Genomic DNA, 57671 nt, shown 5'->3' with positions numbered 1-57671 from the left:
CTCGACCGGCAGCGCCACCGCCATTTCCGACGCTTCGGGCACCTTGACCTCTATCACCAATAACGGCACGATCAGCGCCACCATCACCGCGACCGACGACGACGGCGACGGCACGACTGACGCGATCACCGGCAAGGCCACCGCCATTGACCTCAGCGCCAATACCACCGGCGTGACCATCACCCAGGTCGACAATAACGCGACCGACAGCGACGACGATACGGCTATCGCCGCGCCTTACATCTACGGCAATATCCTCTTCGGCGCCGGTAATGACGCCCTGTCATCGTCCGGGGGCTACATCTACGGCAATATTGATTATGGCGCGGGCGCCGGTAGTTTCACCCTGACCAATGACGCCGTTTTCCTCGGCAAACTGACCTCCGATGGCGAAATATCAATGGATATCGACAGCGGTGCCAGCGCCGGCCTGCTCGTCGGCAGCGCCGTGAAGGTCAGCAGCCTGCATGTCGGCTCAGACAGTGCGCTCGCCCTGACGCTGGCCACCGCGACACCGACCGTGCCGATCCTGTCCGGCTCCGGCGCGGCGGTTTTCGATAACGGCGCCAGGCTGTATCTGACGCTCGACAAGATCCTGACCACACCGACCAGTTTCACGATCCTGACCGGTTCCAGTATCGATCTGGGCGATATGACCACCTCGACGTTGGATGGTTATATTCCTTATCTCTACCATTCGGACCTGACGCTCAACGATACGGACACGGTGCTTACCGCCAATTTCCGGCTGAAGACGCAAGGCGAAGCCGGATATTCGGCTAACCAATATGCCGCCCTTATGCCCGTCCTGGCTGTTGTCGCCGAGGACACCGGCGCCAAGTCATCCTTACTGGCGGCGACCAACAAGGACGCCTTCGATCAGATTTATAACCAGTACCTGCCTGACTATTCCGGCGAAAACCTCATCTCCCTTTCGGTCGGATCGGCCTCGCTGAACCGCTCCCTCAGCAATCTCACGCTTGTTCCTGATAATAACGGCGGCCAGTACTGGCTCCAGGAATACGGCTACGGCATCAATCGCTCATACAGCGATACGGCCGGCTTCAAATCGACCGGATTCAGCTTTGCCGGTGGCCGCGAAAAACAGGTCTACGGCAATCAGATGGTCGGCACCTATCTGTCGATCACCTCCGCCTCGCCACGCGATACCTTTGCATTAGCGGCCGAGGGGCTGTCCAATTCCGACCTGACCCTGGGCGTTTACTGGCGGCTCAACACCAGCAATCTGAAAGCCTGGATGCACGCCGGCGCCGGTTACGACACCTTCAAGAGCACCCGCAACATCCTGACGACGACCGTCAGTCATGTAGCGACAGCAAAATGGGACGGTTACTCGGTCAGCGGCGGCGCCGGCGCTTCATACGATTATAATCTCGGCAAGTGGGGCGTCACGCCGCAAGTGCTTATCGACTATTATCAACTCAATGAAAACAAGCACGCGGAAAGCGGCGGCGGCGATTATTTCGACCTGACCGTGGGTGAACGTGATGGCCACCTGCTGACCTCGACGGCGCTGCTGAACCTCAGCTACAAGACCTCTTTTCTGAAACCAGAACTGTGGATCGGCTACAAGCAAAACCTATCGGCTACCCTGCCTGACACCGTGGCGAACTTCACCGGCGGCGACAGCTTCACCCTGGTGGGCGGCAATATCGAGGGCGGCGGCCCGGTCGCGGGTTTCCGCCTGTCGGCTGACAATCCCTACAGCTATTTCTCGATCGAAGCCGAATATCAGCAACTGCCGGAATACACCAATACCTCGGTTTCGCTGCGCACGCGCTTCCAGTTCTAAACTACCCCTGAGCCGCCATCAGCGCCGCCAGTTGGATAGCCGACAGGCTGCCGATCTGGGCCGGCGTCAGATAGCTGATCTGTTGCGGCGTCAGCGCCTCGATCTGATAGGTGTTCAACCCTGTCAGGAAAGTCGTACCCAGGCTTGCCATCGTCGTTGTCGTCAGGCCACTGATCTGGATGCCGGAAATAGCCGCCATTTCACCGGGTGACAGATAATCGAGCTGCGTCACTGTCAGGGCGCCGAACTGGCCGGATGAAATCGCCTTGAACTGTGTCACCGTCAGCGCCGCGATGGCATTGGTGGTCAGGTTGGAAAGCTGGGTCTCCGACAGGCTGCCGACCTGCGTCGTCGTCAAGGCGGCGATCTGGGCGGTTGTCATGGCGCGAAGCTGCATCCGCACCAGCCCGGCCAGTTGGGTCGTTGTCAGCGAAGCGATTTCCGTGGCGCCCAGGGCGGCGATATCCGCGTCCGAGAGGGAACCGACCTGCGTCGCCGTCAGCCCGGCCAGTTGCGTCAGTGTCAGGGCCTCGATCTGGGTTTCGGTCAGGCCGCTGATCGCATCCGTCGAAAGGGCGCTGATCTGTGTGGAGTTGAAGGCCGCCAGTTGATCGAGCGATAGTGACGCCATTTCCGTCGCCGTCATGCCGCTGATACCGGTGTTCGACAAGGACGCGATCTGGGTTGCGGTAATAAAATCGATATGGGCTTCAAGCAGTGCGGCCACACCTGTGCCGGACAGGGAGCCGAATTGCGCCGTCGTCAATTGCGCAATTTGTGTCTGGGTCAGGGCGTTGATAACGGTGGTGGACAGCCCGCCCATCTGGGTCGGAGTCAGGCCGGCAATCTGCGTCGTGGTCAGCGCCGCCGTCTGGCTAGCGGTCAGACCGGACAGACCGTTCCGGGACAGACCGCTGATCTGTCCGGAACTCAAGGCCGCCAATTGAGCCGTGCTCAGGGCATTGATTTCGGTCGAATTCAATCCCGTCAGTTGCGTCGTCGTCAGGCTCGCCAGTTGATTGGTGCTGAAGGCCATGATGTCGGTAGTCGACAAAGCCCCCATCTGATCCGCGCCGAGGCCCCTGAGCTGGGTCGTTGTCAGCGCGGCGACCTGCAAGGCCGTCAAAGCGCCGATATAGGTCGTCGAAAGCCCCGAAAGCTGGCCAGAACTCAAGCCCTTGATCTGGGTGGTCGAAAGCGCCGCGACCAGTTCCGCCGTCAATCCCGCCATGCCGGTGGTCGAGAGGCCCGAAAGCTGGGTTGAGGTCAGCGACGCCAGTTGCGTCGTTGTCAGCGCTGAGGTTTCCGTGGCGTTCAAGCCCGCCATCTGGGTCGAGGTCAGGATTTCCAACTGCGCCGTGGTGAGCGCCGCCATGCCGGTCGCCGCCAAGGCACCGAGTTGCCCCGAGGTCAGGGCCTTGAACTGGGTTGTCGTCAGGGCCTGCAACTGAGTTTCGGTAAAGCCGCTGACCGCCGTCACCGACAAGGCCGACATCTGGGTGGTCGTCAGCGCCTTGAGTTGCGTGGATGTCAGAACCGCCATTTCCGTCGTCGTCAGCCCCTTGAGCTGCACCGTCGTCAGATTGCCGATCTGCGTGGTCGTCAGCCCCTGGACCTGTGTGGTCGTCAGGTTGCCGATCTGTGTCGTCGTCAAACTTGTCAACTGGGTCGTGCTGAAAGCGGCGATCTGCGTGACGTTAAGATCCGCCACATCCTCTGTCTCCATCGCCGCCACCTGTGTGGCCGTCAGGGCAGAAATCTGCGTCGTCGTCAGGGCGTCTATCTGGGTTTCGTTCAGGCCGGCAATCGCCTCCGCGCCGATAGCCGCGACCTGGGTCGTCCTTAGTGCCCCGATCTGCGCCGTCGTCAGGGCGCCCAGTTGCGTATAGGTCAGTCCGGCGATCTGGGGCGTGTAGAAACTGGCCAGAGCCGTTGTCGTCAGGCCCGATATCTCATCGGGATTGAGCGCGCCGATCTGCGTCTGGGTCAGGCCGTGAAGCTGTGTCGTCGTCAGGGTCGCCAGATGGGTGGCGTTCAGCGCCGCGACCTGACTGGTGGTCAGCGAACCAAGCTGGGTCGAGGTCATCGACGCCAGTTGCGTCAGGGTCATGCCTGTGATCTGGTCGTCGTTCAGGCCCTGGATGCCGTCCGTCGAAATGGCGGAAAGCTGGCTGGCGGAAAAGGCCGATAGCTGGGTCTGCGACAAGGCCTGGACCTCGGTAGCGTTCAGCCCCTTGATCTGGGTGGTGGTCAGGGCGATCAACTGGGTTGTGGTCAGCCCCTTGATATTGGTCTCGTTGAGATAGCCGATCTGCGTCGAACTCAGCCCGCGAAGCTGGGTGGTGGTCAGGCCTGCCACGCCCTCCGATGTCAGTCCCCCCAGGCTCAGCGTCGCAAGGGCGCCGATCTGGGTCGAGGTCAGGACGCTCAGTTGCCCGCCGGTCAGGACTTCGAGTTGGGTGGAGGCCAGGCTGCCCATCTGGCTTGTCGAGAAACTGGCGATATACGTTGTGGTCAGCCCGGCTACCTGCGTCGTGGTCAGGGCGGCGATCAGGGTACCGCTCAGCCCCTTGATCTGGGTCGTCGTCAGGGTGGCAAAGTCGGTAACGGACAATCCTATAATACCGGTTTCGGAAAGACCGCCGATCTGGGTCGAACTCAGGGCGTGCAACTGGGTGGTGGTCAGTTCATCCACCTGCCCGGATGACAGGCTGGCAAGAGCCGTCAGGCTCAAACTGGCGATCTGAGTCGTGGTCAACGCCGCGATCTGGGTATCTTCAAGGGCGGCGATACCGGTGGTGGTCAATCCCGAAATCTGCGCCGCGGTCAATCCGGTCAGCAGTTCCGTTGAAAGCCCCCTCACCTGGGTTTCGGTCAGGGCGCCGATCTGGGTCGAGGTCAGGCTGGCGAACTGGCTCGGCGTCAGGTTCGATATCTGGGTCGAGGTCAGGCCGCTGATCCCGGCTTCGGTAAGACTGGCGACCTGTGTCTTGTCCAGCGCCGCCATCTGGGTTGCGTTCAGGCTGGCCACCTCGTCGGCCGTCAGCCCCTTGATCTGGGCTGTGGTCAGAATCGCCACCTGCGCGCCCGACAATCCCGTGAGTTGGGTTGTGGACAGATAACCGATTTCCGCCGCCGTCAGCCCCTTGATCTGCGTCGTCGTCAGAAGCCCGATGTCGCCGGAGGTCAGGCCGGCCAGGGCCGTCGAGGTCAACGCCCCAATCTGGGTTGAGGTCATGGCTCTCAATTGCGCATCCGTCAGCGCGTTGACCTGGCTTTCCCTCAATCCGGCCAGTGCGGTCGTCGTTAAAGCGCCGATCTGGGCGGAACTGAACGCCGTCAGTTGCGCCGCGTTCAGGGCGGCCAGGCCTGTCGCGGTCAGCCCCCTGATCTGGGTCGTGGTCATGCCTTGCAGAACCGTTACGGTCAGACCGGAAATCTCGTCTTCCGTCAGGGCGGCAATCTGTTGGGTGGCAAGACCATTCAACTGCGTCGTGGTCAACTGCCCCATCTGGTCCGCCGACAGGCCGCTGAAGGCCGTCACCGTCAGGGCCGCCAGTTGCGTCGCTGTCAGCACGGACAGCTGCGTCGCCGTTATTGCGCCCGTTTCGGTGGCCGTCAGGGCCGCCATCTGTCCCGTGGTCAGGACGGCGATTTCCGCAGGCGTCAACCCGGATATCTGATCTTCGCTGAGTTGCGAAATCTGCGCCGCCGTCAGGGCCTTGAACTGCGTGGTGGTCAGGCCGCGCAACTGCGTCGTGGAGAGGCTTTCAATGCCGGTGGTGCTGAGCGCCGCAATCTGCTTGGTGCTCATCGCGGCCAGTTGTGTCAGGGTCAGGGCAGACACCTGTCCGCCGCTCAACCCGCTTATCCCCGTCGCCGAAAACGCGCCGATCTGCGTGGTGGTCAGGCCGGCCACCTGATCGTTGGTCAGCGCCTGCATCTGGGTAGCGGTCAAGGCGCCCAGTTGCGCAAGGCTCAGCGCCGCCAGAGCACTGGTGGACAGGCCTGCTATCTGATCACCGGTCAGGGCCGCAATCTGGGTCGTGTTGAAAACAGCGATCTGAGTCGCGGTCAGGCTCGATATCTGCGTATTGCTCAGCCCACCCATGCCTGCCTTGGAAAGCGCCGCAATCTGGCTGGTGCTCAAGGCCGCCATCTGTATGTCGGACAATCCGCCGATCGCTGTGGCCGTCAGGCCCATGATCAGTGTGGTCGTCAGGCTGCCAACCTGGTTTGTATCCAGGCCCGCCATCTGATCGCCACTTAACGCGGCGGCTTCGGTAACAGTCAGGCTTTTGAGCTGGGTGGTGGTCAGCGAGGCCAGGTCATCCGGATTGAGTTCTGAAATCTGGGTGGCGCTGAGACTCCGGATCTGGGTCGTTGACAGGGCTTGCAGCGTGGTCGTGTCGAAAGCGTCAAGCTGCTCCGCAGTAAGGCCTTTTAAAGCCGTGCCGTTGATATAGCGGATTTGCGTCGTGCTGAGCGCCGTAACCTGCTCGGTCGTGAAGCTGGACAGACCCGATGCGCTCAGGGACTTGATCTGGTTGGTCGAAAGCTGCCCCATCTGCGTGGTGGTCAGGCCGGACAGATTATCCCCGCTCAGGCCCGCAATAGCGCCCACGCTCAGGCCCAGAAGCTGGGTGGCGCTAAGCTCCGATATCTTGTCGGAACTCATGCCGGCGAGTTGAGTGAAGGTCAGGGCGTTCATCTGGGTGGATGTTATCGCCGCCAGTTGCGTATCACTGATTGCGCCCATTTGGGTCGCCGTCATGCCCTTGATCTGGTTGGTCGCCAGGGCCGTTATTTGCAAGGTGGTCAGGGCAGCGATCTGATCATTGGAAAAGGCCGCGATCTGGGTCGCGGTCATGGCACGCAGAAGCGTCGTATTCAGGCTGCCAATCTGATCAATCGTCAGGCTGGCGGCCGCCGTGGTGGTAAGCGCCGAAATCTGTTTCGTGGTCAGGACGTTGATCTGAGTCGAGGTCAGCGCCGCGACCTGGGTATCGCTCAGACCGCTCAATCCCGTCGTGGACAGGGCTGATATCTGGGTTGTGGTCAGTTGCGATATCTGATCGGTCGTCAGCGCCCTGATCTGCACCGCGGTCAGGTTATTCAATTGCGTGGCGCTGAATCGCCCCAGGTCCGAGGGGTTGAAGGAGGCAATCTGATCGGCGCTCAAAGCCTTGATCTGCACCGAGGTCAGCGCCATCAACTGCGATGTCGTAAGGGCCGTCAGGTCCTCCGCCGACAGGCTGGCCACCTGGGTTGCGGTCAGGTTGGAAACCTGGTTTTCCGTCAGGGCGGCGATCTGCGTATTGCTCAGTTCCGCGATATCGGTGGCGTTCAGCCCGCGTAACTGGGTCGTCGTCAGCGATCGCAGCAGCGTTGTCGTCAATGACGCCACCTGATCATCACTGAGCGCACTGATCTGACCCGCGGTCATGGCCGCCCACTGGTCCGTGCCGAGAGCCGCCAGTTGCGTAGTACTGAGTTGTGAAATCTCGGTCGTCGTCATGGCCGCGATAAGCGTCGCCGGCAAGGCCTTGATCTGGGCGGTGGTCAGGCCGGTAATATGCGCTTCGCTAAGACCTTTTATTGCTGCCAGTGTCAGGGCGGCCAACTGGGCTGTCGACAGGGCGTTGACCTGGGTATTGGAAAGCGATCCGATATCCGCCGCCGTCAATCCCTTGACCTGGGCGGTGGTCAGAAGGCTTATCTGGGTCAGGGTCAGGCTGGCGATCTGGTCTTCGTTGAGATAGCCGATCTGGGTGACTGTCAGGGCGCGCAATTGCGTACTACTGAGGCTGCCAATCTGTTCCGGCGTCAACCCCTGGAGCGCTTTTGAACTCAAGGCGGACATCTGCCCGGCCGTCATGGCCGCCAGTTGCGTGTCGGTGATCGAACTGATGATATCCTGACCGAGGCCACCTATCTGGGTCGCTGTCAGGTTACTGAGCTGCGCCACGGAAAGCGACTGAAGCTGCGCCTCATTCAGCACACCAACACCGGCGGCGGTCAGCCCCTTGATCTGCGTCACCGTCAGATTGCCGATCAGCGCCGGGCTGAGTTCGCTGATCTGGGAGGTCGCCATTCCGGCGATCTGGGTGGAACTGATGCCGGCCAGTTGCGTCGTGGTCATGACGCCGATATCGAAGGCCGTCAGGCCCTTGATTTGCGTCACGGTGAGCGCATTGAGCTGCGTCGACCCCAGCGCCAGAAACTGCGTGGTGCTGAGCGATTGCACCGCCGTCAGGCTTAGGCCCTTGATCTGATCCGTGCGCAGCAGACCGAGTTCCGTCTCGGTCAGGCTGTAGACCTGGCGGTCGGTCAGGGCGTACAACTGGACCGGCGTCAGGGCGCCGATCTGAGTGGCTGACAGCCCGGTCAGAAGCGAGGTGTCCAGCCCTTTGATCTGGGTAATGGTGAGCGCCGATATCTGCGTTTCGGTCAAGGCGGCGGCCTGCACCGAAGACAGGGCGTCTATCTGTGTTTCAGCCAGTCCCCTGATCTGGGTCACGGTAATCAGGCCAACGCGGGCGGCGCTCAGGCTCTCAACCTGATCATTGCTCATCGCCCTGAGCGCCGTTGCGGAAATCGCCATCCACTGGCTGTCGTTCAGGGTATTGATGAAAGTCGTCGTGACCTGCCCGATCTGGCTGGCCTGCAAATAATAAACCTGAGTGGAACTAAACCCCTTCAATTGTTCTGCATTCAACCCGTTAAGTTCATCGGCCGTCAGCGCCTTGACCTGGGCCGAGGTCAGGGCGGCGATCTGCGTCGAGGTCAGGGCATTCAGTTGCGTCGTGGTCAGGGACTGCACCTCGGTCGTCGTCATGCCGCTGATCTGGGTAGCCGACAGGCTGGCGAAATCCGTAGCGTTGAGCACGCTCAGTCCGGCCGGTCCCATCCAGTTGATCTGAGTCGAGGTCAGGCCGGCCAGTTGTGTCGTCGTCATGGCGTCGATGATCGTCGCCGGCAGCGTCTTCATCTGCGTCAAATTCAAGCCGGACAACTGAGTCGAGGAAAAGGCGGCCAGTTGCGTCGTCGTCAAAACGTCAAGCTGATCGGCGTCCATGCCCTTCATCTGCGCTATCGAAAGGACCGAAAGCTGGGCCGGCGACAAAACGGCAAACTGCTGGGTCGACAATTCGCCGATATCCGCCGCAGTCAGGCCCTGAATCTGCTGCGTGGTCAGGGCGGCGATTTCCTCGACCCCAAACGCCTCCATCTGGGCTTCGAGCAGCACCGACAACTGCTTGCCGGAGAAGGTCATCTGGCTGGCGGTGAAGGCGGCGATCTGCGTCGTCGTCAGCGCCTTCATCTGGGTCGTGGAGATCGCCGCCAGTTGCGTGGCGTTCAGCGCCTGAATGACCTCGACGCCAAAGGCCGAAATCTGTGTTCCCGAAAGCGAGGCAATATCCGTTGCCGTCATCGATCCGACGGCGGCGGGCGACAAGGCGGCGATCTGACTGATGCTGTATGACGAATAAACGGATGAGACCACGCGCGTTCGCTTCCCTGCTACTCTCAAGTTGTCGATTGAAAGGGGCAGCGCAGCCTGCAATTTCAGAAGCCAGGTGTATTTTACACCTACTCACCCGCCTTTAGCACCCATATATCACGTTCGAGGAGAAATACGGCAAAATAAAGGCAAATTCGGCAAGTATTTGTAATAACGCAGCTTTATCAACATGCCACCGCCTACTTAGCGAGTGTCGCGGCGGTATTGCAGCGGGCTTTTGAAACCGTATGCCCAGGCGCCAAGCCGGTGCGATTTGGCGTAAGCCTCTTCATCCAGATACCGCATGGAGAAACTACGATAGGCGACCGCCAGACCGCGCCGGACCATTTCACCGCCGATATCCAGCCCGGCAGATATCTTGCAAATCGCAACCATCCGGCCGTAGGTGTCGATCGCCTGCTTTTCACATGTCAGGGTTCGGCCGTTTATCAGGTCACGCAAGGCTTTTCGCGCTTCGATACCACAACGAAAACGGCCGCAGGTCTGGTCGCGCTCGAAGGCGTCAACGCCGAACAGGCGGATATGTCGCTTGCGGATCACCAGCGTATCGCCGTCGATAACATACGCCACACCCGAAATGACCTGTGGTTTCGCCAGCGCCGGCAACGCCACAACACAGAGCGCCATACAGACGGTAACCCAATGTGAGCGTGTGAATACGTCTTTCCGGTTGCCTGTCCGCCTCAAAGGCTCTAATTGCCCGCCCATGATCACCCATTTCGCCAACACGTTCGCGCTTACGCACCTCGACATCATGTCCAAGCTTATCTGGGCATGCAAGTCGGTGCGTCTTATTTCGCGCAAGAAACCGCAGGCGTAAGATCGAAACGATCGCGCCCCCACCCGTTTCACGGGGCGCACAGAGACAAAATGGCGCCTCACAAAGGCCTCCAGATGTCCGACCAGCCGCAAAACAAAACTTTCCTGAACATGCCGTGGGTTCTGACCTGGGGCGGTTACATCCTGGCCATGCTGGGCGCATTTCTTTTCGCCAGCAAGGGCATCTGGATCAAGCTGGCCTATAATTACGATGTCGACGCCTCCGCCCTGATGGCGCTGCGCCTGTCCGTCGCCACACCGTTTTTTGTCATTTTCGGCCTGATCACCTTCCTGCGCGGCAAGATGAAGGGCACCCATAACCTGCCGCCGATCGACCGCCAGCCCGGCCTTTACCTGCGCGCCCTGGCCGTCGGCGCGCTCGGCTATTGGGTGGCCAGCTATACCGACTTCGAAAGCCTGACCACCCTGTCGCCGCAGTTCGAGCGGCTGATCCTCTTCACCTACCCGCTCTTCGTCATCCTGTTCGGCGCTTTTTTCTTCAAGCAACCGATGCGGCTGAAAGCCATCTGGGCCTTCGCCATCAGCTATTTCGGCCTGGGACTGGTCTTCATCACCGATCTGCGCGCGCAAGGGTCTGCGGTCGCCGTCGGCGTGCTGTGGTGTACGGTCTCTTCGGTCGCCTTCGCGCTGTATCTTTTGCTGGCCAAGCCGCTGATCAAGCGCATGGGGCCGTCATTATTCACCTCATGGGCGATGAGCGGCGCGGCGCTGGCAACCGGCATCCACTTCCTGATCGTGCATAAGATCAGCGATATCCATATGACGCCGCCCCTGCTCACTTTGGTAATCGGTCTGGCTGTCGGCGCGACGGTATTGCCGAGTTACCTGACCAATTTCGCCCTCAGCCGGATATCCTCACAGGCCAACGCTATCATCAGCTTCATCAATCCGATTTTCACGCTTATCCTGAGCGGGCTGATCCTCAAAGAACACATCACCCTGGCTGATATCGCCGGCACCTTGTTGGTGCTTGCCGGCGTCGGACTCTATATCTGGATCGATCAGAGAGCGACTCGTCAGGAAGCGGCAGCATCTTCCGTGGCATAATATGCCCGGCAAGGGCGACTGCCCGCCGCGCCAGATGGTGCGCGCTACTCCTTAAGCAGAGAGAGGATAGGCATCTGTGCCAATTGTGGCGTTTGCGAAAAGCTCCGTCGCCGTCCGCTGCAAAATCGGATGAACCCAATCGGGGGCGATCTCGGCCAATGGCCCCATGACAAAGGCCCGGTCGGCGGCGCGCGGATGCGGCAGGATCAGGCCTTTTTCGCCACGCAGAACCACATCGCCGTAAGCGATCAAATCCAGATCAAGCACGCGCGGCGCGTTGAGCCGGCCATCACGCACCCGCCCCGCTTCACGTTCCATATCGTGTAAAAGCGACATTAATTCAAACGGCTGCAATTTAGTTGCAATTTGCAAGACAGCATTGACATAGGGCGGATCATACGGATTGGGCCACGCTTTCGACGCCCACAGACGTGAAATTTTGTTTACAAGCAATCCCCGACCGCGCAATGCCTTGACAACCTCGTCGAAAGCTTGCGATGCAGTCACCGGACCCGGCAACAGGTTGGAACCGTAAGCAATAAAAACGGACATATTGTTATTCTCGCCTGCCATTTTAACTGCACATTTTCAGGATAGCGTTTAGCCATGAGCTTTTATCCGACCGACCGTATCGCGCTTTTTATTGACGGTGCCAACCTCTATTCAGCCGCCAAGGCGCTGAATTTCGACATCGACTATCGCAAGCTGCTCGATGAATTCCGCAAACGCGGTATTCTGATCCGCGCTTACTATTACACCGCTCTGGTCGAGGGCGATGATTACTCGCCGATCCGCCCGCTGGTGGACTGGCTCGATTACAATGGCTTCGCCCTGATCACCAAGTCGGCCAGAGAATATACCGACAGCCAGGGCCGCAAGCGCTGGCGCGGCGATATGGATATCGAGATCGCCTGCGACATGATGGAGATGGCCGAACATGCCAACCATCTGGTGCTGTTCTCCGGTGACGGTGACTTCCGCCGGCTGCTTGAATCCGTGCAGCGCAAGGGCGCCCGCGTCACCGTGGTCTCGACCGTCAAATCCTCTCCGCCGATGACCTCCGATGAACTGCGCCGCCAGGCCGATACCTTTGTTGATCTTGACGACCTGAAGACGGTTGTCGGCCGCCCGCGTTCCACGCACAACAATCCGCCGAAATTCCCTGGCACCGAGGAAGATTACGACGAAACCGTCTGATACCTTCCGGTTTGATTTTTTATCCGGAATGCGGCCATCGTGATGCGGTATCATTTGCGGAGTCGCCTTCATGCTCGGCCTTAACCTGACCAAATCCGCCCCGACCGGTTCGCAGCCCTTGCGTGACGCCACGCCGATGGGCTTTCTCGCCGTCAGCGATTTCGAGCAGGCGCGCGCCTTTTACGAAGGCATCCTTGGCCTGACGGTTTTCAGCCGGGATGATTTCACGCTGGTCCTGCGCTCAGGTTCGACGCTGATCCGCCTTACCAAGCCGGAAAAACTGTTCGTGGCGCCCTATACGGTGTTCGGCTTTCAGGTAAATAATATCGATGACAAGGTTTTCGCCCTGACCGCGCTTGAGGTAAAATTCGAGCTTTACGACTGGCTGGGCGCCGCGCAAACCGCGCATGGCGTGTGGACAGCCCCAAGTGGCGACAAGCTGGCGTGGTTCAAAGACCCCGACGGCAACCTGCTGTCGATTTCCGAACACAAGGTATAAGACATGGATCTGGGACTAAAGGGGCGTTACGCCATTGTGTGCGCATCGAGCGCCGGACTGGGCAAGGCTTGCGCCGTGGAACTGGCGCGCGCCGGTTGCACGGTGGTCATCAATGGCCGCGACGCCGGCAAGCTGGAAACGACCGCCGCGGACATACGCGCGGAAACCGGCGCAACGATCATCCCGGTCGCCGGCGATGTCGGCCTGATGGAAACGCAGGACGCACTGATCCGCGCCATCCCGCAGGTCGATATCCTGGTCAATAACAATGGCGGACCGCCCTTCCGCGATTTCCGAGAGGTTGACCGCAAGGCGATGCTGGAAGGCGTGACAAGCAATATGGTGACGCCCATCGAACTGGTGCAGCGTGTCATCGACGGCATGATCGAACGGCGCTTTGGGCGCATCGTCAATATCACATCGGGGTCAGTCAAGATGCCGCTTAGCGGACTCGACCTTTCCAGCGGTGCGCGTCTCGGCCTGACCGGCTTCCTGGCTGGCGTGGCGCGCTCGGTGGCCCATGCCAATGTCACCATAAACTTCCTGTTGCCGGGGTCGTTTGACACGGATCGGCAAACCAGCAGCCTGACTCGCAAGGCCGCACAACAGGGCGTCGATATCACTACCGTCCGCGCGCAAAGTGAAGCGACCATTCCGGCGAAGCGCTTCGGCGAACCGTCCGAATTCGGCGCGGCCTGCGCGTTTCTGTGTTCGGCGCAAGCCGGATTTATCACCGGCCAGAGCTTATTAATCGACGGCGGCGCCTTTCCGGGAGTCCTTTAACCCTTATCCCGCATCAGGCGGGCCTTATCCCTCGCCCAGTCACGATCGGCGCTGGCTTCGCGCTTGTCGTGAAGCTTCTTGCCCTTGGCGAGGGCGATTTCCAGCTTCACCAGTCCCTTGTCGTTGAAGAACAGCTTCGTCGGTATGATGGTCATGCCTTCACGCTGGATCGCCACCATGAAGCGGCCGATTTCCTTGCGGTGAAGCAGCAGTTTGCGCGGCCGGCGCGGTTCGTGGTTGAAGCGGTTAGCATGGCCATAGATCGGGATATCGGCATTGATCAGGCACAGTTCGTTGCCGTTTTCGATGCTGACATAGGATTCGGCGATATTGGCCCGCCCCTGGCGCAGGGCCTTGACCTCTGTGCCGGTCAGGGCGATCCCCGCTTCGGTATTCTGTTCGAGGAAATAGTCGAACTTCGCCCGGCGGTTATCGGCAATCACCTTATAGGTGCTGATGACATCCATTATGCCGGTTCCGTTTCAAGCCCCGCAAGCGCCATCGCCTGATCGACCAGCGGCCGCACGGCCTGCGAGCACGACGTAATCGGCAGGCGAACCTCTTCGGTGCAGATGCCGAGGCGGCTCATGGCATACTTGGTCGGCGACGGCGACGAATCAGCGAACAGCACCTTGTGCAGGGTAATCAGCCTGTCCTGCCACTGGCGGGCGGTATCGAAAGCGCCTTGCGCGACGGCTTCATACATGGCCACCACCTGCGCCGGGGCAACATTGGAGGTCACCGAAATAACGCCATGACCGCCGTGCGCGAGATAACCGAGTAAGGTCGGATCATCGCCGGAGATATAGGAAAAGCCCTTCTCGATCAGCAGGCGTTGCTGGCTGATGCGCTCGACATCACCCGTTGCGTCCTTGATGCCGACGATGTTCGGCAGCTTCGCCAGACGCGCGATGGTCTCGTTACTCATATCCACCACGGTGCGGCCGGGCACATTATAGAGCAGAACCGGAATCTGAACCGCGTCGTTCAAGGCTTTAAAATGCTGATACAAACCTTCTTGTGACGGCTTGTTGTAATAGGGCGCAACCACCAGCACAGCATCGGCACCGATAGCCTTGGCGTGGTGCGCCAGTTCCAGGGTTTCGGCCGTGTTGTTCGAACCAGCGCCGGCGATCACCTTGATCCGGCCGGCTACCTTGCGTACGCAGGTTTCCACCACCTTGCGGTGCTCTTCCATCGAAAGCGTTGAGGTCTCGCCGGTCGTCCCCACCGGCACGACGCCATGCACGCCCGCGGCGATTTGCAGGTCTATCAGCTTTTCGAACGCCGCATAATCGACTTTGCCATTACGGAACGGCGTCACCAGGGCGGTAATCACACCATGAAACAGGGGCTGGGCAGATGTATCGGTCATTCGTCTACTCTCGTCTCACCGCAAACACGGAAAGTTGTGGTTTTTCGGCCATCTGTGGCTTGGGAATATATAAAAATAGCCATAGATACACAAAGCTTTCGCTGCAATGGCTTTCTAAAAAGAAACTATCGCCTATAGTTCGGCCGTATCCCTTTTGGCCCGATGACAGGATTCTTATGACCTCGACCACCCGACCAAAAAAATTCCCATTCGCCTTTTCCCGCAAGGCATTCCTGATCATGGGCGTGAGCACCCTCAGCCTTGTCGCGCTCCAACCGGTAGCCGCGCAGGATGATCCGGCGCCGGAGGTGAATGGTATTCCGCAGGCCACCACCCGGATGCCGGAAGATACCGCCCGACCCTATGTGCCTTCCGGTTTTTCAAGCAACGACACAGCCCTGCTTCAACAGGCGCTTTCGGCCGTCAAATCGCGTAATTTCGCCGGCGCCGATTCGCTGGCCGGCGGCCTGACCAACCCGGTGGCGCGCAAGATCGTCACCTGGACCATCATCAATAACGACGGCAACATCTACGGTTTTGCTGCGCTCGACGCCGCCCGCCGCGATTTATGGGGCTGGCCGCGCGAAGCCAAGCGCCAGATCGCCGCCGAAAAGCTGATCGGCCTGTCGGGCATGACGGCACAGCAGATTGTCGACTGGTTCAAGGGCGCGCCGCCGCAGACCACCGAAGGCGCCTCAGCCCTGATCACCGCCTATGGCAATCTGGCGCGCACCGATGAGGCCCGCGCCCTGGCGAAAAGCTGGTGGCGGACCCAGGTATTCGATTCGATGGCGCAGGCCAGTTTCTACCAGGCTTTTGGCAGCTACCTCACCCCGGATGACCACAGGGCGCGTCTGCTCTGCCTGGAAATCAACTTCCAGACCGCCAATTCCCAGGCGATCCGCGACATGACCGCCTATGTCGGCCAGCATGATGCCGATGTCGCTAATGCCGTCATCGCCATGCGCACCGGTTCGGCCAGTTCCGACAGCCTCTATCAGGCGGCCCTGGCCGGCGATCCGCATAACCCGGCCCTGGCCTTCGCGCGCGCCAAGTACCTCAATGGCAAGGGGCTGGAAGCGCTCGGCTTCCAGTTACTGCCGGACCTGCCGCAAGCCTCCGCCAGCCCGGATGCCGCCAGTCAGCTTTATTCATTACGCCTCGGCTACTTCAAGGCGGCGCTGAAAGCCCGCAACTACCGCGCCGCCTATGACGCTATGAACAACGGGGGCTTCCAGCCGGGCGAAAGCATGGCCGAGGCCGAGTTCTTCGCCGGCTGGATGGCGCTGGTCAGGCTTAACGACAACGAAGCCGCCATCCGCCATTTTCAGGCCCTGTCCACCGCCGGCACCTCGCCGATCACCCTGGGCCGCGCCTATTACTGGCTGGGCCGCGCCTATGAGAAGCGCAACAATCCGGCGCAGGGCGGCAATGATGCCGACGCGACCCTGGCCCAACGTTATTATGAAAAGGGCGGCCAATATATCTACGCCTTCTACGGTCAGATGGCGGCGGAAAAGGCCGGGATCAAGACCATTACCCTCGGCAAGGATCCGGTGCCGACCCAGGCCGATCGCGCCCGATTCGAAGGCCGCGACATGATCAAGGCGGCGCGCCTGCTGGGCCAGATCGGTGAACTGGACCTGTTCCGCGCGCTTGTGCTCCACCTCGATGATGTTATGCCGAACGCCGAGGAAGAGGCCCTGCTGGTCGATCTCGTCGGGCAATACGATTCGCAACTGATGGCTATGAAGGTGGCGCGCGTTTCGATGCAGCGCGGCTTCTACCTGCCTGAACGCGCCTATCCCCTGCGTTCGGTGCCCACTGTTCAGGGTCCAGAAGCGGCCTTCGTGCTGGCCATTACCCGGCAGGAATCAAGCTTCGACCCCGGCGTGCGATCGAGCGCTAATGCGCGCGGCATGATGCAGCTTATTCCCTCCACCGGAAGGGCCGTCGCCAATCGTCTGGGCATCGGTTACAGTGGCGATGCCCAGCTCTACGAGCCGGACTACAACATGACGCTCGGCAAGTATCACCTGGGCGAACTGGTCGACAAGTTTGACGGTTCCTATGTCATGGCGGCGGCGGGCTATAATGCCGGCCCCAGCCGGATGCAGACCTGGATCAGCGATTGCGGCGACCCGCGCGGCGCGGCGGCTGATCCGCTGTCCTTCATTGAGTGCCACCCGTTCACCGAAACCCGCAATTACATGATGCGTGTAACGGAAAACCTGCGGATTTATCGCGCTCGTCTGAATGGCGGCACAGCGCCTCTGACGGCGATGGCTGATGTGCAACGCGGCTTCCCTGGCACCATTGGTCCATTCACTGGCCCTGAATTCGGCGATGTTGTGTCTCCGGATGCGCCGATCAGCTATGCCGATTATAACAAGGGCGTCGCCACCAATGCCGCCGCGGCAGCACAACTGACAGGTACGCCCATTGCCCCCGCACCGGCCACCATGGCACCGGTGCCCAATCCGCCTGCCAGCATGAGACCCGTCGTCACCCCGGTTGTAAAAGCGGGACCGGTCAAGAAAAAGACAGCAGCAAAAGCCGTCAAAAAGAAAAAGGCCGAGCCGGTGAAAAAGAAAAAGCCGACGAAGAAAAAGCGCGACCAGACTAAATGAGCGGCAGGCTCTCCAGCCGGAGAGTCCGCTGCCCGTCGCCAGGGACCAGCTCTCCTTTCAGATTAAATACGTCAGCTAATAGGCTGGGTACAAATATCTTTTCCGGCGTATCCATCTTCACCAGTTGCCCGCGGTGCATCAGCATGACCGTATCCGCGAACTGCGCCGCCAGATGCAGGTCATGCAGGCTAAGGATAACCGTCTGGCCGGCTTCGGCGCGCTGTTTGAGTCGGATCAGCACCTGCCTTTGCCATGCCGGATCGAGGGCGATGAGCGGTTCATCGAGCAGCAAAACATCCGCCGGACTGACCAGCACCCGCGCCAGCAGCACCCGTGCGCGCTGACCGCCGGAAAGCCCGAAAACGCCACTATCGGCGACCTCCTGCAAGCCCAGCGCCTGAAGTTCGGCGAAGGCTTTTTGCCGGGCCAGCTCCGGCGTCAGGTTTTGCACGCCCAGCGCCGCCACATCGACACAACTCAGATCCCAGGCGATGCTGCGCTCCTGCGGCAGATAGGCGATATGTTCGGCGCGGTTGGCCGGTCTTTGCACCGTCAGATCCAGCCCTTTGTAGCTGATCATGCCGGATTGAATGGGAGTCAGACTAGCCATAGCCTTGAGCAGGGTGGTCTTGCCGGCGCCGTTCGGCCCGACCAGTATATAGAGCTTGCCGGGCGTCAGTTCGGCCGAAACCTCGCGGACCACGGTTTCGCGGCCGAGTTTGACGCTAACGTTCTGGATGTTGAGGTTTGACATAAGCGCTTTCCAAAAAGTGTCCGCACTTTTAGGATTAAAAAGCGCGTCAAGTAAATCAGTCCTGCATCCAGCTTTTGGCGCTCTTGTAGGCCAGTATAGCGAAAAGCGGCGCGCCAACGAGCGAGGTCAGAACACCCAGATGGACATCGGCGGTCGGCGGCAGCAGGCGAATGATGCCGTCGGATATCAGCACCATCAGGCCTCCCGTCAGGGTCGATGGCCAGATCAGCCGGTACGGGTCCTTGATGCCGAATGCGCGAACGAAGTGCGGCGCCGCCAGCCCGACAAAACCGATCACTCCGGCCACCGATACCGACAAGCCCGCCAATAACGACGAACCGATGACGATCACCTGAGTCAGGCGCGTCATATCAACCCCCATTGAACGCGCCGTCTCCTCGCCCAGGGTCAGAAACCGCAGCCCCTTGCCAAGCCGCAGCGAAAGCCCGCTCACAACCACCAGGCCGATAAGGCACATCAGCACATCGAACCAACTGCGGTTCTGCACCGACCCCATCATCCAGTTCAACATTTCCGATGTCGTGACCGGCGACGGCGACAGGTTGAAGACCAGCGCCATTAGCGCACCGCACAGACTCGACAGGCCGACGCCCAATAAAATCAATGATTGACGTTGCGGGAAGCGCTGGACGAAAATCAACAGGATAATGGCGACCAGCACCGCCCCCGCCAGCGCCGCCCCCTCTACCGCGAAAGGCATCAGGCCCAGTCCGAAAACGATGGCCAGCGCCGCCCCCAGACCGGAGCCGGCGGATACACCGAGCAGGCCCGGCTCGGCCAGCGGATTGCGCAGCAGCCCCTGCATCAGCGCGCCGCTCATGCCGAGCATGGCTCCGACGCCGACCGCGGCCAGATTGCGCGGCAAGCGGATGCCCCAGATGATTTCCGCGGGGAGAGACTTCCAGCGAAACAACGCATCGAACCACATATCGCCGCTCAAGGTCACATCGCCAAACACCATCAGGACGACGAGCAAAATCGCAATCGCTAAACCGAGAACAATTGAAAACATGCGAAGCGATACAGACATCACGGCACCGCTTTCAGGCCGCCGCTGCCGGTCAGCGGCGATTGCGATAATTCACTCAGGTCGTAAGCGGTAAACCAGCCGCTGCAACTGACCGTTTGTCCCGGCAGGGTAAAATTGGGCGCGGCCGCGATCCGCGCGCGCACCAAGGGATTACGCCCCGGCACCCGGCGCATGGCGTAATGATCGTCATAAAAAGCCAGGGCGAATATATCAGGCTTCATGCTCAAAAGCACCTCCGGCGACAGATAGAAGAACCCCTTATTCTGAGTCTCCAGTTTGAAACCCAGTCTTTGCAGCATGTCGCCGATCATGGTGTCCGGCCCGGCGCTGTACCCACCGGGCGTGTAATAGAGCACGGTCCGTCCTGCTCCCGCCGGCCGAATCGCGGTCATGGCCCTATCGAAGCGACGCGCCTCGATACCGGCGCCGGCCTCCTGCCCCAACTCTTTGGCGACACGGAAAAGTTCCGGCTTGGCCTGATCATAATTGGTTATATCGTTGATATTGACGATACGGATATGATGTTTTTCCAGTGCCTTGATCAGGTTGAGATCGCCGCCCCAGGTCCGGACAACCACATCAGGATTGAGCGCCAGAATGGTTTCCAGTCGGGGCTGGATACGGCGCACCGTGGCGGCGCGTTCCCGGAAGTAGGAATCCGGCAGACGCGCCCGGTCAGACAGGGCCAGTATCTGATCACGCGGCACCAACCCCAGCACATATTGATCGGCGCAACCGTCAAGAGAGATCACCTTGAGCGGTTGCGTGCCTGCCGCAGATACAACCCGGGGCGGCAACCGGACAGCCCAGGCCACGGCGGCGCCAACGCACAGGCAAGCCATTACCCCACATAAAACCCACAACCTCAACTTATGAGGGAGACTTTCTCGCAAACTAACTACCGCCAATTGGTTTATCCGGAGCCAAAAAACTGCGCCTTATGGTTGTCGGGGGGCGTTTCAAAATGAAACCATATCGTAAAAGCGATGCGCTGCTGCGGACATTTACCGATAAGTGGCTGCAAACACATCCCGATTCTGTGTCTTCGCACGCGACTTTAAAGCAGGTTTTCCCGCGATCGTCACCACCCTGGCGTATCCATGCTGCCATAACGCCCCTCAAAGCTTGTTTTTCCGCGCGTTCGGAGCCTTCATGGCAACAAGTAACCCTATTGGCGATCATTGCGCTTGCCTTCGGCGGGCTATGCCTGTGGTCAGCCTCAGGTCTGCTTAAAGGTCTCTACTGGCTGTGCTGGGCCAGTTTCATGAGCAATGCGCTGCTGCGGCTGGCGGCCTGCATCATAAGGCCCGCAAAGGAAGCTCCGCTCGATCCCATGACGGAGGCGGTCAACGAGAACCTGCCGTCCTACAGCGTTATTATCGCGCTATATAAAGAAGCCAGCATCGTTCCGCAGCTACTCAGGGCCATGCGGGCGCTGGATTATCCGCGCGATCGCCTTGAAATCCTGTTCGCCCTGGAAGCCGATGACACAGAGACCCTGACGGCTTTCCAAAGACACCCCCTGCCCGCATTCATGCGCGTCATCGCCGTGCCGCAAGGCTTCCCCCGCACCAAGCCACGCGCCCTGAACCATGCCCTGGAACAGGCCAGGGGCGACCTGATCGTTATCTACGACGCCGAAGATCAGCCACACCCCGCTCAATTGCGGGAAGCCGCCAAAGTCTTTGCGAAGGGCGACACCACGCTGGCCTGCTTACAGGCGCCTCTGCGGCCCATCGGCGGAAGCAGCTTCATCGCCCGACAGTTCGCCGCCGAATATGCCGTGCAGTTCGATGTTCTGCTGCCGGCGCTCCATGCCTTGCATCTCCCTTTCCCATTGGGCGGCACCAGCAATCATTTCAAATCCGATATCCTGCGCGCGATCGGCGGTTGGGACGCCTTCAACGTTACCGAAGATGCCGATCTCGGTCTGCGACTGGCGCAACTCGGCTATAAAACCGGCATGATCACATCACCGACCCTTGAAACGCCACCATCCCTTAGCCAGGCTTGGATTCCGCAGCGGACACGCTGGATCAAGGGCTATATGCAGACGTTTTTGGTCCATACCCGCCTCAATACGCCTTTTCAACCGCGTGCCTGGCTGGGATTGTTTCTTGGTGTGGCCTTAAGTGTCGCGGCGGCCGTCTGTTATGCGCCGTTCAGCCTTTTGGTGATCACGTCCCTTTTGCTGACAGGATTGCAAACCATCGGCGACGCCGCGCATCCGCTTCATATCGTGTCGATTCATGACCTCGCGTTGTTCTTTCTGGGCACACTCAGCGGCATGATTACAATCGCGCTGGCGGCGCGACGGGCAGGCTTGAGGCTAAAATGGGGAGATGTGCTCGGCGCGCCAGCCTATTGGTGCCTGCAATCGGTGGCGGCGGGATTCGCCGTGTGGCAATTAATCGCAAAACCCTTCCATTGGGACAAGACCGAACATACGCCGGTAACTTTTGCGGTCCAGCCTCTTTACGAAGACGGGCCTTACGCTTATGGCCTTGAACATGATCATTACCGACAACCCAACCACCTTGCGCACCAAAGCCTGGGCTGATTACGCCCTCGTCGATTCCGGCGATGGCCGGAAGCTGGAGCGCTATGGCGACTACCTCGTTATCCGCCCGGAACCGCAATGTTGGTGGACGCCGAAATACCCGCAGCTTTGGGATAAGGCCGACGCCATTTTCGACCCGCAGGGCGAAGACGACGAAGGCAACTGGCGCTTTTCGCGCAAGCCCGCCGAGCAATGGACGCTGGCTTGGGAGAAGGCCAAGTTTTACGGTCGCTTCACCAATTTCCGACACCTGGCCTTCTTCCCCGAACAGGCCGCTAACTGGGCCTGGCAAAAGGAGGCCATCGCCAAGCGTGATAACCCGCGTGTGCTGAACCTGTTCGGCTATACCGGCGTCGCCAGTCTGGTAGCCGCCGAAGCCGGTGCGCGCGTCACTCACGTCGATGCCTCGAAGAAGGCCATCGGCTGGGCACGGGAAAACGCCGCCTTGTCCGGCCTGAGCGAAGCCCCGATCCGCTGGATTTGTGAGGATGCCAAGAAATACGTCCAGCGCGAGGTCAAGCGCGGCTCGAAATACGAAGGCATCATTCTCGACCCGCCAAAATATGGACGCGGCCCGACCGGTGAGGTCTGGCGGCTGTTCGAGGATTTGCCCGAAATGGTCCATCTGTGCGCGCAACTTCTCAGTGACGAAGCGTCCTTCCTGCTGCTCAACGCCTATGCCGCACGCGTTTCCGGCCCGGCCCTGGCGCATCTGGTCGCGGAAGCCGTTGGAACCGCAAGAGGCGGTCGTGTCGATTACGGTGAACTGACGCTGGTTGAGGACGTGAAACCACCAAAGGGGGTAAAACCCGCCGACATCGCGCCGCGTGAAATCGGCCTGAGCTTCTTTGCGAGGTGGATGCGTGATTAAGCAAATTACCTCGCTGACCAACCAGACGATCAAGGATATCCGCGCCCTGCATATGCGCAAGGAACGCGAGGTCACGGGCCAGTTTCTCGCCGAGGGCCTGAAGATCATTATCGATGCGTTAGATCAGGGTTTCGCACCGCAGATTCTCGTCTACGGTAAGGATGCCGATCACCATCCGTTGCAGGCGCGCGCCGTCCAGGCGACGCTTGACGCCGGCGGTGAGGTTCTTGAGGTAACCCGCGAAATTCTTGAGAAAATTTCACGCAAGGATAACCCGCAAATGGTTATCGCCGTCTTCGGGCAGATGGTCCGCACACTCGGTGACATCGATCCGAAAAGCAACGATGTCTGGGTGGCCCTGGAGCAGATCCGCGACCCCGGCAATCTCGGCACCATCATTCGCACGGCTGATGCGGCTGGCATTGGCGGCGTCATCCTGATTGGCGATTGCGTCGATCCGTTCTCGGTCGAGACGGTGCGCGCCACAATGGGGTCGATCTTCGCCCTGCCGGTCGTCAAATGCACGCGCGAAGACTTCCTCGCCGATCGCAAGCGCTGGACAGGTTCGGTGGTCGGCACACTTTTGACCGCCACGCACAATCACCGTACAGCGCCCTATGCCCGCCCCACCCTGATCGTCATGGGCACGGAACAATCGGGCCTGACGCCCGAAATCGCCGCCATCTGCGACACCAACGTCAAGATTCCGATGAAAGGCCGCGCCGATAGCCTCAACCTGTCTGTCGCCACCGGCATTATGATCTACGCCGCGGCCGGGCTGTGAGGCCATATCTGTGAAGGTTGGCAAGGTCAGGATTGATGGCTTTCTCGCCGGCATGGTCCTGGCTATCATCCTGGCTGCCCTACTTCCGGCGCCCGGCGCCCATGGCGGCATCCTGCATCCCGAACTGCTGACCAAGCTCGGCATTGCCCTGATCTTTTTCCTCAATGGCGCCATGCTGTCCTTCAATGCCCTGAAGGACGGCATTATGCGCTGGCGGATGCACCTGATTATCCAGACTTCGACCTTCTTGCTTTTCCCTGTGCTCGGGCTGGCTTTTCTGGCCGTAGCCGGTCGCTTTATCAGCCCCGATCTGCAACTGGGCTTCTTTTATCTTTGCGCCCTGCCCTCGACCGTTTCCTCCTCCGTCGCCATGACCTCGGCAGCGCGCGGCAATGTGCCGGTGGCCGTCTTCAATGCCACGTTTTCCAGCCTGATCGGCATTATCGTGACGCCCCTCTGGATGAGCCTTCTATTGAAGACATCCGGACATCATCTTGATGTGACTAGCGTTTTAATCGACCTTTTCAAATGGATGGTGTTACCAATGGTCATTGGGCAACTCTTGCGTCCCCTGATGGGCGGCTGGCTGCATCGCTATAAAAAACTGGCGCAGATAGCTGATCGCGGCACTATATTGTTGCTGGTCTACACCTCATTTTGCGATTCCTTCGCGCTCAACATATGGGGCGCGACCAAGCCCGCTGTTATGGTCTTGGTGATCGTGGCTACGCTCGTCCTGTTCTTTTTCGTGCTGTTACTGTTATGGGCGATTTGCGACCGCTCCGGCATCGCACCCTCTTTCCGTGCCGCTGTCGTCTTCTGTGGCACCAAGAAGAGCTTGGCCACCGGCGTGCCCATGGCATCGCTGATCTTCGCCGGTCACGCATCCGGGCTTGGCTTGATCCTGCTGCCGATCATGATCTATCATCCGCTACAATTACTGATCTGTACACCGCTGGCAAGCCGCTGGGCAAAAGAGACACAGTCGCAGGAAAACGCCATTAGCACCTGATTATTAAATAGAATTAAGGTGGAACCGGTTCATTTACCGTTCATAGAGGCCCAGCTAAGTTCAATGTAACGGGGGCGCATTTGGTGTCTCCCAAAGAGACCTCGCCATGAAACTCACCCCACTGAAACTGACCTGCGCCGCTATTCTGGCCGCCACCCTGACCGGTTGCATCATGTATGTCGCGCCCGATCACGGTTACGACCCGTCCCCACCGGCCAGCGCTCCGGTTGGCGCTAACGAAAAACCCGCCGCTACCCTGCCTGACGGCGCATCTTTTTAATCTGAGGAAATTCCATGAAATCTCTCGCCATTAAGCTCTTCTGCGTCGCCGTCCTGGCCTCCAGCCTGTCGGGCTGTATCATCATCGATCGCAGCGGCGCCGACCACTTCAGTTCTTCTCACATGCGCTAAAGAAATAGCCGGAAATGAAACCCCTGCCGTAAGGCGCCGCTAAAAACGGCGCCTTAGTCATTTACAATACCCTGTCCGCATCCTACGTGAGGCTTGGTTCAAGGAGTACCCGTTATGAAAAAGCTGATTCTGAAGCTGATCGTCCTGCCATTCATTGGTTTCGCCTTCGCCGGCTGTATCACCATCTAAAGCCGGACTGCCCCCCAGACCGGCCCTATGTGCCTCTGGGTTTGGCGCGGGTCGTTGGATCGGCTTCCCGTGGATTTTCCGGCCAGACATGGCGGGGATAGCGCCCCTTCATCTCGCTGCGCACTTCGCCCCACGATCCTGCCCAGAAAGCCGGCAGATCCCTGGTAATCTGAATCGGGCGATGCGCCGGCGAGGTCAGGGCCAGGGTGACAGGTGTCCTGTTAGAGCCGATGACGGGATGAACCGTCGTACCGTAAAGTTCCTGCACACGCACCTCGACGCGCGGGCCGCCTTCGGCTTCATAATCAATGCGAATATTTGAGCCGGTCGGCATTTTCAGGGTTTCCGGCGCCAGTTTATCGAGTGCGCGCTGCTGGTCATAATCGAGCAGATTATGCAGGGCCTGCGAGATAATGCCACCGCCAAGCGATAGCAGTGATTTACCCGCCGCATAAGGTCCGAGCCAGGCTTCCAGCGTGGCCAGCAGGATGTCATCGCTCATATCCGGCCATGAGGCATCCTGTCCGCGCAGGAAGGCCACGCGCGCGCGCAAGCCTTGCACACCTTCCGAAAGATTTAGCGCTTTCAAGCCCTTGGCTTGAATTTCCTCAGCTTCCGCATGAAGCAGTAATTCGGGCGGTATCTTTTCCAGCGGCTTGCTGGACAACACGACGTTTCCCAGGCGAGTCTGCTCAAAAGCACGGAAACGGCCATTATGGCGCTCCAGAACCGTGTCGCGTTCAAGGCGATCAGCGAACAGGCTGAGTATGTCGGCGTCGGCCATCGGCGCGGCCAACAGGATACGATCACGGTTCGAACCACCACCAAGATCGCCAACAGCCAGATACGGTTGCCGGGCCAGCGAATCGTGTTCATCGACATAGACGCCGCGCCCATTGGCCATAATAAATTCACCCGGTTTGCCTCGGGCTTTCGCAATGCGTTCCGGGAAACATTCGGCTAACAAATGGTGTGAAAATTTCCCTCCATCACTTTGTTTCGATTGCGATTTCGTCAAGGCCTGCGCCTGCCTGGCCCACCCCTGCGCCAAGGTCCGGGCCTGCGCAATCTTCGGAGACCGGTCGCGTGAAAGCGCTTCGAGCCGCGTATCGAGATCGGTCGATTTGCCGCCCAGCCCATTTTCCGACAATAACACCGCCAGATTGGCGCCCAATTCCGCCGCACCATGCTCCGCCGCCCGGATCAGCATATGCGCCAGCCGGGGCGCCATCGGCAATTGCGCGATAGCCTTTCCATGCGCTGTCAGGTCGCCCCCAGACTCCCCCTTGCCATCCAGCGCGCCCAAGGCCTGCAACAGCCGGATCGCTTCGTCCATCGCCGCTTTCGGCGGATGATCCAGCAGGGCCAGGCCCTCGGTCGATTTCGCGCCCCATAGCCTCAAGGAAAGCGCCAACTGTGACAGGTCGGTTTCGAGAATTTCCGGCTTGGCGAAGGGAATCAGCGAGCGGTCTTGTTCGGCGTCCCACAGGCGGTAGGCATCCCCCGCCTGCGTTCGCCCTGCCCGGCCGCGTCTTTGATCCGCCGACGCTTTGGAGACACGTTCGGTCACCATACGCATGGTACCCCGCGCCGGATCGAAGCGGCCAAGGCGCGACAGGCCGCAATCGACAACCATTGATACGCGATCAAGCGTCAAAGACGTTTCAGCGATGGCCGTCGCCAGAACAATCTTCGGGTGCCCCGGTGCATTACGCGCCAATGTCCGCGCCTGATCTTTGAAGTCCATAGCCCCGAAAAGCTTGTGGACTTCGATATGTGACGCCATGCCGATCTCATCGAGGAAGCGACCAACGCGATGAATCTCGCCCTGTCCTGGCAGGAAGACCAACAGGGTTTCTGCCTTTTCAGGCTGAAGCTTAGCCGACAGCCGCGCCACATGACGGGCGATATCCTGCTCCATCAGCAATGATTGATTGCGGCCCAGGTAATGGGTCTCGATCGGGAAAGTACGCCCCAGGGCTTCAAAGCGCCCGGCATCTTCCAGCAGAGCCAGAACGCGGTCGCCATCGAGCGTCGCCGACATGATCAGCAGGCGCAGATCGTCGCGTAACACGTTTTGTGCATCACGCGCGAAGGCCAGGCCAAGATCGGCATCAAGGCTGCGTTCATGGAATTCATCAAAGATGACTGCGCCTACGCCTTCCAACGAGGGATCATCAAGGATTTTACGCGAAAAGATACCTTCGGTGACGACCTCGATACGCGTCTTGCCACTGACCTTGCTTTCGCCGCGCACGCGAAAGCCGACCGTCTGACCAACGGGTTCCCCAAGGGTTTCGGCCATACGGGCGGCGGCGGCGCGGGCGGCCAGGCGGCGCGGTTCGAGCAGGATTATACGCTGACCGGTCAGCCACGGTGCATCCAGCAGAGCCAGCGGCACGCCGGTCGTTTTACCGGCGCCCGGCGGGGCGATAATCAGCGCCGTGGTGTTGTCCGCCAGCCAGTCTTTCAGCGGCGTATAGATTTCCGTTACGGGTAACATCGCGTCTTGGTATCAGAAAGGCCCCGGAACTCAAGGGTACTCAAGCTTTCGCGACGTAACCATTGCGTGCGGGCCATAAATTCTCGAATTGAGCGCATTGCCGGTGTCCGGCCCAATGGCTTGCTTAATAAGCCGTTGCCAAAGCGACAATATGACGATAGCGTCATGATCAGGGGCTCGCTCACAGGGCCAGTTTGCGCTTTGTGCATAAGGCTTAAGCGCCATAATTATAAAATTTGCGAGGGGTCATATGGCCAATTTCCTAAGCCAGCTTGTGCTTAAAAAATCGATTCTGAAGATTCAGACAGAAGCGGCGAAAAGCCCGCTCAAGCGAACGCTGGGTCCGATTAATCTGATGAGTCTTGGGGTCGGCGCTATTATTGGCGCCGGCATTTTCGTTTTGACCGGTCAGGTGGCGTCCGCCAATGCCGGTCCGGCGATCATGCTGTCCTTTATTGTCGCAGGCATCGCCTGTGCGCTGGCAGGCCTGTGTTACGCTGAACTGGCCTCCACCATGCCCGTATCCGGCTCAGCCTATACCTACGCTTACGGTACGCTCGGCGAAAGCGCCGCCTGGGTCATGGGCTGGCTCCTGGTGCTGGAATACGGTATCGCGGCCTCCACCGTGGCGGTCGGCTGGTCCGGTTATGTGGTCAGTCTGCTAGGTGATTTCGGTGTGCACTTCCCTTCCATTATTGGAGGAGACGCAGCCCACCCCGCCGTTCAGTGGGCCACGCCGCTGGTTCAGGCCGTCACCAATGACGCTGGTCACACGACCATGTCCATGACCGGCACCTTCAACCTGATCGCGGCCGTCGGTATCGGTCTCGTTACCTGCCTTCTGGTTCTGGGCGTCAGCGAATCGGCCAATGTCAACAACGCCATCGTCGTTCTGAAAATCATCGTCCTCCTCACCTTCATCGCTGTCGGTATTTCCTATATCAATCCGGCCAACTGGCACCCCTTCATTCCGAAAGCGACCGGCAATCCCGGTGAATTCGGCGTGGGCGGCATCTTCCGCGGCGCGGCCATCATCTTCTTCGCCTATGTCGGTTTCGAAGCCGTCTCCACCGCCGCCGCCGAAGCCAAGAACCCCAAGCGCGATGTGCCCATCGGCATCCTCGGCGCCCTGGTCATCTGTACCATCATCTATATGGCCGTCGCCGCCGTCATGACCGGCGTGGTCCCTTATCTCGAGCTGGCCAGCCCTGCACCAATCGCGGTCGCCATAGACCACATGGCCCTGACATGGGCCAACTTCCCCTGGCCTTACGTTGCCAGCGGCCAGATGAACGCGATCAGCCTCCTGATCAAGGTCGGCGCTGTGGCCGGTCTCAGTTCGGTCATGCTTGTGCTCTGTTTTGGCCAGACCCGCATCTTCTACACTATGGCGCGTGACGGTCTGTTGCCTGCCGTCTTCGCCAAGATTCACCGCAAATTCCGCACGCCCTGGCTTGGCACTATCCTGCTTGGCATCATGATCGCCATAGCAGCCTCCTTCCTGCCGATCTCCCTGCTTGGCGATCTCGTCAGCCTGGGCACCGCGGTCGCCTTCTCGATCGTGTGTCTCTCGGTCATCTACCTGCGCGTCAAGCACCCCGAAATGGAACGTCCGTTCAAGGTGCCCGGCGGCATCGTGACCGCCGTGCTCGGCATCCTGGCCTGTCTGTTCCTGGCCTGGCAGAACTTCGCGCCGATGATCGATCACTACAATCGCGGCAACACCCTGCCGCTGACCATTCTGGTTTGCTACGCTTTGGTGGGTGTGGTGATCTATGCGGGTTACGGCTTCTGGCACTCGAAGCTCGCCAAGGGCATCGATATCTCGGAAGACGATGAACTTGAAGGCCCTGTCGAGGCTTTGGGACATGGCGTCGACGACATCAAGAAATAAGCTGGCGACAGCTTGAATGGACAAGGCTCAGATCGTACATCGGTCTGAGCCTTTTCTTTTGCGAGTCACTATGTCCGAAGAACCACCGATCCGCCTGTTCGTAGCGCCCGTCACGCCGTTGCAGCAGAACTGCACCGTGATCTGGTGCACGAAGACAAACAAGGCGGCGATCATCGATCCGGGTGGCGATCTCGATCCGATCCTTGAGGAAATCAAGCGACGCGGCCTGACGGTCGAGAAGATCTGGATAACCCATGGTCATGCCGATCATGCCGGTGGTGCCGCCGAACTGAAGGAGCGCACCGGTGCCCCCATCGAAGGGCCGCATGAGGATGATCAGTTCTGGATAGACAACATACCCAGCATGGGCCAGCGCTACGGCATCGACAATATGCGCAGTTTCACGACTGACCGCTGGCTGCATGACGGAGATACGGTGACACTCGGTGAAACGACCTGGGATGTCATCCACTGCCCCGGCCATACGCCGGGTCATGTCATTTTCCATCACGCGCCGTCAGGATTCGCACAGGTCGGCGATGTGTTATTCAAGGGATCGATCGGCCGCACGGACTTTCCGCGCGGCAATCATGCCGACCTGATCCATTCGATCACGCAAAAGCTGTGGCCGCTGGGCGATGTACAGTTTGTGCCGGGGCACGGTCCGATGTCGAGCTTCAATATCGAGCGGCAGAGCAATCCGTTCGTGGCGGATCGCGTCATCGGTAAGGCGGGGCCGAACACTCAAGGGCCAGGTTGAAGAATAAGGCAAGGGGACATAGTCCCCTTGCCTTTAACCTTTCAAAAGCGGCGCAAGCTTTTGGGCGATGCTCATATCACCCTGGATCTTCATCTTGCCCGTCATGAAGGCCATCATCGGGTCGAGCGTACCCTTGGCCATGGCCATCAGGTCATCTATGGCGATCTGGATGGTGGTGTCGGCCTCGCCGTCATCATTGGTGACCGTATTAGGCACGGCAGCGCCATTGATCAGGATCTTGCCGGCGTCACCGAAGTCGACCTTGATGATTTTGCCGAGGCCGGAATTTTCTCCAACGGCGGCGCTGATTTTTTGTGTAATGGTTTCAAGATCGGACATGGCCGACTCCTTTGTCTGCTGTAAGCCGGGATGACCTTAAGGTTAAGTCTCAATCCCGGCAAGCCGCACCTTAGGTCAAGTTAAGAGAAAAAATGACAGCAGTAAAATTCGACGTGGTAATTATCGGTGCAGGTGCCGCCGGCCTGATGTGCGCTATAGAGGCCGCCAGGCGCGGACGGCGCGTGGCGGTGCTTGATCATGCCAAAAAGCCGGCCGAAAAGATCCGTATTTCCGGTGGCGGAAAGTGCAACTTCACCCACCTCCAGGCCACGCCGAAAAACTTCCTGTCGCAAAATCCGCATTTCTGCATTTCGGCGCTAAAGCGTTTTACGGCCTGGGATTTCCTCGATCGCGTCGTCAAACGCGGCATCCCCTATTTCGAAAAAACCGAAGGCCAGCTTTTTTGTGAAACCTCTGCCGGGGACATCATCGACATGCTGCTGGATGACTTGCATGAGGCCAGTGGTGAACTCTATCTCGGCGTGACCATCGAACGGATCGAAAAGACCGTGAGCGGTTTCGATATTCTGACCTTAGACGGCCTGATCGCCTGCGAAAAACTGGTGATGGCGACCGGCGGCCTGTCCATTCCCAAGATGGGCGCTACCGGGCTAGCCTATGACATCGCCCGTCAGTTCGGCCATGAGATTACCGAGACACGCGCCGGCCTGGTGCCGTTTACGCTCGGCGGCGACAAACTAGCCGCGATCGAAGGGCTGTCGGGTGTGTCGCTGAATGCCAAGGTGACCTGCGGCAAGACCAGCTTTAGCGATGGTTTCCTCTTCACCCATCGTGGCCTTTCCGGCCCGTCAATCCTGCAAATCTCCAGCTATTGGAAACCCGGCCAGACCATCGAGATCAATCTGCGGCCCGATATTGATCTGCTCGATCATTTACAGGCCAAGCGCAAGGACCGCTCGAAGCAGACCATCGGCACGGTAATGGCCGAAGTGCTGCCGCGTCGCCTGTCCGACCGTATTCTCGAATGGCACGTTGTCGCACCAGAAACACGGATGGCCGAGCTTTCCAACGCCACCCTGCAAACCCTCGCCGATGCCGTCAATCGCTGGACGTTTATGCCCGATGGCACCGAAGGCTACCGTACGGCCGAGGTCACGCTCGGCGGTATCGATACCGAAGGCCTGTCATCGCAGACCCTGGAAAGTCTGAAATGTCCGGGACTTTATTTCATCGGTGAGTGTATCGATGTCACCGGCTGGCTGGGCGGGTATAATTTCCAGTGGGCCTGGTCATCCGGCTGGGCGGCGGGACAGGTCGTGTAGAAGCCACCGCGCCCAAATGGCGATAGCCACGCATCAGTAACCATGTTATCTAAAATCAGTACCTCAGCGGAGTATGCGTCCATACATTCACTGCGCATGTGTACCTTTGCGCCTTTTTGAAGGGGCTATCCCATGTATGTCAAACACCTGCTGGCCATTAGCGCCAGCCTTCTACTCATGTCTGCTCCGGTGGCATCAGCCGAAATCTATAAGGATTACACACCGGACGCGGGTATCTGGAGTGAGACCGTCGTCGAGGTCGATCCCAACCATGTCGATGATTACCTGGTCGGGCTGAAAGCCTCTCAGGTGCCTGCCCTGGAGATCATGAAAAAGCACGGTCTGATCGACAACTACATCTTCATGGTCAAGGACGGTTATAACGCCGGCGCGCCAAACGTCATCATCGCCACGCATTTCGTCAATGCGGCGGCCATGGAGCCGGACCAGGCGCGTGACCAGGCGATCGAAAAGGAAATCTACGCCGCCTTCAGCAAGGAAAAAGGCGAAGCGGCCGTGGCGGGGTACGAAAAATACCGCAAGTTCACCGAGATAAACAACTGGCGGACCATTACCTTCACCAAATAAAAAAAGCCCCTGAACCGCAAGGTTCAGGGGCTTCCATTTTAGAGACGGAACCTACTCGCTGGCGACAGGCGCTTCGAGCAGGACTTCGGCGGGCAGAGGCTCCATGGCCTCTTCGCGCTGATGCGACAATTGCTCGTCGCGCTTCATGGCCACGCGTTGCAACTGGCGGAGGTAAGCGCCGGTACCGGCCGGAATCAGGCGGCCGACGATGACGTTTTCCTTCAGGCCGTCCAGGGTATCGATCTTGCCCTGAACCGAAGCTTCGGTAAGGACGCGGGTCGTTTCCTGGAACGAAGCCGCCGAGATGAACGACTTGGTTTGCAGCGACGCCTTGGTGATGCCGAGCAGGATCGGTTGCGTGAGGGCCGCACGGCCGCCGCGGCCTTCGGCCTTGGCATTCTCGACATCGACTTCCGCCTTGTCGAGATGGTCGCCCTTGATCAGACCGGTATCCCCGGCTTCCAGGATTTCGACCTTTTGCAGCATCTGACGCACGATGACTTCGATGTGCTTGTCGTTGATCGGCACGCCTTGCAGACGATAGACTTCCTGCACTTCGTTGACCAGGTATTCGGCAAGCGACTCGACGCCCTGGATACGCAGCAGATCGTGCGGATCGGGATTGCCGTCGATGATGTAGTCACCCTTCTGGATGTAATCGCCGTCATGGACGGAGATATGCTTGCCCTTCGGGATCAGGAACTCGACCGCTTCGCCTTCACCATCAGGGGTGATCTTGATGCGGCGTTTGTTCTTGTAGTCGCGGCCAAATTCGACGCGGCCATCCATTTCAGCGATGACGGCGCAATCCTTCGGACGGCGGGCTTCAAACAGTTCGGCGACGCGCGGCAGACCACCGGTGATGTCGCGGGTCTTGGCGCCTTCGGTCGGGATACGGGCAACGATATCGCCCGACTTCACTTCGTCCCCATTGCCGACCGAGAGAATGGCCCCGACCGGCAGTTGGTAACGGGCATCGCTGCCGCTGGCCAGCTTCTTGTAGGCGCCGGCGTCGTCCGTGATCCCCATAGTCGGGCGGATTTCGACCTTGCTCGTCGAGCGGAAGTCGATAACCACACGGTTGGAGATACCGGTCGCTTCGTCGGTTTCCTCGCGGACGGTCTGGCCGTCGGTGAGGTCTTCGAAGCGGATCTTGCCGCCGACTTCGGTGATGATCGGGGTGGTGTATGGATCCCACTCGACCAGGCGCTGCCCCTTCTTGACCGTCGCACCTTCGGTGACGCGCAAGCGTGAGCCGTACGGCACCTTGTAGGTTTCGCGGTCCTTGCCATCGTGGAAGACGGTGACGACCAGGTTGCGCGACATGGAGATCAGGTCGCCATGCGAACCCTTGACGGTCGGGGCGGCCGACAGCTTGATCACGCCGTCCGAGGTCGTTTCGTAGAACGACTGTTCAGCCACCGAAGCCGTACCGCCGATGTGGAAGGTACGCATGGTGAGCTGGGTGCCCGGTTCACCGATCGACTGGGCGGCGATGACGCCGACCGCTTCACCCATATTGACGCGGGTGCCGCGAGCCAGGTCACGACCATAACAGGCGGCGCAGGTGCCTTGTTCGGCTTCACAGGTGAGGACCGAGCGGACCTTGACCGACTGAACGCCGGAACCCTCGATGGCCTCCACCACATCTTCGTCGATATAGGTATCGGCTTCAACCACGACTTCGCCGGAAGCGACGTCCTTGATGTCTTCCGCCGTGGTGCGGCCGAGAACACGCTGGCCGAGGCTGACCAGCACGTCACCGCCTTCGACGACCGCGCGCAGCGTAATGCCGCGTGTGGTGCCGCAATCGGTTTCCATGATGATACAGTCTTGCGCCACGTCAACGAGACGACGCGTCAGGTAGCCGGAGTTGGCGGTCTTCAGCGCGGTATCCGCGAGGCCCTTACGGGCGCCGTGGGTCGAGTTGAAGTATTCCAGAACCGACAGGCCTTCCTTGAAGTTCGAGATGATCGGCGTTTCAATGATCTCACCGGACGGCTTGGCCATCAGGCCGCGCATCCCGCCGAGTTGCTTCATCTGCGCCTGCGAACCACGGGCGCCGGAGTTGGCCATCATGTAGATCGAGTTGATCTCTTTTTCACGGCCATTGGCGTCGAGGTGCTTGCGGCTGATTTCCTTCATCATTTCGTCGGAAACGCGATCGGTCGCCTTCGACCAGGCATCAACCACCTTATTGTACTTCTCACCCTTGGTGATCAGACCATCGGCGTATTGCTGCTCATATTCCTCAACCAGGTGACGGGTTTCGCTGACGATGCCCACCTTGGTTTCGGGAATAACGATGTCGTCCTTGCCGAAGGAGATACCGGCGCGCGCCGCTTCCTTGAAGCCCAGGGCCATCATCTGGTCGGCGAAGATCACCGTCGCCTTCTGGCCGCAGTGACGATAGACCACATCGATCAGGTTGCCGATTTCCTTCTTGGTCAGGGTCTTTTCGAGGACCTTGAGGCCGATGTTTTCGTTCTGCGGCAGCAGGGCGGCGATCTTCATGCGGCCCGGAGTCGTGTCGACGACCTTGGTGCGCACAACGCCGTCTTCATCCTTCTGGGTGAAGCGGCACTTGATCTTGGCGGCCATCGAGACCGAACCGTTATCCAGCGCCTGCTGGATTTCGTTCAGGTCGACGAAGATCATGCCCTCGCCAGGCTCTTTCTCCTTCACGAGCGAAAGATAGTAGAGACCAAGCACGATATCCTGCGAAGGCACGATGATCGGGCGGCCGTTGGCGGGCGACAGGATGTTGTTGGTCGACATCATCAGCACGCGGGCTTCAAGCTGGGCTTCCAGCGAAAGCGGCACGTGGACGGCCATCTGGTCACCGTCGAAGTCGGCGTTGAAGGCCGAGCAGACGAGCGGGTGAAGCTGGATGGCCTTGCCTTCGATCAGCTTGGGTTCGAACGCCTGGATGCCGAGACGGTGAAGCGTCGGGGCGCGGTTGAGCATGACCGGATGTTCGCGGATGACCTCTTCGAGGATATCCCAGACCTGCGGCTGCTCGCGTTCGACCATGCGCTTCGATTGCTTGACGGTGCCGGACAGGCCCTTGGCGTCGAGGCGGGCGTAGATGAAGGGCTTGAACAGTTCAAGCGCCATCTTCTTAGGGATACCGCACTCGTGCAGCTTGAGTTCCGGGCCGACGGTGATGACCGAACGGCCGGAATAGTCAACACGCTTGCCGAGCAGGTTCTGACGGAAGCGGCCTTGCTTGCCTTTCAGCATGTCGGCGAGCGACTTCAGCGGACGCTTGTTGGCGCCGGTGATGACGCGGCCACGACGACCGTTGTCGAACAGGGCATCGACCGATTCCTGCAACATGCGCTTTTCGTTGCGGATGATGATGTCCGGCGCGCGCAGTTCCATCAGGCGCTTCAAACGGTTGTTCCGGTTGATGACGCGGCGATAGAGGTCGTTGAGGTCGGAGGTGGCGAAGCGGCCACCATCGAGCGGCACCAGCGGGCGCAGTTCGGGCGGGATGACCGGCACGACCGTGAGGATCATCCATTCCGGGCGGTTACCCGATTCCATGAAGGATTCGATCAGCTTGAGGCGCTTCGAATACTTCTTGGCCTTCATTTCCGAGGTCTGGTCAACCAGGTCGGCACGCAGCTTGTCGGCGATTTCCGACAGGTTCATCGCCATCAGCATGTTGCGCACGGCTTCGGCGCCGATTTCAGCGGTGAAGCTGTCATCGCCGAATTCTTCCTGGCAACGGTAGTATTCGTCTTCGCTGAGAAGCTGATGCAGCTTAAGCGAAGTCAGGCCCGGTTCGGTAACGATGTAGTTTTCGAAGTAGAGCACGCGCTCCACGTCCTTCAGCGCCATGTCGAGGATCATCGAGATACGCGACGGCAACGACTTCAGGAACCAGATGTGGGCGACCGGCGAGGCCAGTTCGATGTGGCCCATGCGCTCGCGGCGAACGCGGCTCAGGGTGACTTCAACGCCGCACTTTTCGCAGATAATGCCCTTGTACTTCATGCGCTTGTACTTGCCGCACAGGCATTCGTAATCCTTGGTCGGGCCAAAGATACGGGCGCAGAACAGGCCGTCACGTTCCGGCTTGAACGTACGGTAGTTGATGGTTTCCGGCTTCTTGATTTCGCCGAACGACCACGACAGGATCTTTTCCGGCGAAGCGAGCGTGATACGGATCTGGTCGAAGGTCGGGGCGACCTGGACCGGATTAAAGATATTCAGGACTTCCTGGTTCATGCCAGTGACTCCAAATTTGGGCTGACGCCCGTAAAAAATTCAATGGGTTAAGTGTTGGGGTCGAGGGGACTAGTCCCCTCGCCTTACTTATCCCTGCCCGTTTTCAAGCTCGACATTCAGACCCAGGGAACGCATTTCCTTGATCAGAACGTTGAAGCTTTCCGGGATACCGGCTTCGAAGCTGTCATCGCCACGGACGATCGCTTCATAAACCTTGGTGCGGCCCGCCACGTCATCCGACTTGACGGTGAGCATTTCCTGGAGGGTGTAGGCGGCGCCATAGGCTTCCAGCGCCCAGACTTCCATTTCCCCGAAGCGCTGACCACCAAACTGCGCCTTACCACCCAGCGGCTGCTGGGTAACGAGCGAGTATGGCCCGATCGAACGTGCGTGGATCTTGTCATCGACCAGGTGGTGGAGTTTGAGCATATAGATGATGCCGACCGTGACCGGACGCTTGAACTGCTCACCCGTCTGACCATCGTACAGGATCGACTGCCCCGAACGATCGAGACCGGCAAATTCGAGCATGTCCTCGATGTCGTTGATGTGGGCGCCATCGAAGACCGGAGTCGCGATAGGCACGCCGCGCGACAGGTTCTTCGCCAGTTCGATCAGGTCTTCTTCCTCATCCGGAAGCTCCTGGTCAGGACCGTAGACACCACGCAGGTGATCGATCAGTGCCTGCTTCTGGCCACCATTCTGCCAGTCTTCCAGCAGGGCGGCGATTTGCAGGCCGATATTGTGACAGGCCCAGCCGAGGTGGGTTTCGAAGATCTGACCGACGTTCATGCGCGAAGGCACGCCCAGAGGATTCAGAACGATATCGACGTGCTCACCGTCAGCCAGGAACGGCATGTCTTCGACGGGGAGGATCTTGGAGATAACCCCCTTATTGCCGTGACGGCCGGCCATCTTGTCGCCCGGTTGCAGCTTGCGCTTCACCGCCACGAACACCTTGACCATCTTCATGACGCCCGGCGGCAGTTCGTCGCCGCGTTGCAGCTTTTCAACCTTGTCCTCGAAGCGGCGGTCGAGACGCTTGCGGGCATCTTCGAACTGGCGCTTCATGGCTTCCTGCTCGGACATGATCTTCTCGTCTTCGAGCGCCACTTGCCACCACAGGCCCTTGGAGACCTCGCCCAGCTTTTCCTCGGTCACTTCACCGCGGCCCATACCCTTCGGACCGGAGATGGCGACCTTGCCCAGCAGCAGTTCCTTGAGACGGCCGTAGATATTGCGTTCCAGGATCGACAGTTCGTCGTCGCGGTCCTTGCCGAGGCGTTCGATTTCAGCGCGCTCGATAGCCTGGGCGCGTTCGTCCTTTTCAACACCGTGACGGTTGAAGACACGGACTTCGACGATCGTACCGGCAACGCCCGGCGGCAGGCGCAGCGAGGTGTCGCGGACGTCGGACGCTTTTTCACCGAAGATGGCGCGCAGGAGCTTTTCTTCCGGCGTCATCGGGCTTTCGCCCTTCGGGGTCACCTTGCCGACCAGAATATCACCCGGCTGGACTTCGGCGCCAATGGCGACAATGCCGGCTTCGTCGAGGTTACGCAGGGCTTCTTCGCCGACGTTCGGGATGTCGCGGGTGATTTCTTCTGGCCCAAGCTTGGTATCGCGGGCCATGACTTCGAACTCTTCCAGGTGGATAGAGGTGAAGATGTCATCGCGCACGATGCGCTCGGAGATCAGGATGGAGTCTTCGAAGTTGTAGCCGTTCCACGGCATGAACGCCACGCGGACGTTGCGGCCAAGGGCCAGATCACCCAGATCGGTCGAGGGACCGTCAGCGATGATGTCGCCGGCCGCGACCTTATCACCAACACGGACCAGCGGACGCTGGTTGATACAGGTGTTCTGGTTGGAACGCTGGAACTTCGACAGGCGATAGATGTCGACACCCGGCTTGTTCGGATCGGCTTCTTCGGTGGCGCGGATAACGATACGCGTACCGTCGATCTGTTCGACCACACCGGTGCGCTTGGCGGAGACGGTGGCGCCGGAATCGCGGGCCACGACCTCTTCCATGCCGGTGCCGACGAACGGCGCATCCGCCTTGACGAGCGGCACGGCCTGACGCTGCATGTTCGACCCCATGAGCGCGCGGTTGGCGTCATCGTTTTCAAGGAAGGGGATCAGCGCGGCGGCGACCGAAACGACCTGCTTGGGCGACACGTCCATATAGTCGACGGTCGCGGACTGTTGCAGACCGGGTTCACCGTTGACACGGCCCTGAACCAGGTCCTCAACGATCCTGCCATCTTTCATGGTGATATTGGCCTGGGCGATGACGTGCTTCGACTCTTCCATGGCCGACATATAGACGACCTCTTCCTGAGCCTGGCCGTCAATCACCTTGCGGTACGGTGACTCGATGAAGCCGTACTTATTGACGCGGGCATGGGTGGCAAGTGAGTTGATCAGACCAATGTTCGGGCCTTCCGGCGTTTCAATCGGGCAGATACGGCCGTAGTGGGTCGGGTGAACGTCGCGGACTTCAAAGCCGGCGCGCTCACGGGTCAGACCGCCAGGCCCCAGGGCCGACAGACGGCGCTTGTGGGTGATTTCCGACAGCGGGTTGGTCTGGTCCATAAACTGCGAAAGTTGCGAGGAGCCGAAGAATTCGCGCACGGCGGCAGCGGCCGGCTTGGCGTTGATCAGGTCATGCGGCATGACGGTGTCGATATCGACCGACGACATGCGTTCCTTGATGGCGCGCTCCATGCGCAGCAGGCCGACGCGGTACTGGTTTTCCAGCAGTTCGCCAACGGAACGAACGCGGCGGTTACCGAGATTGTCGATATCGTCGATTTCACCACGGCCATCACGCAGGCCGACCAGGATCTTGAGGATCTGGAGGATATCGTCCTTGCGCAGCACGCGCACGTCATCAGCGACATTTTCTTCAAGACGCATGTTCATCTTGACGCGGCCAACGGCCGACAGGTCGTAGCGCTCCATATCGAAGAACAGCGAGTTGAACATCGCTTCGGCGGCTTCGATCGTGGGCGGTTCGCCGGGACGCATGACGCGGTAGATGTCGAACAGCGCATCTTCGCGGCTGCTGTTTTTGTCAACGCGCAGGGTCGAACGCACATAAGGCCCAACCGTCACGTGGTCGATGTCGAGCACATCAACTGTGGTGAAGCCCTGCTCTTCCAGGACGTTGATCGAGGCGGCATCGAGTTCGTCACCGGCTTCGGCGTAGATTTCGCCGGTCGTGAAGTTAACCGCGTCACGGGCCAGATAGCGGCCAACCAGCGCATCGGCGGCCAGCAGCAGCGAATTCACGGTATCGCCAAGCTTCTTGGCGGTACGGGCCGAGATCTTGGTGCCGGCAACCGCGATCACTTCGCCGGTGTCGGCGTCGATCAGGTCGAATTCCGGCTTCACACCACGCCAGCGCTCAGGCTTGTAGGGCGTGACCCAACCGGATTCACGCTTTTCGTAAGGCACGACATCATAGAAGGTTGTCAGGATTTCTTCGCCGTCCATGCCCAGGGCATAGAGGAACGAGGTGGCGGGCAGCTTGCGGCGGCGGTCGATACGGACATACACAACGTCCTTGGCGTCGAACTCGAAGTCGAGCCACGACCCACGGTACGGAATGACGCGGGCGCCGAACAGGAGCTTGCCCGACGAATGGGTCTTGCCCTTGTCGTGATCGAAGAAGACACCCGGAGACCGGTGCATCTGCGAAACGATAACACGCTCGGTGCCATTGACGACAAAGGTGCCCTTGTCGGTCATGAGCGGGATATCGCCCATATAGACGTCTTGTTCCTTGATGTCCTTCACCGAACGGGCGCCGGTCTCTTCGTCCATTTCAAAGACGATCAGGCGCAGCTTGACCTTCAGCGGCGCGGCGTAGGTGATGTCGCGCTGGATGCACTCTTCCACATCGTACTTCGGCTCTTCAAACTCATACGACACATATTCGAGCGTGGCGCGTTCGTTGAAGTCCTTTACCGGGAAGACCGATTTGAACACCGCTTCCAGGCCGTCATCGATACGGTTGGCCGGACGAACATCGCGTTGCAGGAACTGCTCATACGACGAGCGCTGCACCTCGATGAGGTTGGGCATCTGGATAGCTTCGGGGATACGGCCGAATGACTTACGGATCCGCTTTTTCTGGGTGAACGATAAGGCCATCGTTTTTCCTGACACGAGTTAAGTGTTTGGGCGTTATAAACGCTAAAATTTGTTGTCGATGTGCAGATTGAACTGCGGGGAATTCAAGGTTTGGGTTTTGTCCCATTTCCGGGGACGAAAAGTCTGCCTTGCGCCCGCTCTTTTTTAGCGGGGGGACCGCCAAAGACGCTGTGATGTGATCCATCATTTCGGATCAGTCCCTTCGCCGGCAGAAAGAGCATAAGACCGGCATTCGGGCCACCTTCAAAGCGCAATACGCCTTAAGGGGGAGCGTCACATACCCCGTTTATTCCCATCCGTAAAGGGGTAAACTTGAATTATTTTGAAAGAGTCAAGCGAGAATTTCGAGACCCCCATTTACGGGAATAGAAATCCAACAAAACAGGCCCGGAAGCGAACTTCCGGGCCTGTCATTTTGTAAGACGGTGACACGCAAAGAACGTGCTCCGTGCAGGCTTAAGCCTGCTTACTTCACTTCGACCTTGGCGCCGGCGTCTTCAAGCTTCTTCTTGATGTCGGCAGCTTCTTGCTTCGAAATGTTTTCCTTCACGTTTTGCGGGGCGCCTTCAACGAGGTCCTTGGCTTCTTTCAGGCCGAGATCGGCGCGGATGCCACGGATTTCCTTGATCACGTTGATCTTCTTGTCGCCGCCGTCAACGATGACAACGGTGAATTCGGTTTGCTCTTCAGCAGCTTCGGCAGGCGCGGCAGCAGCGCCACCGGCAGCGGCAACAGCGACCGGAGCAGCGGCGGAGACGCCCCACTTTTCTTCAAGCAACTTGGACAGTTCGGCGGCTTCGAGAACCGACAGGGCCGACAGGTCGGCAACCAATTGATCTAACTTGGACATGTGATTTCCTTAAAAAGTTTAGAGTTGGATATGTGTAATGAATGAGGTTGTTTAAGCGGCTTTGTCGGAATAGGCCTTGACCACGCGGGCCAATTGACCAGCCGGCGCCACCAGGATACCAGCGATCTTGGTCGCAGGCGCCTGAAGCAGGCCGACAAGCTTGCCGCGCAGTTCGTCGAGCGAAGGCAGGGTGGCCAGAGCCTTGACACCTGCTTCGTTGAGAACGTCCGTACCCATCAGAGCGCCAATGATCTTGAGCTTGTCATTTTCCTTGGCGTATTGGGCAGAGATTTTCGCAGCGGTAACCGGATCGGCCGAATAGACCAGAGCGACCGGGCCTTTGAAGAGGGCATCGCCCTTTTCGCCAACCGAGCCATTCAGGGCCTTTTGAGCCAGACGGTTCTTAAACACCTTCAGCACGGCGCCTTCTTTACGAAGACGGGTACGAAGATCAGACATTTCCACAAAGGTCATACCCGTATACTGGGTAACAACCACGGTGGCGTTATCGGCGAAGACGCTCTTAAGCTCCTCGATCGATTCAGCCTTTTTTGCGCGGTCCATTGCTGGCCTCCATGGGTGATGCTTCAAACGGACAATCCGTTCAAAACTAACAAATGACTTTAGCGCCTGGGAAAGCCCCAAACGGTGCGGTCGCTGTCGAGATGAGATGCTGATCACCCAAAGACACCAGGCTTCCACACTTAAGGAAAGACAGGTAAACTTCGATGGCGTTTCGCGTCCCGTCTAATTTCGAAACCTGAGGGCTCTCAGATATTATGATCAGGCGGCCCCTGATCGTCGAAAGTCTCGGACAGAACGACATAGAGAACATGAGTTCTCCAAGCCGAGGCGCGCCTGTTACAGGCAAAGTCGCGAAAGATCAAGGGGCGTTAAGTGATTTATCAGAGCCTACCCGAAATCACGGCGCTTGAATATGGCGGAAATGACCATTACAATAAGTATCATGCCAAAGCCATCATCCTTCAACCGTAAAGTCGCCCTCCTCGCCTTTGACGGAATGCCACTGTTTGAATTCAGCATCGCCGTTGAACTGTTTGGCCTGGACCGTCCGGAAATGGGGCCGGACTGGTACAGCTTTCAAATTGCAAGTCTTGAGGGCGGGCCGGTACGAACGACAGCCGGCCTTCGTGTGACGGCCGATGCCGGACTGGAAGCTTTCGCCGATGCCGGCACAGTCATCATTCCCGGCTGGCCGGCGGATCGCCCCGTGCCAACGGAATTGACATGCGTTTTATTAGCCGCCCACAAACGCGGCGCGCGCATCCTGACCATCTGTTCCGGCGTTTTTGTGCTGGCGGCTAGTGGTTTGCTGACAGGCCTTCGCGCCACGACACACTGGAAATATACCGATCACCTCAGGGCCGCCTATCCGCAGATCGATGTCATCCCCGATGTGCTTTACGTCGATGAGGGCCAGATCCTGACCTCGGCCGGCAGCGCCGCCGGTATTGATCTTGGTCTGCACCTGATCCGCCGCGATTTCGGGCCTGCGGCTGCCAATATGGTCGCCCGCCGCCTCGTCGTGCCGCCGCACCGCGATGGCGGCCAGGCGCAATTCATCGAGCGCAGCGTGCCGACCGATTACGAAAGCGACCGGCTTGGCCCCCTGCTAGATCATATGCGTAAGCATCTGCACCAGGAGCATCGCATTCCCGACCTCGCCCGGCGCGCCGGCATGAGCGAACGCACCTTCCTGCGCCGCTTCAGTGAAGCGACGGGCAAAACGCCCGCTAAATGGCTTTTGAATGTGCGGCTGTGCGAGGCGCGCGATCACCTGGAAACCAGCGATATCAGTATCGAGCGCATCGCCGAACATACGGGCTTTGGCACGCCGACCAATCTGCGCCACCATTTCCGCGAACAGATGGGCACCACGCCCACCGCCTACCGGCAAACCTTTGGCCGCATTTCAGCCTGAATATGATGCCGATTTCATGCCGGATATATAAAAAGGGGAGATGCGCCAACATCTCCCCCCACTATTATCTGAGCTGCGGCAACCCGGAGAGGAAGTTCACTCAGATAAACCTGCGGCCCGTTAAAGAATAACGAGCAATACTGACAATGCATAAACAATGGGAGAGCATTTTAACTATGCCACTTTTTGCATAACGTCAATATGTCAAACTTTACAAGCATAAAAATACCGGAAAGCCATATCAAGTCGAGTGAATTATAGGTAATGTTTTTATTGAGAAAATTTTACAGCACGTGAAATCATTTCACGCGTTACCATTTACTTGATACCACCTTATGACGACCTGAAAGCGTCCTGTTCCTGCAGGGCGGATTGATTTTCGACGCGCATCCCTGCAAAATATCTGCCAGAGAGACTTCATGCTGAGTGATATTCACGCCTTTTTGGGTACGGCCACGCCGCAAAGCTGGATCGATGCCGCCCTTTCGCATCCGGATATTCTGCTGCTCGATCACAAGAACTGCGAATACAAGGCCGCCAGCAACGCCATAAACCTGATGGCCAAATATCAGGAGAAGGAGGCGCTGGTTTTCGCCCTGGCACGACTGGCGCGTGAAGAACTGGCGCACTACGAACAGGTCATGAAGATCATCAAACGGCGCGGCGTTGAGCTTCGCCCCCTCACTGCGTCACGCTACGCGACAGGCCTGCGCAAGCTGGTTCGCCGGACGGCGCCAGGCATGATGATCGACATTCTGCTGATCAGCGCCTTTATCGAGGCCCGCTCATGCGAACGCTTCGGTGCCCTCGCCCCGCATCTAGATGACGAATTGGGCAAATTCTACAATGGCTTGCTGAAAAGCGAGAGGCGCCACTATCAGGGCTATCTCAAGCTGGCGCACCTGTATGGCGATGCTGGCGATATAGCTGAGCGCATTGCCGTTATCCGCCCCGTGGAGCAGGCGCTGATCGCCGATCCGGATACCGAGTTTCGTTTTCACTCCGGCCCGACGGCATGAAAAAAGCCGCCCCGTCACCGGAGCGGCTTTCTGTAACTCATAAAACGCGCTGTAGCTGGGCCACAGTGGGTTTTAGCCTTGAGCGGAAGCCGTATCGACCTTCACGCCAGGCCCCATGGTCGAAGACAAAGCGATCTTCTTGACATAGAGTCCCTTGGCGCCGGACGGACGGGCCTTCACCAGCGCATCGACCAGAGCCTTGACGTTAAGTTCGAGGGCTTCGGTCGTGAACGAGATCTTGCCAACGCCGACGTGGACGATACCGGCCTTTTCGACGCGGAACTCGACCGCGCCGCCCTTGGCGTCCTTGACGGCCTGAGCGACGTTCGGGGTGACGGTGCCGACCTTCGGGTTCGGCATCAGGCCACGGGGGCCAAGCACCTTACCAAGGCGACCGACCAGGGCCATCATGTCCGGAGACGCGATGACGCGGTCGAAATCCATGAAGCCGCCCATGATCTTTTCGACCAGGTCTTCAGCGCCGACAACTTCGGCGCCAGCAGCGAGAGCTTCTTCAGCCTTCTTATCCTTGGCGAAGACAGCGACGCGAACGTCTTTGCCGGTGCCAGACGGCAGGTTGACAACGCCACGGACCTGCTGGTCGGCGTGACGCGGGTCAACGCCCAGATTGATGGCGATTTCGACGGTTTCGTCGAACTTGGCCTTGGCGTTGGCCTTAACCACACCGAGGGCTTCGGTCAGACCGTAGGTCTTGTTGACGTCGGCATCCCAGGCCTTAATGCGTTTTGCAGTTTTGGTCATATTAATCCACCACCTTCAGGCCCATGGAACGTGCCGAACCCTCGATAATCAAGGTCGCGGCGTCCAGGTCGATTGCGCTCAAATCCTTCATCTTCTTTTCGGCGATATCGCGCAGTTGGCCGCGCGTGATCGAACCGGCAGACTCACGACCCGGCAGCTTCGAACCGGATTTCAGGTTCAGAGCTTGCTTGATGAAGAAGGTTGCCGGCGGCGTCTTGGTGACGAAGGTGAACGACTTGTCCTGATATACCGTGATGATGGTCGGGAGCGGCGTGCCTTTTTCGACGTTTTCAGTACGGGCGTTGAATTCCTTACAGAAACCCATGATATTGACGCCGCGTTGACCCAGTGCAGGGCCGATGGGGGGCGAAGGCGTGGCAGAGCCGGCCTTCACCTGGAGCTTGATATAGCCCAGGATTTTCTTAGCCATTAGATATCTCCTGTAGTCCCCACGATGGGGACAATGTGAGCCGTGGTGTGAGTCACCTCTCCCACGGATTTGTCCTCGTTTTACACGAAGAGCGGGCGCTATAACTTACAAAGCCCGCAAAGGCAAGCGTCAGAAGGGAAAAAGTACCCCTGTCAACGCGCATCGCCAAAGGTATAGGCCAGGGCTATCTTGATGGCCCGCAGGTTGGGGCGCCCGGAGGCGACCGTCTTCAACTGCGCGGTATCGACCACGGTGCTGAATTCGGAACTGTTGAGAATATCCGTCGCGCTCACCACCAAGGACAGTTTATCCGTCAAACCATGCCGGTAACTGGCGTCCAGTCGGTAAAACCCGCGCGTATAACCTTGCCAGGTCAGTGACTGACTGAAAGCTGTCGCGTTAAGCTGGAACCGGTCGCCATTATCGGCGTCATAGTCCAGCAAGACATTGCCGGACCAGCCGAACTGGTCGCGCGAGCCGCCATCGATAAAGGGGACCTCAGCACGGAACGCATTGCCGTTGAGCGAATAGCTCAGGCGCTTGGTGAGCGGCCCGCGCAGGTTCAGTTCTACGCCGCCCGATCGGCTATGTCCGGAATTGATGGTAGTCTGGAGCAGGAGCCCCGTCGCCGTCAGTTCGCTGTAGGGCGAGAAATTGTCGCGTGTATCCCGATAATAAAGTGTGGCGTCGAGACCAAAATCCTTGTCGGCGTAACTATAGGCTGTCTCGTAGGAATCGGTCGTTTGCGGTTCAAGGTCCGGATTGCCGCTGAAGGCGTTGCGACCACCGTAATAGCGTATGCTCGGGTCGTAGTCGCTCAGCGCCGGGCGGAAGACGCGCTTGCTGTAATTCAGCTTCAACCGCGCTTTATCCGTCAGATCACGGCTGACATGCAGGGAGGGATACCAGTCGAAATCAGCGCTGCGTCCTTCGTCAGTAAGCTCCAGCTCCAGCCGTTCCGCGCGCATCCCCGGCTGCACGATCCACTTCCCCATCGGCATCTGCCAGGTGGCATATGCCGTGGCAAGGGCCTGAGCGCCTGCGAACAGATGGTCATAATCCGCCAGGCCGATATGCAAAGCCCCCCTGTCCTGTACGGAGGTGACGCGACTGGTGGTCCACTCCACGGAGACGCCAGCCGAGAGCCGGTTGCGGCCAAAGCGGCGCTCGTAATCGCCCTGAAGCCGGTTGGTGGCGCCTGAATTATCAAACCATGCGCCATAGGTGTGGCCGTCGCCCTGATCATAATCAGAGATGCTGCGGTTGGCGTATTGTGAGCGCTCTGCGGTCAGCGCGAGGTATTCGCCGTTGCTGTTGCCGACAAATTCATACAGCGCCTGAAAATCGCTGCGCTGATTTCCAGTCTTGACCCAGGATAGTTCATCGAAATTATCGATGCCATGATAAACGGAAACGCCCTTCGTGAGAGAATCGTAATTGCTGTATTCGCCCTTGAAGGTCAGGGTCGCGGTATCTGAGAGTCTATAAGCCGCGCTCAGTCCGCTGCTGGCATTGTCAGCTGTCGATTGCGTTCGGTCTTCGCGGTCACTGACTTCAAAACCGTCGGTCAGACCATAGGTTGCCTGATGAAAATAAAGGGTATTGCGATCCTGATAGTGGTCGATGAAGAGTTGGCCACCGAGTGTCCACCGGCCTGTGACCAGTGTGGCGGAAAGCGACGCATTACCCTGCCCGCGCGTATTTACCTGGCTGCTGAGATCACCGGAGATTTTCAACGCACGGCGTTTACGGGTGATAATATTGATGATCCCACCAGCGCCGTCCGGCGTGTATTGCGCCGACGGGTGCGTCATTATCTCGATGCGTTCGACATCGCTCGACGGCAGCGATTTGATGACCGCATTGCCTTCGGGCGGCGCCTTGCCGTCTATGAGTATGGTGACGCTGGCGCCGCGCAAGGCCACCTGACTATCCGCCGACACCATAACCGACGGCAGTTTGCGCAAAATATCAGTGATGATCCCGCCGCTGGCTTCCGGATCGTCTTTGATATCATAGGTCTGGCGGTCAATTTTCTCGATGGGTGCATGAGACTGGCCGATCACGACGATTTCGCTCGCAGGCGTAACCGGTACTTGCGCCGAAGCGCCAGCGGCCATGACCGCCGCCATTGTAGCCAGAGATGCCGCAATCGTAGCCTTCATGCCCCCCTCCCCGTTTGATTTTACGCGACATAACTCAGCCCACAGGCACAAAAAAGCGCTCCGGTTAACCGAAGCGCTTTCGATATTCAACAGTTCGGGAAATTACGCGCTCTTTTCAACCTGAGCGTATTCCAGTTCGACCGGCGTGGCGCGGCCGAAGATCGACACAGAAACGCGCAGACGGGCGTGTTCCTGATCGACCGATTCAACGACGCCATCAAACGAAGCGAAGTGGCCGGAAACGATCTTGACCTTCTCGCCGATATCGAACGACAGGACGGGCATCGGACGCTCGACGGCGGCGGCGGAATTGCCGACAATACGATCGACTTCCTTTTGCGACACCGGCATGGGCTTGGAAGCCGAACCGAGGAAGCCAGTGACCTTTGGCGTGTTCTTGACCAGATGGTAGGCCTCGTCGGAAAGTTCCATTTTCACCAGCACATAGCCGGGGAAGAACTTGCGTTCCGAATTGAACTTGCGGCCACGACGGACCTCAACCACTTCTTCGGTCGGGACGAGAATTTCCGAGAACTTGTCTTCCAGCCCCTGCGAGCGGGCCTGGTCACGAAGCGCTTCGGCCACCTTCTTCTCGAAATTGGAATAGGCGTGGACGATGTACCACTTGTGGTTCGGGTTGGAGAGGACCGGCGTTTCGGAATGTGCAGCGGTTGCCATATCAATTTATCCTTGCAGGCCGATTTTGGTGACATAGTTGGTCAGGAAACCGAGGGCGCCGTCAACGACAAAGAAGAAAACGCCGGCCAGAATGACCATGAGCAGCACCATGACCGTGGTGATCCAGACTTCCTTGCGGCTTGTCCAGGTGATGCGTTTGGCTTCGACCTGAACTTCCTTGAAGAATTTCGCCGGATTGAAGGGCTTCTTCGGCGCCTTTTCAACGGCGGCGGCGCCTGCGGGCGCCTGCGCGACGTTTATCTTGCCAATGGCGACCTTGCGGCCCGGCTCAACGGTCTTCGTCTTGGTATCAGGTTTCTTCACCGTCAAAACGCCTATTCAATGTTAGCGCCGCGGATCGCGGCTTCCGAACAACAGAAATGAGGCTCAAAACCCAAGTTTCAAGCCTTTGAAAAGAGATTGGCAGGGGCGGAGGGATTCGAACCCACGACATCCGGTTTTGGAGACCGACGCTCTACCAGCTGAACTACACCCCTGCAGTTCTCAAGAATAGTCCGGACAAGAATCCGTACATATTCATGGGAGGCGTGCGGTTTATCAGTGGATCGTCCGGCGCGCAACAGGCAATCTGAGGATTTTTCACAAGTTAAATGACTTAGGGGACGAACGCCGGATCGACAATGGCCCAGAAGGCCGCTTTCGGATCGCCCATCTGATCAAACAACAGGGGATAGTTCTTGCGCGTGATCGGATAGGCGTCGAGCCAGGTGTGGTTATCCGCCACGCCCCACAGTGTCACCGATTCAACACTGGCATGAGCAGTGAATACATTGAACAGCTCACGGTATTTCAGCGCCTGCGTCGTCATGGCGGTGTTGAAAGCCGTCGTGCCGGGCGTGAGCACCGCCTGGCAGCCCGTACCTGAGTAGCAACTGCCGGGATCATTATAGACCGACATATCCATTTCGGTGATGTGATTGATCAGCCCCTTGGCTTCGACATCGGTCAGCGCCGCCGTAACCTGTGCGGCGGACGGATAACCCGTGTTGATGTGCATCTGGTGACCGACGCCATCGATCGGCACGCCCCGGTCGATCAGCCCCTGGACGATGGTCATCAGTCGTCCGCGCTTGCCGGCGTCTTCGGTCGAGTATTCGTTGATGAACAGCTTGACGCCCGGATCGGCCACCCGTGCGGCACGGAAGGCGTAATCGATGAAGTCGGCGCCGAATATCTGATACCACTCGGAATTGCGGTAGGTGGCCGAGGCATCGTCGCTGGTCACCTCATTGACCACATCCCAGCCATAGACCTTGCCCCTGAAGTGCGTAACCACGTCAGTGATGTAGGTTTCCAGCCGGCCACGCACCAGCGCCCTGTAGGTTGCCATATCGCTGCGGTCGCCATCGAAAAACCAGGACGGTGAAGTCTGGTGCCAGACCAGCGCATGACCGCGTACCGAAATGCCGTTGGCCTCCGCAAAGGTAATCAGGGCGTCGGCTTCGGTGAAGTTATACACGCCGGCACTGACGCCGATTGGGTTCGCCTTCATCACACTTTCGGCGGTCAGGGTGCTGGCATGTTTCAGCAGGATCGCATTGGTGGATGATTGAGACGTCAAGCCGGGATCGACGGCAAAACCAATTTTGAAGTGACTGGCGAAATGGACTTTCAGCGCCGGCGCCGTGGCCGGATCAGGCAAGGTCGGTGAAAACGAAGAGGACGCGCTTGAGGAACTGGAGGATGAACTGCCGCCGCCTCCGCTGCTGCTGCCACCGCCTCCCCCGCCACCACAGGCAGCGACAAGCGTGGAGGCTGCGACACTGAACAATAGCCCGCGGCGGCTCGGTTGGTTCGTTGGCTCCATCAATCTTTTCCCTGTTTTTACGAGATCATGAACCGTGCGGTCAGCCAGACCAGAACACCCAGGGCCGGCACACCGATCCACACCGCCGCTCGTGTCAGAAGTCCGGCCCGCCACGTCACCACAGGTTTCGGTGGCACGCAGATGCTCATGCGGTCATAGGCGCCGATCTCGCCATAAGCGCGGTCCAGCGCCATCTTCTCATCAGCCGAAAGCCAGGGGCGCAGGACAGTGTAATCACGCACAGCCTCATATCCCTGCGCCGTCTGGCGCGGCGTGAAGCTGAGCCGCAGGCCGCCGAAATCCCAGACCTTCGCCTTGTCCGGCCACGTCAAAGGCAGGGCCGTCTTGATCAGGGTGGTGATCCGCCCTTCGCGCACATCGCCGATATCGAACGGAAAACGCCGGCGGCCTTCCGGCTCTTCCAGCACGTAATCGAAGCCCGACTCCGGACTGAAGAACACCTTGGACTCACCGTTCGTGTGCCAGGGATTATCGGTCGTCACCAGGGTGGTGATGGTAATCTCATTGAGCCGGCGGTCATCGACCATTTGCGGTATGGCGCACATATTCATACCGTAGATGTAGCTGAACAGGGCGCAGCGATCCTCGACGTAGCTCGTCAAACTTTGATGCCGCAGTTCCCGCCGCACACCATCGGCCCGCGCGCCGCGATAGATGTAGTCGATCTCGATCAGGGTTTCGGTGTCTTTTTTCTCCGGCAGGTGGATAACCTCCCGTACCTCATAATCAAGCCCTGGCGCCTTATCCATCATACGGATCAGGTCGCCGTCCGGCTTGAGGATCAGGGCGTAGCCAAGATCGTTCTGAGCCATGTGATCGAGATCGCCGCCCTGCGCCACGTCGGACGTACCCTCAAACCAATACATACGCCCGTCATGGACGCACATCGAGATGCAGTGATTGAAAGAACCGAGACGTGGGTGGGTATTGATCAGGTCGAAACCGCGCTTGGTATCGACCAAAACTGGCCAGCTTTCTACGCCCATCTTCGTCAGCATAGCGGCGATCATCTTGGAGACATCCTTGCAGTCACCAATACGGTCCGCGAAAATTTCTTTCAGGCTGCGCGGCACGAAACCGCCCTCCCCGAACGAAAAGGCGAAGTAACGAATGTTTTCCTGCACCCAGCGCACGGCAGCGACAATACGGTCCTTCGTATCTTCGTGATCCGTCTCGATCTGCCGGATGACCTCAACCAGGCCTTCCGGATAGTCCTCATCGCCTTCAAAACCGGCGCGCATAATATCGCTGACCCGCGGCCAGTCATCGATGCTGGAGGCATAGGCGCCGCGCATCGGCATCACCCAGCCCGGCGTATCGTCCTCAAAGTCGCATTCACCGATATGATCGGCCTCGAACAGGATTTCACTGTAACCATCGTCCAGCTTGCTGACCTTGGGTTCGGTCCAGCCCAGAGGGAAAGGCTGCATGTAGATCTGGCGTTCGGGTGGCACCAGCAGGCGCGCATAACGCTTGTCCCAGTAGATAACATTTTGCAGCATCACCGGCACCGAGAACTCGCCCTGGAAGCAGGCCGGATCGCCGGAAAGGGTCATGGCGGTATCGATGATATCGCCCACGCGCACGTCCGGCAAGGTGATGGCCAGGGTCCAGCGGCCATCGAGCACCAGCCGCTCAAAACTGCGTTCCCGGCGCATGACGATGTAGCGCGACTGGACATCGACCTCGATCACCTCATCCCCGCGCAGGATGCGGATATGGTGGATGGTCAGGTCGTCATAATAGGGATTGAACGGCAAGGTGACATTGGCCAGGTAACTCATGGCCGACAGGTTCACCACCTCTTCGATCGTCCGGTTATAGCGTGACGGGCGGATATCTAGCTTCGACTGGTCATCGACCAGCCAGGTATAGAAGCCGTAGGGCGCTTTCGATTGATCGAGCGTGGCCGGTCGTTTGAACGCCTGCACCTTCACCCAATCGGGTTCGGGCGCGAAACGGATATGCCGCCTGACCTCTTCCTCGAACACGTTTCCCCCCCAACAAACGTCGATAAAATTTAGGCCTGGTCAGTACTTTCACTGGCCAGCCCCTAATCGTTAACACAGGCGTTAACCCTGTAAAGAGCTAAACCGCAGGGGTTGAAAGAAGCCCTTTACCATTGGCCGACAATGACATTGCCGGACCCCATGACGGACTTGCTGATACTGCCCGTCACGGTTTTGACGCGAACATCACCGGAGCCGACAATATTCACTTCCAGCGACTTTGCCTCGCCGCCGAAACGGACATCACCCGAACCGGCTATATTGACTTCGAGTTTGGAGGCCACGCCGTTGTTGAGTTTCACATTGCCCGATCCACCGATATTGACATCGACCGGTCCATTGACCTTATCCACGACGATATCGCCATTGCCGCCGATATTCGCTTCCAGCGCATTGACCGAAGTGGCGGTAAAATTACCTGAGCCGCCAATATTGACCTCGGCGTCGGCGCTGCTGGCCAGGGCCACATCACCGGAACCGCCAATATTTATTTCCGCTTTGCCGGCGACATTACCGATCTGCCAGTTGCCGCAGCCGCCTTCGCTGAATTCGAGGGACTGGCTGGCGCCAACCGTGCCGTAAGTCGCGCCGCCGGCGGAAACCTTCGCATCCATCGGCACCTTGATATAGACGGTCGGCAGGTCGGCGCTGGCGACCGTTCCCAGACCACCGATATCGACGCCGCCGGCCTTGCAGTTCAGGTGGCGGTTCTTAAGCTTGCCGTCAGCCACCAGGGTGCTGCCCTTGGTCGAGACCATGATGACCGGCACCTTGGCCGTGCCATAGACCACCTTGAGATCGACGTCAGCACGGTTTTCCGGCAACACGACAACGCGCGCGGCGATGTTCTTCAGTTCGACTTCGGTATGGGCGGAGGCGGCGCCAGCCATCATAGCGAGAACGGATACGGCGGAGATCAGGGCGAAGGTCTTCATGATCGAATGTCCTTTGGAATAATATGTTGAACACATTTTGGACACAGGTAACGCCGGTTACAACTTAATTAGCTGTCATGAAGCGTTTGTAACGATGTGAGATTACCCATTCGGCTTGAGCTTGCGATTGAAGAAATCAAGCTGGAGACGGAACTTTTGCAGATTGCGCTCATTGCCTTTGAGGCCGTGACGCTCGCCCGGATAGAGCATCAGTTCAAACGGCACGCCCTTCTTTTGCAGGGCGGCCATTACCCGCGTTGAATTGGTCAGTTGCACATTGTCGTCCGCCATGCCCTGCATCAGCAACAGCGAACCGGGCTTGAGATTATCAATACGGTTCAGCACGTCACCGCCGGCATAGCCCTGCGGGTTGGCCTGCGGCGTCGACATATAGCGTTCGGTATAGGCCGTATCATACAGTTCCCATTGCGACGGCGGCGCACCGGCATTACCAGCAGCGAAAGGCGTATTCTTCGCCGTCAGGGCCATCAGGGTCACGAAACCGCCCTGCGACCAGCCCATGATGCCGATATGCTCGCCATCGACATAGGGCAAGGTCTTGAGCCAGTTGGCGCCCATGATCTGGTCATCGATATCCGGTCCGCCGAATGACTTATAGATCGAGCGACCGAACTTGACCGAACGGCCGGGCGTGCCGCGGTTATCGAGCGAGAAGACGACATATCCGGCTTCCTGCCACAGGCGCGTAGCGGGCGTCACCCAGGTCTTTTTCACGGTCTTGGCGGCCGGACCACCATAGATGGAGACGATCACGGGGTATTTTTTCGCCGGGTCGAACCCCTTCGGCTTGAGGATGAAATATTCCAGCTTTTCGCCATCAACGGCGGTCAACTCACCGAATTCCGGCGGGCTGTATTCACCCTTGTACGGCGCATAGGGATGGCTGGCGTCGAGCCTGTTTTCCTCGATCCAGCGCAGGCGCTTACCCGTGCCATCATAGAGCGCGCTTTGCGGCGGGGTCTGCGGATCGGAATAGCTACCGATAAAGGCCGCGCCGCCGCCGGAGACATCCGCCGTCCACCAGCCGCCAGCCTTGGTCAGGGCTATCGGATCGCCGGGAGTCTTGTAGCTGACCTTGTAGAGGCCATGCTCGATCGGCGTATCTTTCGAGGCGGTGAAATAAAGCTCGCCGGTCTTTTCATTGAGATCGGCCAGCTTGTCGACCGGCCAGTCGCCGTGCGTCACCTGGCGGATCAGTTTTCCATCAGAACCATAGTAATAGAAATGCTTGTTGCCATCGCGCTCGGACGACCAGATAAAGCTGCCGTCGGCCAGCAGGCGGAAATCGTCATGCAGTTCGACCCAGGTGTCCGAATGTTCCGACAGGATCACTTTTGAAACGCCAGTGGCCGGATCGACCTGAAGCAGGTCAAGGGCGTGCTGGTCACGGCTAAGACGCTGGACGTAGAAAGACTTGCCGTCTTTCGCCCAGTTGACACGCGCCAGATAGATATCCGCATTGCCGCCAAGATCGACCTTCACATCGCCGCCGCCGATCGTCTTGACATACAGTTCGACCACCGCATTGGGCTGGCCGGCGAAGGGATAGCGCTGGTCGACGATCTTGACGCCCTCGCCACCGATCTCGACGCGCTGGGCGATATCGACGCCGCTTTCGTCGGTCTTCTGGTAGACGACCTGCGTCGCTTTCGGACTCCACCAGTAGCCTGTGTGACGGTCCAACTCTTCCTCGGCGATAAATTCGGCCGTGGCGTAGGTCGTCGTCCCCTCGCCTTTTGGCGTCAGTTGTGTTTCCGTGCCGGTCTTGATGTCCTTGAGATAAAGCGTCTGGTCGCGCACATAGGAGACCGACTTGCCATCGGGCGACAGCTTGGCATCGACTTCATCGCCGGCGGTTTCGGTCAGGCGCGTCACCTTTTTCGTGGTGCGATCAACCATGTAGACATCACCATCGAGCGGCAGCAGGATCGACTGGCTGTTTTCCGACCATTCATAAGCGACGACGCCACGCGCCGAGACGCGCATTCGTTCACGGCGAGACTTCTCGGCTTCGGAGAGCGCCTTGTCGGATGAGGTCAGGCTATCGGCATCGACCAGCACATAGGGTTCGCCGCCCTTGACCGGCACCGCCCACAGATCCTGGACCTGGGCATTGGTTTCCTTGGGCTTGAGCCAGGTCAACAGCGTGCCGTCAGGTGACAGCTTGACGCCGACTGCGGCAGGGCCGGAAATCGCCGGGTCAGCGAAAACACGTTCCGGCGTCAGGGCTGTCTGTTGGCTTATGGCGGCGGAGGTGTCTGCCATGGCGACTCCCGTCATCGTCGTGGTGGTCATCAGGAACGATCCCCAAAATAGTATTGGCAGGATCAACGAAAGACGAGCGGATTTCATTCAGGCTACTCCCCACAATTGAAGGCGCCGACGCTATCCTCGCCCCCAGGCATCGTCAAGCCCGTTGCAAGAGAAACCTTTTACGGTTTGAGCGGCCGCAATTCATCTTCGAGACCGGCATCGATCAGCAGATCGCGCGCCTTATCGAAATGCTCTGGGTGGACCAGTATGCGCTTGGGAAACATGCCAATAGACCCTTCGGCGGCGCTGATCGCCTGATCCGCGACGAAGTAGTTAATGTCCAGTTCCTTGAGCAACGATTCCACGAAGGAAATCAGGGCCGGATTATTGGCGCGGACAAGTTCTTTCATTCGTTCGGTCTCGTCAGGATAAAGATGGCGCACAGGACGCAGACGCAGGCCGGGGCGAAGCGCCACCAGCCATGTAACAGGAAAGCGGATGCGACGGAACTGATCGTCATGGCGGTGATTGCGGCGATCTTGGCGCTTTTGGCTATGGCGCCACGTTGACGAAAGGCGCGGATGGGCGGACCGATCTTGGGATGATTCATGATTTCCGCCTCCCAGACCGGATTCGACCGGGCGAAGAAGACGGCGGCGATGATGAAAAACACCGTGCTCGGCATCACCGGCAGGAATATGCCGATAATACCCAGCCCGACAAAAAACAAACCCGCCAGCATAAAAATTATTCTCATGTGCAGACCGTAGCGGCAAATATGTCCTTCGCCTAGATGCACATTTTACGGATATGGATGCCGATCTTGAATAGGCTGAAACGTGAAAATTTCTACGGCAAAGTGCTGCCTGTTTCGTCTTTCATCTCGGAATGAGTCCAATTCCATTGAATATTGGCTTTGGTCAAGCGCGCATAAACGTCGCCGCCAAATGTCCAGCCAAGAGGCATGGTTTGCCGCAAGGCCAATTGTTCGCTTTGATCGAGCCGTTCTTGTTCTTCCTTGGAGATCAATACGATTCTGACATGATCACGGATGAATTTGGCAATTGCCAGATCACTCTCGCCGCGCTCAAGCATCGCGTGGCACTCTTTGATAATTACCAGACGCGGAACAACATGTTCACGACGACCTTTGCCATCATAATTGTGAGATTTTCCGACCACAGTAAATTCGTCGGGCATAAACAGGCCATCCAGCAACCGTGTATCTGAACTTCCCTTTTCTTCCCATAGACCACGAATGTGCATGGCGACACGCTGACAGGCGCGTTCCAGACGCTCTTCCGTTGTGTACACGCAACGAGCAGAATTTTCTGTGTTCATTATTTCCCCTTAAGTTCAGCATTAAATCTATGTCGACTTGATCATGAAAACAAACAAAAACCCCGCCGGTTTTCACCGACAGGGTTTAGATATTCAATCGTACCGTTCCGCTTGATGGAGATGCTGCCACCTCCCACTATAGCGATTCCGGGTTAAGGGGGCTTACCCCCTTACTCGACGATCTTGGAGACGACGCCGGCGCCGACGGTGCGGCCGCCTTCACGGATAGCGAAGCGCAGCTTCTCTTCCATGGCGATCGGGGTGATCAGCTCGACGTCCAGCTCGGCGTTGTCGCCAGGCATGATCATTTCA

The 57671-nt window shown here is 58.7% G+C and carries 43 protein-coding genes, 1 tRNA gene and 1 pseudogene (1 of these 45 running past the window's edge); 17 read left to right on the top strand and 28 right to left on the bottom strand.

From position 1 onward, the window contains the following. Positions 1-1813, top strand: the 3' portion of a protein-coding gene (locus VL130_RS00235) for an autotransporter outer membrane beta-barrel domain-containing protein (protein WP_325359834.1). 1433 nt of this gene lie to the left of the window's left edge; only the last 1813 of its 3246 coding nucleotides appear in the window; the start codon falls outside the window, past its left edge; it ends in the stop codon at positions 1811-1813. A gap of 1 nt (position 1814) precedes the next feature. Here VL130_RS00235 and VL130_RS00230 read toward each other — a convergent pair whose 3' ends face one another. Both VL130_RS00230 and VL130_RS00225 read right to left on the bottom strand, forming a co-directional pair. Beyond that, on the bottom strand, positions 1815-9320 hold the full coding sequence (locus VL130_RS00230; protein ID WP_325359832.1) for an ice nucleation protein: 7506 nt from the start codon (positions 9318-9320) through the stop codon (positions 1815-1817). 201 nt (positions 9321-9521) lie between these two features. Further along, positions 9522-9965 (bottom strand): thermonuclease family protein, encoded by a 444-nt coding sequence (locus VL130_RS00225; RefSeq protein WP_325359830.1) that lies wholly within the window; start codon positions 9963-9965, stop codon positions 9522-9524. Between the two features lie 243 nt (positions 9966-10208). Between VL130_RS00225 and VL130_RS00220 the strand changes: the two genes are divergently transcribed. Then, the gene (locus VL130_RS00220; RefSeq protein WP_325359828.1) at positions 10209-11225 is read left to right on the top strand and encodes a DMT family transporter; all 1017 of its coding nucleotides are present in this window, start codon (positions 10209-10211) and stop codon (positions 11223-11225) included. Between the two features lie 51 nt (positions 11226-11276). Here VL130_RS00220 and folK read toward each other — a convergent pair whose 3' ends face one another. Next, entirely contained in the window at positions 11277-11798 is a 522-nt protein-coding gene (gene folK, locus VL130_RS00215) for a 2-amino-4-hydroxy-6-hydroxymethyldihydropteridine diphosphokinase (RefSeq protein ID WP_325359826.1), read from the bottom strand. A 33-nt stretch (positions 11799-11831) separates the two neighbouring features. Here folK and VL130_RS00210 point away from each other — a divergent pair, with 33 nt between their 5' ends. The 3 genes from VL130_RS00210 (at position 11832) to VL130_RS00200 (ending at position 13704) form a co-directional block, all read left to right on the top strand. Further along, positions 11832-12422, top strand: coding sequence for an NYN domain-containing protein (locus VL130_RS00210; protein WP_325359825.1), 591 nt, complete (start codon positions 11832-11834; stop codon positions 12420-12422). 70 nt (positions 12423-12492) lie between these two features. Next, positions 12493-12921, top strand: a complete 429-nt coding sequence (locus tag VL130_RS00205; RefSeq protein ID WP_325359823.1) for a VOC family protein — start codon at positions 12493-12495, stop codon at positions 12919-12921. 3 nt (positions 12922-12924) lie between these two features. After that, positions 12925-13704, top strand: a complete 780-nt coding sequence (locus VL130_RS00200) for an SDR family oxidoreductase (RefSeq protein WP_325359821.1) — start codon at positions 12925-12927, stop codon at positions 13702-13704. On the opposite strand, the gene smpB is transcribed toward VL130_RS00200, so the two are convergent. Next, complete coding sequence (gene smpB, locus VL130_RS00195) at positions 13701-14171, bottom strand: SsrA-binding protein SmpB (protein WP_325359819.1); 471 nt, start codon at positions 14169-14171, stop codon at positions 13701-13703. The two genes, VL130_RS00200 and smpB, sit on opposite strands and share 4 nt — an antisense overlap. Beyond that, entirely contained in the window at positions 14171-15079 is a 909-nt protein-coding gene (gene dapA, locus VL130_RS00190) for a 4-hydroxy-tetrahydrodipicolinate synthase (RefSeq protein WP_325359817.1), read from the bottom strand. The genes smpB and dapA overlap by 1 nt, the downstream gene beginning before the upstream one ends. Positions 15080-15255: 176 nt before the next feature. Between dapA and VL130_RS00185 the strand changes: the two genes are divergently transcribed. After that, entirely contained in the window at positions 15256-17709 is a 2454-nt protein-coding gene (locus tag VL130_RS00185) for a lytic transglycosylase domain-containing protein (protein WP_325359816.1), read from the top strand. Here the strand turns inward: VL130_RS00185 and VL130_RS00180 are convergent. From VL130_RS00180 to VL130_RS00170, 3 genes are read right to left on the bottom strand one after another with little or no spacing between them, the layout of a single operon-like run. After that, positions 17702-18463, bottom strand: coding sequence for an ABC transporter ATP-binding protein (locus VL130_RS00180; protein ID WP_325359815.1), 762 nt, complete (start codon positions 18461-18463; stop codon positions 17702-17704). The two genes, VL130_RS00185 and VL130_RS00180, sit on opposite strands and share 8 nt — an antisense overlap. 55 nt (positions 18464-18518) lie before the next feature. Further along, entirely contained in the window at positions 18519-19514 is a 996-nt protein-coding gene (locus VL130_RS00175; protein ID WP_325359814.1) for an iron ABC transporter permease, read from the bottom strand. Next, positions 19514-20329 carry an ABC transporter substrate-binding protein gene (locus tag VL130_RS00170; RefSeq protein ID WP_325359813.1) on the bottom strand — a complete coding sequence of 272 codons (816 nt, stop codon included), beginning with the start codon at positions 20327-20329 and terminating at the stop codon, positions 19514-19516. The genes VL130_RS00175 and VL130_RS00170 overlap by 1 nt, the downstream gene beginning before the upstream one ends. A 356-nt stretch (positions 20330-20685) precedes the next feature. On the opposite strand from VL130_RS00170, the gene VL130_RS00165 reads away from it, so the two are divergent. The 5 genes from VL130_RS00165 (at position 20686) to VL130_RS00145 (ending at position 25021) form a co-directional block, all read left to right on the top strand. Next, on the top strand, positions 20686-22074 hold the full coding sequence (locus VL130_RS00165) for a glycosyltransferase (protein WP_325359811.1): 1389 nt from the start codon (positions 20686-20688) through the stop codon (positions 22072-22074). Next, positions 22025-22945, top strand: coding sequence for a class I SAM-dependent methyltransferase (locus tag VL130_RS00160; protein WP_325359809.1), 921 nt, complete (start codon positions 22025-22027; stop codon positions 22943-22945). Before VL130_RS00165 ends, VL130_RS00160 begins: the two co-directional genes overlap by 50 nt. Continuing rightward, a complete protein-coding gene (locus VL130_RS00155; protein ID WP_325359807.1) occupies positions 22938-23729 on the top strand; it encodes an RNA methyltransferase in 792 nt (263 codons plus the stop codon). Before VL130_RS00160 ends, VL130_RS00155 begins: the two co-directional genes overlap by 8 nt. A gap of 10 nt (positions 23730-23739) precedes the next feature. Beyond that, positions 23740-24741: a bile acid:sodium symporter family protein gene (locus VL130_RS00150; RefSeq protein ID WP_325359805.1), complete on the top strand. Its 1002-nt coding sequence runs from the start codon at positions 23740-23742 to the stop codon at positions 24739-24741. A gap of 106 nt (positions 24742-24847) precedes the next feature. After that, the gene (locus VL130_RS00145; RefSeq protein WP_325359803.1) at positions 24848-25021 is read left to right on the top strand and encodes a hypothetical protein; all 174 of its coding nucleotides are present in this window, start codon (positions 24848-24850) and stop codon (positions 25019-25021) included. 345 nt (positions 25022-25366) lie between these two features. On the opposite strand, the gene hrpB is transcribed toward VL130_RS00145, so the two are convergent. Then, the gene (gene hrpB / locus VL130_RS00140) at positions 25367-27844 is read right to left on the bottom strand and encodes an ATP-dependent helicase HrpB (RefSeq protein ID WP_325359801.1); all 2478 of its coding nucleotides are present in this window, start codon (positions 27842-27844) and stop codon (positions 25367-25369) included. 250 nt (positions 27845-28094) lie between these two features. Between hrpB and VL130_RS00135 the strand changes: the two genes are divergently transcribed. Next, positions 28095-29738 (top strand): amino acid permease, encoded by a 1644-nt coding sequence (locus VL130_RS00135; RefSeq protein ID WP_325359799.1) that lies wholly within the window; start codon positions 28095-28097, stop codon positions 29736-29738. Between the two features lie 70 nt (positions 29739-29808). Continuing rightward, complete coding sequence (locus tag VL130_RS00130; protein WP_325359798.1) at positions 29809-30498, top strand: MBL fold metallo-hydrolase; 690 nt, start codon at positions 29809-29811, stop codon at positions 30496-30498. Between the two features lie 33 nt (positions 30499-30531). Here VL130_RS00130 and VL130_RS00125 read toward each other — a convergent pair whose 3' ends face one another. Beyond that, positions 30532-30837 carry an SCP2 sterol-binding domain-containing protein gene (locus VL130_RS00125; RefSeq protein ID WP_325359796.1) on the bottom strand — a complete coding sequence of 102 codons (306 nt, stop codon included), beginning with the start codon at positions 30835-30837 and terminating at the stop codon, positions 30532-30534. Between the two features lie 92 nt (positions 30838-30929). Between VL130_RS00125 and VL130_RS00120 the strand changes: the two genes are divergently transcribed. Next, positions 30930-32120, top strand: coding sequence for an NAD(P)/FAD-dependent oxidoreductase (locus tag VL130_RS00120; protein WP_325359794.1), 1191 nt, complete (start codon positions 30930-30932; stop codon positions 32118-32120). Between the two features lie 132 nt (positions 32121-32252). Next, positions 32253-32708, top strand: a complete 456-nt coding sequence (locus VL130_RS00115) for a hypothetical protein (protein ID WP_325359792.1) — start codon at positions 32253-32255, stop codon at positions 32706-32708. Between the two features lie 51 nt (positions 32709-32759). Here VL130_RS00115 and rpoC read toward each other — a convergent pair whose 3' ends face one another. The 4 genes from rpoC to rplJ all read right to left on the bottom strand — a co-directional run bounded on the left by rpoC (position 32760) and on the right by rplJ (position 42519). Next, entirely contained in the window at positions 32760-36944 is a 4185-nt protein-coding gene (gene rpoC / locus VL130_RS00110) for a DNA-directed RNA polymerase subunit beta' (protein ID WP_325359790.1), read from the bottom strand. 87 nt (positions 36945-37031) lie between these two features. Next, positions 37032-41105: a DNA-directed RNA polymerase subunit beta gene (gene rpoB / locus VL130_RS00105; RefSeq protein WP_325359787.1), complete on the bottom strand. Its 4074-nt coding sequence runs from the start codon at positions 41103-41105 to the stop codon at positions 37032-37034. Positions 41106-41571: 466 nt separating this feature from the next. After that, positions 41572-41955, bottom strand: coding sequence for a 50S ribosomal protein L7/L12 (rplL, locus tag VL130_RS00100; RefSeq protein ID WP_325359784.1), 384 nt, complete (start codon positions 41953-41955; stop codon positions 41572-41574). A 51-nt stretch (positions 41956-42006) separates the two neighbouring features. Beyond that, a complete protein-coding gene (gene rplJ / locus VL130_RS00095) occupies positions 42007-42519 on the bottom strand; it encodes a 50S ribosomal protein L10 (RefSeq protein ID WP_325359782.1) in 513 nt (170 codons plus the stop codon). Between the two features lie 403 nt (positions 42520-42922). Between rplJ and ftrA the strand changes: the two genes are divergently transcribed. Next, positions 42923-43897, top strand: a complete 975-nt coding sequence (gene ftrA / locus VL130_RS00090; RefSeq protein WP_325359779.1) for a transcriptional regulator FtrA — start codon at positions 42923-42925, stop codon at positions 43895-43897. Between the two features lie 419 nt (positions 43898-44316). Next, a complete protein-coding gene (locus tag VL130_RS00085) occupies positions 44317-44916 on the top strand; it encodes a tRNA-(ms[2]io[6]A)-hydroxylase (RefSeq protein ID WP_325359777.1) in 600 nt (199 codons plus the stop codon). Positions 44917-44988: 72 nt separating this feature from the next. Here VL130_RS00085 and rplA read toward each other — a convergent pair whose 3' ends face one another. The 14 genes and pseudogenes from rplA to tuf form a co-directional block, all read right to left on the bottom strand. Further along, positions 44989-45678: a 50S ribosomal protein L1 gene (gene rplA / locus VL130_RS00080; protein WP_325359775.1), complete on the bottom strand. Its 690-nt coding sequence runs from the start codon at positions 45676-45678 to the stop codon at positions 44989-44991. A 1-nt stretch (position 45679) separates the two neighbouring features. Then, positions 45680-46108 (bottom strand): 50S ribosomal protein L11, encoded by a 429-nt coding sequence (rplK, locus tag VL130_RS00075; RefSeq protein WP_325359773.1) that lies wholly within the window; start codon positions 46106-46108, stop codon positions 45680-45682. A gap of 152 nt (positions 46109-46260) precedes the next feature. Beyond that, positions 46261-48273: a TonB-dependent receptor plug domain-containing protein gene (locus tag VL130_RS00070; RefSeq protein ID WP_325359771.1), complete on the bottom strand. Its 2013-nt coding sequence runs from the start codon at positions 48271-48273 to the stop codon at positions 46261-46263. Positions 48274-48375: 102 nt separating this feature from the next. Continuing rightward, a complete protein-coding gene (nusG, locus tag VL130_RS00065; RefSeq protein WP_325359769.1) occupies positions 48376-48951 on the bottom strand; it encodes a transcription termination/antitermination protein NusG in 576 nt (191 codons plus the stop codon). Between the two features lie 6 nt (positions 48952-48957). Further along, on the bottom strand, positions 48958-49275 hold the full coding sequence (secE, locus tag VL130_RS00060) for a preprotein translocase subunit SecE (protein WP_325359767.1): 318 nt from the start codon (positions 49273-49275) through the stop codon (positions 48958-48960). Positions 49276-49372: 97 nt separating this feature from the next. Next, positions 49373-49448: transfer RNA gene (locus VL130_RS00055), tRNA-Trp, on the bottom strand. 119 nt (positions 49449-49567) lie between these two features. Next, positions 49568-50779, bottom strand: coding sequence for an endo-1,4-beta-xylanase (locus tag VL130_RS00050; protein ID WP_325359765.1), 1212 nt, complete (start codon positions 50777-50779; stop codon positions 49568-49570). Between the two features lie 17 nt (positions 50780-50796). Beyond that, positions 50797-52791 (bottom strand): DUF3857 domain-containing protein, encoded by a 1995-nt coding sequence (locus VL130_RS00045; protein ID WP_325359763.1) that lies wholly within the window; start codon positions 52789-52791, stop codon positions 50797-50799. Positions 52792-52916: 125 nt separating this feature from the next. Further along, positions 52917-53744, bottom strand: coding sequence for a GIN domain-containing protein (locus tag VL130_RS00040; RefSeq protein ID WP_325359761.1), 828 nt, complete (start codon positions 53742-53744; stop codon positions 52917-52919). Positions 53745-53846: 102 nt separating this feature from the next. Next, positions 53847-56060 (bottom strand): S9 family peptidase, encoded by a 2214-nt coding sequence (locus VL130_RS00035; protein ID WP_325359759.1) that lies wholly within the window; start codon positions 56058-56060, stop codon positions 53847-53849. Positions 56061-56197: 137 nt separating this feature from the next. After that, entirely contained in the window at positions 56198-56428 is a 231-nt protein-coding gene (locus VL130_RS00030; protein WP_325359757.1) for a DUF2007 domain-containing protein, read from the bottom strand. Continuing rightward, on the bottom strand, positions 56425-56775 hold the full coding sequence (locus VL130_RS00025) for a YbaN family protein (protein WP_325359754.1): 351 nt from the start codon (positions 56773-56775) through the stop codon (positions 56425-56427). The genes VL130_RS00030 and VL130_RS00025 overlap by 4 nt, the downstream gene beginning before the upstream one ends. 92 nt (positions 56776-56867) lie before the next feature. Beyond that, complete coding sequence (locus tag VL130_RS00020) at positions 56868-57359, bottom strand: hypothetical protein (protein ID WP_325359752.1); 492 nt, start codon at positions 57357-57359, stop codon at positions 56868-56870. A gap of 170 nt (positions 57360-57529) precedes the next feature. Next, a pseudogene (gene tuf / locus VL130_RS00015) lies at positions 57530-57671 on the bottom strand (elongation factor Tu); the annotation flags it as partial.

It is taken from the genome of Asticcacaulis sp. (assembly GCF_035497195.1).
In the GTDB taxonomy this organism is placed as follows: Bacteria; Pseudomonadota; Alphaproteobacteria; order Caulobacterales; family Caulobacteraceae; genus Asticcacaulis.
The sequence above is the reverse complement of the archived record's forward strand: the minus strand, read 5'-3'. Positions and strand labels throughout refer to the sequence as shown.

Excerpts from the sequence above, each read along its gene's own strand:
- VL130_RS00225 (WP_325359830.1), bottom strand. The coding sequence starts at position 9,965 with ATGGCGCTCTGTGTTGTGGCGTTGCCGGCGCTGGCGAAACCACAGGTC.
- VL130_RS00220 (WP_325359828.1), top strand. The coding sequence starts at position 10,209 with ATGGCGCCTCACAAAGGCCTCCAGATGTCCGACCAGCCGCAAAACAAA.
- folK (WP_325359826.1), bottom strand. The coding sequence starts at position 11,798 with ATGGCAGGCGAGAATAACAATATGTCCGTTTTTATTGCTTACGGTTCC.
- VL130_RS00210 (WP_325359825.1), top strand. The coding sequence starts at position 11,832 with ATGAGCTTTTATCCGACCGACCGTATCGCGCTTTTTATTGACGGTGCC.
- VL130_RS00205 (WP_325359823.1), top strand. The coding sequence starts at position 12,493 with ATGCTCGGCCTTAACCTGACCAAATCCGCCCCGACCGGTTCGCAGCCC.
- VL130_RS00200 (WP_325359821.1), top strand. The coding sequence starts at position 12,925 with ATGGATCTGGGACTAAAGGGGCGTTACGCCATTGTGTGCGCATCGAGC.
- smpB (WP_325359819.1), bottom strand. The coding sequence starts at position 14,171 with ATGGATGTCATCAGCACCTATAAGGTGATTGCCGATAACCGCCGGGCG.
- dapA (WP_325359817.1), bottom strand. The coding sequence starts at position 15,079 with ATGACCGATACATCTGCCCAGCCCCTGTTTCATGGTGTGATTACCGCC.
- VL130_RS00185 (WP_325359816.1), top strand. The coding sequence starts at position 15,256 with ATGACCTCGACCACCCGACCAAAAAAATTCCCATTCGCCTTTTCCCGC.
- VL130_RS00180 (WP_325359815.1), bottom strand. The coding sequence starts at position 18,463 with ATGTCAAACCTCAACATCCAGAACGTTAGCGTCAAACTCGGCCGCGAA.
- VL130_RS00175 (WP_325359814.1), bottom strand. The coding sequence starts at position 19,514 with ATGTCTGTATCGCTTCGCATGTTTTCAATTGTTCTCGGTTTAGCGATT.
- VL130_RS00160 (WP_325359809.1), top strand. The coding sequence starts at position 22,025 with ATGATCATTACCGACAACCCAACCACCTTGCGCACCAAAGCCTGGGCT.
- VL130_RS00145 (WP_325359803.1), top strand. The coding sequence starts at position 24,848 with ATGAAACTCACCCCACTGAAACTGACCTGCGCCGCTATTCTGGCCGCC.
- hrpB (WP_325359801.1), bottom strand. The coding sequence starts at position 27,844 with ATGTTACCCGTAACGGAAATCTATACGCCGCTGAAAGACTGGCTGGCG.
- VL130_RS00135 (WP_325359799.1), top strand. The coding sequence starts at position 28,095 with ATGGCCAATTTCCTAAGCCAGCTTGTGCTTAAAAAATCGATTCTGAAG.
- VL130_RS00130 (WP_325359798.1), top strand. The coding sequence starts at position 29,809 with ATGTCCGAAGAACCACCGATCCGCCTGTTCGTAGCGCCCGTCACGCCG.
- VL130_RS00125 (WP_325359796.1), bottom strand. The coding sequence starts at position 30,837 with ATGTCCGATCTTGAAACCATTACACAAAAAATCAGCGCCGCCGTTGGA.
- VL130_RS00120 (WP_325359794.1), top strand. The coding sequence starts at position 30,930 with ATGACAGCAGTAAAATTCGACGTGGTAATTATCGGTGCAGGTGCCGCC.
- VL130_RS00115 (WP_325359792.1), top strand. The coding sequence starts at position 32,253 with ATGTATGTCAAACACCTGCTGGCCATTAGCGCCAGCCTTCTACTCATG.
- rpoC (WP_325359790.1), bottom strand. The coding sequence starts at position 36,944 with ATGAACCAGGAAGTCCTGAATATCTTTAATCCGGTCCAGGTCGCCCCG.
- rpoB (WP_325359787.1), bottom strand. The coding sequence starts at position 41,105 with ATGGCCTTATCGTTCACCCAGAAAAAGCGGATCCGTAAGTCATTCGGC.
- rplL (WP_325359784.1), bottom strand. The coding sequence starts at position 41,955 with ATGTCCAAGTTAGATCAATTGGTTGCCGACCTGTCGGCCCTGTCGGTT.
- rplJ (WP_325359782.1), bottom strand. The coding sequence starts at position 42,519 with ATGGACCGCGCAAAAAAGGCTGAATCGATCGAGGAGCTTAAGAGCGTC.
- ftrA (WP_325359779.1), top strand. The coding sequence starts at position 42,923 with ATGCCAAAGCCATCATCCTTCAACCGTAAAGTCGCCCTCCTCGCCTTT.
- VL130_RS00085 (WP_325359777.1), top strand. The coding sequence starts at position 44,317 with ATGCTGAGTGATATTCACGCCTTTTTGGGTACGGCCACGCCGCAAAGC.
- rplA (WP_325359775.1), bottom strand. The coding sequence starts at position 45,678 with ATGACCAAAACTGCAAAACGCATTAAGGCCTGGGATGCCGACGTCAAC.
- rplK (WP_325359773.1), bottom strand. The coding sequence starts at position 46,108 with ATGGCTAAGAAAATCCTGGGCTATATCAAGCTCCAGGTGAAGGCCGGC.
- VL130_RS00070 (WP_325359771.1), bottom strand. The coding sequence starts at position 48,273 with ATGAAGGCTACGATTGCGGCATCTCTGGCTACAATGGCGGCGGTCATG.
- nusG (WP_325359769.1), bottom strand. The coding sequence starts at position 48,951 with ATGGCAACCGCTGCACATTCCGAAACGCCGGTCCTCTCCAACCCGAAC.
- VL130_RS00050 (WP_325359765.1), bottom strand. The coding sequence starts at position 50,779 with ATGGAGCCAACGAACCAACCGAGCCGCCGCGGGCTATTGTTCAGTGTC.
- VL130_RS00040 (WP_325359761.1), bottom strand. The coding sequence starts at position 53,744 with ATGAAGACCTTCGCCCTGATCTCCGCCGTATCCGTTCTCGCTATGATG.
- VL130_RS00035 (WP_325359759.1), bottom strand. The coding sequence starts at position 56,060 with ATGACCACCACGACGATGACGGGAGTCGCCATGGCAGACACCTCCGCC.
- VL130_RS00030 (WP_325359757.1), bottom strand. The coding sequence starts at position 56,428 with ATGAAAGAACTTGTCCGCGCCAATAATCCGGCCCTGATTTCCTTCGTG.
- VL130_RS00025 (WP_325359754.1), bottom strand. The coding sequence starts at position 56,775 with ATGAGAATAATTTTTATGCTGGCGGGTTTGTTTTTTGTCGGGCTGGGT.
- VL130_RS00020 (WP_325359752.1), bottom strand. The coding sequence starts at position 57,359 with ATGAACACAGAAAATTCTGCTCGTTGCGTGTACACAACGGAAGAGCGT.